This is a genomic window from Blastococcus carthaginiensis (assembly GCF_030731085.1).
GTDB classification, from domain to species: Bacteria; Actinomycetota; Actinomycetes; order Mycobacteriales; family Geodermatophilaceae; genus Blastococcus; species Blastococcus carthaginiensis.
In genome coordinates, this window is the sequence record NZ_JASNFN010000005.1 from 55362 (window position 1) to 113032 (window position 57671).

A 57671-nucleotide genomic window follows, 5' to 3' on the forward strand; every position below is an offset into this window, starting at 1 on the left:
CGGCCTCGCAGAGCTGCGGGAACTCCGCCGCGACGTGCGCCACCGGGCAGTGGTGCTGGCAGAGCTGCCCACCGCCGGACAACGCCGAGGCGGTGGCAGCGTAGCCCTCGGCGGTGAGGGCGGCGGCGAGCGCCTGGGCCCGGTCGGCCGGGGCGCCGGAGCTGCCGTCCGTGGCCGCCTCCACCGCGCTGGAGGCACGCGCCTCCAGGCCGGCGAGCTGCTGCTCGGCGATGGCGCGGACGGCGTCGGGACCTCCGGCCGCCGCGACGTAGCGCAGCGCGGTGAGGGCCAGGTCGTCGTAGGCGTGCGGGAAGGCCGAGCGGCCGGCGTCGGTGAGGTGGAAGCGCCGGGCGGGGCGCCCCCGGCCGCGGTGGGCGTCGCGCACCTGCCGCTCCTCGACCCGGCCGGTGGCGACCAGGGCGTCGAGGTGGCGGCGCACGGCCGCCGGGGAGATGCCGAGGCGCCCCGCCAGCTCGGTCGCCGTCTGCGGCCCGTGCTCCAGCAGCAGCCCGCTCACGCGGTCGCGGGTGCGCCCGTCGTCGGCGGACGCCGACGGCCGGGGCTTCGCCGCGAGAATTTCCACAACACGAGTGTGTCCTATTTCGGGGACGTCGCAAGCAAGGTGCACCTAAGAAGCGGCCCCCGGGAGGATCGAGGTGATGAGACTCACGGGCCCGGCGGCTCCCTGCAGGGGCCCGCCGCGAGCCTGCGAGCGGTGGGGAGCAGGGAGTCCTTCTAGCATCGGTGCGTGCCGGTCCTGCCCGCTTCCTTCTCGCCCACGACCGTCTCGCGGGTCGCGCTGGCCAACGTGCTGGCCAACGGGGCGATCGTGCTGACCGGGGGCGTCGTCCGCCTCACCGGCTCCGGTCTCGGCTGCCCGACCTGGCCCCGGTGCACCACCGAGAGCTTCGTGACGACGCCGGAGATGGGCATCCACGGCGTCGTCGAGTTCGGCAACCGGTTGCTGACCTTCGTCCTCACCGTCCTGGCGGTCGCGCTCGTCGTCGTGGTGGTGCGCTCACCGCGCCGCGACCTGCGCCCCCTGGCGGTGGTCGCGTTCCTCGGCATCCCCGCGCAGGGGGCTGTCGGCGGCGTCACCGTCCTCACAGGTCTGAACCCGTGGACGGTCGCCGCGCACTTCCTCGTCTCCATGGGGCTGGTCGCGCTGACCACCGTGCTGTGGCTTCGGTCGCGCGAGCCCGGCGTCGGGGAACCGCTGCTGCGGCGCCCGGTCCGCCTCCTGGTCGGCGCGATCGCCGCGGCCACCGCGCTGGTGCTGGTCATGGGCACGGTGGTCACCGGCAGCGGGCCGCACAGCGGCGACCCCGCGGCCGGGCGCACCGGGCTGGATGCCGAGCTGGTCAGCCACCTGCACGCGGACGCCGTCTTCCTGCTCGTCGGGCTCACCGTCGCCCTGCTGGTTGCCCTGTACGCGACCGACTCCCCCGGCCGGGTCCGCCGGGCCGCACGCGACCTGCTGATCGTCCAGCTCGCGCAGGGCGTCGTCGGCTACGTGCAGTACTTCACCCACCTGCCGGTCCTGCTCGTGCTGCTTCACATGCTGGGCGCCGTGCTGATCACCGCGTACACGGCCCGCCTGGTGTGGTCGGTCCGCGGCCCGGCGTCAGAGCGGCCGCTGACCGCCCCCGTCGAGCCGGCGGTCGCCGCCCGCTGACCGGCGCAGAACGCTGAGCGTGTGCGCCCACGCCCGGTTCGGCCGCGGCCGAACCGGGCGTCAGCGCACCCCCTCCAGCAGGAGCCGTCGTCTGGCGGCGTGGACCGACCGGATCTCCCGGCGGCACTCCTCGGGCTCGTCGGTCAGCCGGCGGTAGCTGAAGCGGAGCGTCTGCCAGCCGGCGGTGGCGAGCAGCGCGTCGCGGCGGATGTCCCGCTCGCGCTGCTCCCTCGAACCGTGCCACGCGGCGCCGTCCATCTCGACGGCGAGCAGGACGTCGTCGTAGGCAGCGTCGAGGTGGTGGGTCCGGCCGCCGACGGTGACCGTCCGCTGCTGGGCGAACGGGGGCATCCCCGGTGCGCGGAGCACCTGGAGGCATCCTCAGATCTCGAGCTCGCTCTGGCAGCCGTCCGCGAGCAGCCCGACCAGCTCGGTGAGCGCCGCGCGCCCCGGCAGGCACGGCCGCCGCTCGATCTCGGCGGCCAGCTGCCACGGGAGGCACAGCCGTCGGCGCACGGCGGTGATCGCGGCGGCCCGGAGATCCGCCCGCTGCGTTCCGTGCGGCCGGCCCCAGGTGTCCACGACCGCGCGCTCGGCGCAGGTGACCGGCAGGCCGTCCACCCGGCGGAGCGGGTCGGTGACGTCGCGGCTGCGGTGGAGCACGACCCCGGCCGGTCCCCTGCCGCTGCGCGCCAGGTCGACGGTGAGGTGCACCGGGCCGCCCGGCGGGAGGAGCCCCCAGAGCGCGAGGGCGGTGTGGTGGCTGAGCACCCCGTCACACGCCTGCACCGCCGCCTCGACGCGGAGGCGCCAGTAGTCGGCGACGGCGGGGAGCGCGTAGACCCCCGGCTGTATGCGGCGGATCCGGCCGGCGGACACCCAGGCGGCCAGGGTCTTCCGGTTGATCCGGGCGGTGAGCGCCTCCGACGTCGCCCAGCCGTCGGGTCCGAGCAGCTCCGCGATGTCGTACGCCACCCCGCGACCCTGACCGGTCGGTAGGTCGCGTGGCGGCAGCGGTGTCGATCTGTGGACGGAGCAGGAGCGTGTGCGCCGAGGCCCGGTTCTGATCACAGGAACCGGGCGCCGGCGCACACGCTCGGCGGGCCAGGCTCAGACGATGGCGTCGACGACGATCGCGACCGACAGCAGCGACAGGTACGAGATAGAGACGTGGAACAGCTGCATCGGCTTCATCTCGCCGCCGCGCTTGATGCGGGCGAGCAGCCGGTGGGACTCGACGACGAACCAGGCACCCAGCAGCGCCGCGGGGATCGCGTAGCCCAGCCCGATGCCGTAGCCGGAGGCCACCGGCCAGAGCAGCAGCGACACGGCGACGGTGGCCCACGCCCAGGCGACCGACTGCCGGCCGACCGAGAGCGCGGTGGTCACCACGGGCAGCATCGGGACGTCGGCCCGGGCGTAGTCGTCCTTGAACCGCAGGGCCAGCGCCCAGAAGTGCGGCATCTGCCAGCAGAAGACGATCCCGAACACCACGACCGCCGGCCAGTCCAGCGACCCGGTCACCGCCGCCCACCCGATGAGCACCGGTGCCGCGCCGGGCACGCCGCCCCACTCGGTGCTGCGGCGCGTGTGCCGCTTGAACACCATCGTGTACAGGACGGCGTAGTAGAAGATCGCCGCCGCCGCGAGCACCGCCGCGAGCGGCGTCGTCGTCACCAGCAGCAGCACGATGGCGCTGACGGTGAGGACCGAGCCGAAGACCAGGGCGGCCCGCGGGGTGACCTCGCCGGTCACCAGCGGCCGATTCCGGGTGCGCTGCATCAACCGGTCGATGTCCCGGTCGAAGTAGCAGTTGAAGACGTTGGCCGCGCCGGCGGCGAAGGTCCCGCCGAGCAGCGTCCAGAAGAGCAGCGACAGCGACGGCCAGCCCCGGTCGGCCAGCATCATCGCCGGCACCGTGGTGATCAGCAGCAGTTCGATGATGCGCGGCTTGGTGAGGCCGACGTAGGCGCCGAGGCGGGCTCGGAGCCGGGTGGCGAGGCGGGGAGCAGGGGCGGCGGTGCGCTCGGACAGCACCGTCACCGGGTGCCCTCGTGCGCGGTCGCGCGCGGGCAGCAGGGCACCACGGGATCCCTTCGAACCGGGGGGCGGAACTCCCCCACTGTAGCCCCGGCCGGTCCGGAGGCCGGCGTGCGGCATGACCTCGGATGACTAGGGTTGATCACGTTGCTGCCGCCGGTGCAGCGGGTAGGGGCGACCCGACGACGCCGTTCCGCCCCGCGGTCCCGCACCAGCCCACCGGCGGCCGGCCGCGCCCGGGCACGACGTCAGGCCTACCTCGAGGGAGAACCGACCAGATGGACACGCGCAGCACCGGGCCGGAAGCGCCGGCCGAGGCCGCGACCGACGCGCCCACCGGCAGCCCGTCGCAGCCGCAGCCGACCCTCCCCCAGGATTTCGGCGACCTCGACCGCCGAGCCATCGACACCGCCCGCGTGCTCGCGATGGACGCCGTCCAGAAGGTCGGCAACGGCCACCCCGGCACCGCGATGAGCATGGCGCCGACGGCCTACCTGCTGTTCCACAAGTGGCTGCGGCACGACCCGAGCGACCCGAACTGGGTCGCCCGCGACCGGTTCGTCCTGTCCATGGGGCACTCCAGCCTGACGCTGTACGTGCAGCTGTTCCTCGCCGGTTACGGCCTCGAGGTGGAGGACCTGCAGGCGCTGCGGACCTGGGGGTCGAAGACCCCCGGCCACCCCGAGGTCAACCACACCCCGGGCGTCGAGACGACCACCGGCCCGCTGGGCCAGGGCGTCGGCAACGCCGTCGGCATGGCGATGGCCGCCCGCCGCGAGCGCGGGTTGCTCGACCCCGACGCCCCCGAGGGCGAGAGCCTCTTCGACCACACCATCTGGTGCTTCGCCTCCGACGGCGACATGGAGGAGGGCGTCAGCGGCGAGGCGTCGTCGCTGGCCGGCACGCAGAAGCTCGGCAACCTGGTGCTCGTCTACGACGACAACCGGATCTCGATCGAGGACGACACGACCGTCGCCTTCACCGAGGACGTCGCGGCCCGGTACGAGGCCTACGGCTGGCACGTGCAGACCGTGGACGACGGCGAGGACCTCGCCGCCGTGGACGCCGCCTTCGCCGCCGCGAAGGCCGAGACCGGCCGGCCGTCGTTCATCCAGCTGCGCACCATCATCGCCTGGCCGGCGCCGAACAAGCAGAACACCGGCGCCTCGCACGGTTCGGCGCTGGGCGACGACGAGGTCCGCGCCACCAAGGAGATCCTCGGATTCGACCCCGAGCGCACCTTCCAGGTCGACGACGACGTGCTGGCCCACGCCCGCTCGGTGGTGGAGACCGGCCGCACCGCCCGCGCGGAGTGGGACGAGGCGTTCGCCGCCTGGGAGCAGGCCAACCCCGAGGGCGCCGCGCTGCTGGCCCGCATGCGCGAGCGCCGGCTGCCGGACGGCTGGGCCGAGGGGCTGCCGTCCTTCCCCGCCGACGAGAAGGGTGTCGCCACCCGGAAGGCCTCGGGCAAGGTGCTGGCCGAGCTCTACCCGCGGCTCCCCGAGCTGTGGGGCGGCTCCGCCGACCTGGCCGAGAGCAACAACACCGCGGTGGAGGGCGAACCGTCGTTCCTGCCCGCCGACCGCCAGACGAAGATGTGGTCCGGTGGGCCCTACGGCCGCACCATCCACTTCGGCGTCCGCGAGCACGCCATGGGCGCGGTGATGAACGGCATCGCCCTGCACGGCGGCACCCGCGTGTACGGCGGCACGTTCCTCACCTTCTCCGACTACATGCGCGGCGCGGTGCGGCTGGCCGCGCTCATGCAGCTCCCGGTCACCTACGTCTGGACCCACGACTCGATCGGGCTGGGTGAGGACGGGCCGACCCACCAGCCGATCGAGCACCTCGCCGCGCTGCGCGCCATCCCGGGGCTCGACGTCGTCCGGCCCGCGGACGCCAACGAGGTCGCCGTCGCCTGGCGCACGATCCTGGAGAACAACGACCGGCCGGCCGGGCTGCTGCTGTCCCGGCAGAACCTGCCGGTCTTCGACCGGGAGCAGCTCGGCTCGGCCGAGGGCGTGGCCCGCGGCGCCTACGTCCTGGCCGAGGCCTCCGGCGGGAGCCCCGAGGTGATCCTGATGGGCACCGGCTCGGAGGTGCAGATCGCCGTCGCCGCGCGCGAGCGGCTGGAGGCCGACGGCGTCCCGACCCGCGTGGTCTCGGTCCCCTGCGTCGAGTGGTTCGCCGACCAGGACCAGAGCTACAAGGACGAGGTGCTCCCGCCCTCGGTCCGCGCCCGTGTGAGCGTGGAGGCCGGCGTGCCCATGGGCTGGCGCGAGTTCGTCGGCGACGCCGGGCGGATCGTCGGGCTCACCCACTACGGCGCCAGCGCCGCCTACACCGTGCTCTACGAGGAGTTCGGGCTGACCGACGAGGCGGTCGTCGCCGCGGCACGGGAGAGCCTCGAGGCCGCCCGCTCGGGGGACGCCGTCCCCGCCGGTCCGGTCGCCGCCACCGGCGGGCTCCCCCAGGCCACCGGCGATCGCTGAAAGCCACCCTTCCTCCCACGCCTCTCGGGCTCGGCGCGGGAACCCGGAGGGGGCCGTTCCAGAACCTCACCAGGAAGGCACCTGACATGGCACAGAACGAGAACCTGGCCGAGCTGTCGTCCGCAGGGGTCGCCGTCTGGCTCGACGACCTCTCGCGGGACCGGATCCGCAGCGGCAACCTGCAGTCGCTGGTCGACGAGCACTCCATCGTCGGAGTCACCACGAACCCGACGATCTTCGCCGCGGCGATCAGCGGCTCGGACTCCTACGACGACCAGCTGCACGCCCTCGCCGTCCGCAAGGTGAGCGTCGAGGAGGCGCTGCGCACCGTCACGGCGGCCGACGTGCGCGATGCCTGCGACCTGCTGGCACCGGTGGCCCAGCGGCAGCCCGGCGACGGCCGCGTGTCGCTGGAGGTCGCCCCCGGCCTGGCCCACGACACCGACGCGACCGCCGCGGAGGCGGCCCACCTGTGGTGGCTGGTCGACCGCCCCAACCTGTTCATCAAGATCCCGGCCACCGAGGCCGGGCTGCCGGCGATCACCGAGACCATCGCCAACGGCATCAGCGTCAACGTCACGCTGATCTTCAGCCTCGAGCGGTACGAGGCGGTCATGGACGCCTACCTCGCCGGTCTGGAGAAGCGGGTCGCCGAGGGCGGCTCGCTCGAGGGCATCGCCTCGGTGGCGTCGTTCTTCGTGTCGCGGGTCGACAGCGAGATCGACAAGCGCCTCGACGCGGCCGGCGCGGAGGCGTCGCTGAAGGGCAAGGCCGGCATCGCCAACGCCCAGCTGGCCTACCAGGCCTACGAGGAGGTCTTCTCCAGCGACCGCTGGAAGGCCCTCCAGGCGCAGGGCGCGGTCGCGCAGCGCCCGCTGTGGGCCTCGACCGGCGTCAAGAACCCCGAGTACTCGGACACGATGTACATCAGCGAGCTGATCGCCCCCGGCACGGTGAACACCATGCCGGAGAAGACGCTCATGGCCTACGCCGACCACGGCTCCCCCGGCAACCCGGTGCAGAAGTCCTACGACGACGCCGCGGGGGTCATGCAGGCCGTGCGCGACGCCGGGGTGGACCTCGACGACGTCTTCCGGGTGCTGGAGGAGGAGGGCGTGCAGAAGTTCGTCGACTCCTGGGACGAGCTCACCGACTCGGTCCGCACCGAGCTGGAGGACAAGGCGTGAAGCTCGCGGTCACCCGCACCGGCCTGGACGTCCCCGAGCCGCTGCGGACCCGGCTCGAGCAGGACGACGTCGTCGCCCGCCTGGTCCGCAAGGACGCGACGCTGTGGGGCCCCGACGCCGAGAGCGAGGCCGCCGTGCGGTTGGGGTGGCTGGACCTGCCGGCCACCTCGCGGTCGCTGCTCGCCTCGCTCGCCGAGCTCCGCGCCGAGCTCGTCGCCGAGGGGCTGGACCGCATCGTGCTGTGCGGCATGGGCGGCTCGTCGCTGGCCCCGGAGGTCATCTGCCGCACCGCCGGCGTACCGCTGGTCGTGCTCGACACCACCGACCCGGGCCAGCTGCTGTCGGCCATGACCGAGCTGGAGCGCACCGTCGTGGTGGTCAGCTCCAAGTCCGGCGGCACGGTCGAGACCGAGAGCCAGCGGCGGGCGTTCGTCGCCGCGTTCGCCCGCGCCGGTCTCGACGAGCGCCAGATCGGCGCGCGCTTCGTCGTCGTCACCGACCCCGGCTCCCCGCTGGCCGATACGGCCTCGGCCATGGGTGCCCGGGCGGTGTTCCTCGCCGACCCCACCGTCGGCGGGCGGTACAGCGCTCTGTCGGCCTTCGGGCTGGTCCCCTCCGCGCTCGCCGGTGCCGATGTCGCCGCGCTGGTCGACGACGCCGAGCAGCTGGCCGAGCGGCTCGCCGAACCGGGCAACGCGGCGATGGAGCTGGGCGCGGCGCTGGGCGCGGCGTTCCACGCCGGCCGCGACAAGCTCGCCCTCGCCGACGCCGGGGAGACGCCCGTCGAGGGCTTCGGCGACTGGGCCGAGCAGCTCATCGCCGAGTCGACGGGCAAGGAGGGGCGCGGCATCCTGCCCGTCGTGCTCGAGTCCCCCGAGGCACCCGGCAGCTCGGGGCCCGACGTGCTGCTGGGCCTGGTCGGCGCCGGCCCCAGCGGTGCCGGCCCGGCGGTCGGCGTCACCGGGCCGCTCGGCGCGCAGTTCCTCGGCTGGGAGTACGCCACCGCGGTCGCCGGGCGGGTGCTGGGCATCAACCCCTTCGACCAGCCCAACGTGACCGAGAGCAAGGAGAACACCCAGGCGATCCTCGCCGCCGGGCTGCCCGACGAGCAGCCGGAGGCCACGATCGGTGCGGTGGAGATCCGCGGCACCGCTGCGGTGCTCCGGGGGGTCGACCTCTCCTCCCACGACGGGCTGTCGCTGACGCTGGACGCCCTCCTGGCGGCCGTCCCGCCCCGCGGCTACCTGGCGGTCATGGCCTACCTGGACCGCCTCCGGGACGCCCGTGCCGCCGAGGTACGCACCGCGCTGGCGCAGCGCACCGAGCAGGCGGTCACCTTCGGGTGGGGCCCCCGCTTCCTGCACTCCACCGGGCAGTACCACAAGGGCGGCCCGCAGGTCGGTGTCTTCCTGCAGATCACCGGTGCGCTGGACGAGGACGTGCCGGTGCCCGACCAGCAGTACACCTTCGGCACGCTGCAGGCGGCGCAGGCCGCGGGCGACCGCAAGGCGCTGGCCGACCGCGACCGTCCGCTGCTGCACCTGCACCTCACCGATCGGGCGGCGGGCATCGACCAGCTGCTCACCGCGCTGCACTGCTGAACACCGGCGAGCCGGCCGGGGAGCCGCCGCTCGACCCGCGCCCGATCCACCCTGCCGTCCGGTCCGCCGGACCGGACGGCGGGTTCCCCCGACCACGAGGACGGACGATGACTCTCTCCCCGCTGCGCGGCCCGCTCGTGTCCCTCTCCACCCTGCGCCGCCCGCTCGTGCCCCTCTCCCGGCTGCGCGGCCCGCGATGATCCCCAACCCGCTGCGCGACCCCCGGGACCGGCGGCTGCCCCGGGTACCCGAGCCGTGCGCCCTGGTCGTCTTCGGCATCACCGGTGACCTGGCGCGCAAGAAGCTCCTCCCCGCCGTCTACGACCTCGCCAACCGGGGCCTGCTGCCCACGAACTTCGCCCTGCTCGGCTTCGCCCGCCGCGACTGGGGGGACACCGAGTTCGCCGAGCTCGCCCGCGACGCGATCCGGCAGCACGCCCGGACCCCGTGGCGCGAGGAGGTGTGGGAGCGGCTGGCCGGCAGCGTCCACTTCGTGCAGGGCTCGTTCGACGACGACACCGCGTTCGACGAGCTGGCCGGGGCCCTCGGTGAGCTGGAGGGCTCCCACGGCATCGGCGGCAACGCGGCGTTCTACCTGTCGATCCCGCCGTCGATGTTCCCCGTGGTGCTCAAGCAGATGCAGCGCACCGGCATGGCCGAGAACACCCCCGGCCGGTGGCGCCGCGTCGTCGTCGAGAAGCCGTTCGGCACCGACCTGGCCTCCAGCCGGGAGCTCAACGCCCTCGTCGACTCCGTCTTCAGCGCCGACGACGTCTTCCGCATCGACCACTACCTGGGCAAGGAGACGGTCCAGAACCTGCTGGCGCTGCGGTTCGCCAACAGCCTGTTCGAGCCGATCTGGAACGGCCACCACGTGGACTCGGTGCAGATCACCATGGCCGAGGACGTCGGGATCGGTGGCCGGGCGAGCTTCTACGAGAAGACCGGCGCCGCCCGCGACGTGCTGCAGAACCACCTGCTGCAGCTGCTGGCGCTGACCGCGATGGAGGAGCCGGTCGAGTTCTCGGCGGAGGAGATCCGCACCGAGAAGCTCAAGGTGCTGCGGGCCGTCTCACTGCCCGAGGACCTCGCCACCTCCGCGATCCGCGGGCAGTACGAGCAGGGCTGGCTCGCCGGCCAGCGGGCGAAGGGCTACCGCCAGGAGGACGGCGTCGCCGACGACTCCACCACCGAGACCTACGCCGCCGTCCGGCTCGGCGTGGAGACCCGCCGCTGGGCCGGCGTGCCGTTCTACCTGCGCGCCGGGAAGCGGCTGCCCCGCCGGGTCACCGAGATCGCCCTGGTCTTCAAGCGCGCGCCGCACCTCCCCTTCGCCGACACCGACACCGAGGAGCTGGGCAACAACCAGCTCGTCGTCCGCGTCCAGCCCGACGAAGGGGTCACCCTCAAGTTCGGGTCGAAGGTTCCGGGCAGCGTGATGGAGGTCCGGGACGTGTCCATGGACTTCCTCTACGGCGAGCAGTTCACCGAGACCAGCCCCGAGGCCTACGAGCGGCTGCTGCTCGACGTGCTGCTCGGGGACGCCACGCTGTTCCCGCGCAACGCCGAGGTCGAGGCCTCCTGGGCGGTGATCGACCCGCTCGAGGAGTTCTGGGCGGGGTCCGACCCCGAGCCCTACCGGGCCGGTGAGTGGGGGCCGCGCGCGGCCGACGCGATGCTGGCCGCCGAGGGCCGCCGCTGGCGGCGACCGTGACCGCCCCGCGCACCACCAGGCCGCAGCCGCGAGCGGAGGAGACCCCGTGACCACCCTCTGGGACACCACCGGATCCGCGGTGGTCAAAGAACTGGCCGCCCAGCGCCGCACGGGCGGCGCCGTCCTCTCCGGCGTGGCCCTGACCCTGGTGGTCGTGGCCGACGAGAGCCGGGTCGCCGAGGCCGAGGAGGCCGCCACCCATGCGGCGGAGATGCACCCCTGCCGGCTGCTCGTCGTCGTCCGCCGCCAGATCGACGCACCGGTCCCCCGCCTCGACGCCGAGGTGCAGATCGGGGGGCGGCTGGGCCCGGGCGAGGCGGTGGTCATGCGGATGTACGGCCGCCTGGCCCTGCACGCCGAGTCCGTCGTCCTCCCGCTGCTGGCCGCCGACGCGCCGGTCGTCGCCTGGTGGCACGCGCCCGCGCCCGACCGGCTGGCCACCGACGCGCTGTCCGTCGTCGCCGACCGCCGGGTCACCGACAGCTCCCTCGCGGACGACCCGCTGGAGGCCCTGCGCACCCGCGGGCAGGACTACGTGCCCGGCGACACCGACCTGGCGTGGACCCGCGGCACGGCCTGGCGGGCCACCCTGACCTCCACCCTCGACGCCGTGGCCGGGCGCCGCGGAGAACCGGTCCGGGTGCTCGGCGGCCGGCTCACCGGCGCTCCGCGGAACCCGACCGCGCAGCTGCTGGCCGGGTGGCTGTCCTCCCGCGCCGGGTGCCCGGTCGACATCGAGGCCGGGCAGCGGTCCGCCGGCCCCTCGGGCGTGGAGGAGGTGACGCTGCGGCTGGACCAGGACGAGGAGGTCCGGGTCGCCGCCGACCACCGCGGCGGGGCGGTCATCACGCAGCCCTACCGGCCGGACTCGACCGTCGCCCTCTCGGAACGCGTGCTGGGCGACCTGCTCAGCGAGGAGCTGCGCCGGCTCGATCCCGACGAGCCCTACGCCGACGCGCTCTCCTCCGCCACCGGCCTCGCCGGCCTGGCGGAACGCGCGCGCTCGCGCCAGCACATCTGGTTCGACCCCGCCGAGTCCGACGAGGAGGACGAGCGGCTGGCACCCACCGTGCCCGGCGACTCCGACGACTCCGACGAGGCCGCTCTCGGCGGGGAGCGGGACGCCGAGGAGCCCGCACCCGCCGACGTCCGACCAGGGAGGACCTCGTGACCCACTCCCCCGGCGACCGCGTCGCCGCCGAGCTCGCCGCCGGAGGGCCGCCCCCCGACGTCGTGATCGAACCCGACGCCGACCGGCTGGCCCGCGCCGTCGCCGAGGCGCTCGTCGCCCGGCTCGCGGCCGCCCAGGCGGTGCACGGCACCGCATCGGTCGTGCTGACCGGCGGCGGCATCGGCATCGCCGTACTGGAACGGGTGGCCGGCCTGGCCGTGGAGCCGGTGCGGGAGACCGTCGACTGGACCGCGGTCGACGTCTGGTGGGGCGACGAGCGCTTCGTCCCGGCCGGGGACGCCGAGCGCAACGACGGGCAGGCCCGCACCGCCCTGCTGAACCGCGTCGGCCTCCCCGCGGAGCGGGTGCACGCGATGCCGGCCGCGGACTCCGGCCCCGGTTCACCCGAGGAAGCGGCCGAAACCTACCTGGCCGAACTGCGCGCGCACGCGCCCGACGGCGCCGACCTGCCGCGCTTCGACGTGCTGCTGCTCGGCATGGGACCCGAGGGCCACACTGCGTCGATCTTCCCCGGCTCCCCCGCGGTCCGTGACGAGCGACCGGTGCTCGCGGTGCGCGACTGCCCCAAGCCACCGCCCACCCGCGTCAGCCTCAGCTACCCGGCGATCAACAGCGCCGAGGAGATCTGGATGGTCGTCTCCGGCGAGGGCAAGGCCGAGGCCGTGGCCGCGGCCCTGGGTGGCGCCGACCCCGTCGACCTCCCGGCCGCCGGGGTGCGCGGCACGCGCGCCACCCGCTGGCTGCTGGACGCCGGTGCCGCGTCGCGGCTACCGCGGTCGGGGGGCTGACTCAGCCGCCGCGCCGCACGCGCAGCCGGTCGAGGGCCTCCTCGAGCAGGGCGTCGCCGTCGGCGTCGCTGCGCCGCTCGCGCACGTAGGCCAGGTGGGTCTTGTAGGGCTCGATCCGCGGCTCCGGCGGCGGGGCGGTCCGGTCCTGCCCGGCGGGCAGCCCGCAGCGCGGGCAGTCCCACAGCTCGGGCACCTCGGCCTCGCTCGCGAGCACCACGCGGGTCTCGTGCCCGTTGGCGCACCAGAAGGGGATCCGCCGGCGGGGCGCGGACTCGCCGCGCTCCGCCTCTCCGACCGGACCCGCTCCGACCCGGGTGCCCCGGATCGCATTCCCACCAGCCACGTGTGCCCCCTGATAGTCCGTCCGGGCGCGGCGACGCCGACCGCCGCGGGAGGAGTCTAGGGCCTGGTGGGGCGCATCCCGGTCACGTTTGCGTGCCGGTTGTGAGCCGGCCCACCCGCGCGTGAGGTCAGGGGGTGACCTTGATCAGGATGCCGAGGCCGACGATGCACACGGTCCAGACCAGCGCCGTCAGCACGGTCAGCCGGTTGAGGTTCTTCTCGACCACCGACGACCCGGAGAGCGAGGAGGAGACCGAGCCGCCGAACATCGAGGACAACCCGCCCCCCTTGCCGCGGTGCAGCAGGATGAGCACCACGAGCAGCAGGCTGCTGAGGACCAGCAGCACGTTGAGGACCAGCTCCATTGACCTCTCCGGAAGGTTGTCGGCGACCGGCGACGGCCGCCAGCTCTGTGTTCGAGCGTAGCCGACGGGCGGGGGTGCCCCGGTCAGCGGACGCCGGCGGTGGCGACGTCGTAGCCGTCGTAGGGCCGCATGACCAGCCCGTTGCGCAGCCGCTGCCCCGCCAGCAGCTGGATCCGGGTCTCAGCCAGGGGCACGTAGGCCGCCCGGGCCTGCGCCGCCGCGGCGACCTCGGCCCACTCGGCGTCGCCGGCCCGCGCCCGGTCGACCAGCGCGTCGATCTCCGGGTCGGCCAGCCGTGCGTAGTTCGGGTTGCCCACCCGGGCGATGCTGCGCGTGTCGACCAGCGGCACCAGGAACGACCCGGGCGTCGGGAAATCGGCGGTGCGGGTGGCGAGGACGAGCCCGTAGCCGCTGGCGGCGACGTTGTCGGGGTTGCCGACGTCGGTGGCGTAGAAGGCCGCCGGGTCCAGCGGGCGGACCTCGACGTCGATCCGGACCTCGGCGAGCTGGGCGGCGATCTCCTCGGCGACCGCGACGCTGCTGCTCACGTCGGGCACCGCCAGGACGGTGGCGAACCCGTCGGGCCGCCCGCAGTCCTCCAGGGCGGCGCGGGCGGCGTCGAGGTCCGGTTCCTGCTCGCCGCCGTCGGGTCCGCCGGGCAGCGCCCGGGGCCACAGCGAGCTGCTGCGCACCGCGTCGACCGCGCCGCCGAGCGCAGCCTGGACACCGCGCCGGTCGACGGCGGCGGCGACGGCGGCCCGGCAGCCGGCGTCGTCCATCGGCGCGACGTCGGTGGGGAGCGCGAGCAGGCGCACGGCGCCGGTGGTGATGTCGTCCACCCGGTCCATCAGCTCCTCGCCACCGTCGCCGGCCAGGCGGGCCGTCGTGGCCGGCATGACCCCGGTGCCCGAGATGTCGAGGTCGGCCGAGCCGGCCAGCAGCGCCTGGTCGCGGGCCAGGCCGGAGAGCCCCGTGCGCACCACGACGCTGTCGGGCAGCGCCGTGCGCACCTCGTCGGTGGCCGGGTCCCACTCGGGGTTGCGCTCCAGCAGGATGCCGGTCTCCGGATCCACCGAGGAGATCGCGTAGGGGCCCGAGGACACCGGGTCGGCGCCGTACTCGCCGCGGGTGTCGGCCTCCGCCGGCACGGGGCTGGCCGACGGCAGGGCCAGCACGTAGGGCAGGTCCGGCTGCGGGACGCGCAGCCGGAAGACGACCGTGCGGTCGTCGGGCGTCTCGATCGAGCTCAGGACGGGGTCGTCCTCCTCGGTGGAGTACGGCCCCGGGTAGGGGTTGGCCGGGTCGTCGAGCAGGCCCACCAGGTAGGTGGGGCCACCGACGATCACGTCGGAGGCGAACGACCGCTGGATGCCGTACTTCACGTCGCCGCTGGTGATCGGCCGGCCGTTCTCGAAGCGGACCCCCTCCTTGAGGGTGAACGTCCAGCTCAGCCCGTCCTCGGAGACGGTGCCGAGGTCGGTGGCCAGGTCGGGCACCAGCTCGGTCGTCCCGCCGGGCGCGCTGGAGAACGTCACCAGGGTGCGGGCGTAGAGCCGCATCAGGTTCCACACGCCGGGCAGGTAGGAGCGCTGCGGGTCCAGGCTGTCCAGCGCGGGTGCGACCACCCGCAGCGTGCCGCCACGCTCCTCCGACGGCGACCGGACGCCCTCGACACCGGCATCGGGACCGTCGGCGAGCACCGGCACGTCGGCCCGCCCGCCCGTGCCACCGAGGCAGCTGACGGCGAGGACGACGACCAGCGCGATGGCGGCGGCCGAGCCCAGCAGGCGCCGCGGCGACCAGCCCCGGGCCCAGGGCGGGAGCCGGTCGGTCATGCGCTCTCGCGTCGAAGGCTCCACCTGCTGCCCACCCCCATCCGTGTCCGGCCGGGAGCGGGCAGCAGGGTTCAGCTACCGCCCGCGGCGATCCGGCAGATCTGCGCGAATTCGTCGGCGTCCAGGCTGGCCCCACCGACGAGTGCACCGTCGATGTCCGCGCCGGCCAGGATCCCGGCCGTGTTCGCGGCCTTCACCGACCCGCCGTAGAGGATACGGACGCCCAACCCCGTCTCGCCGCCGAATCGCTCGGCGAGCCGCGCCCGCAGCGCCCCGCAGACCTCCTGCGCATCCTCCGGCGTGGCCACCTCGCCGGTGCCGATGGCCCACACCGGCTCGTAGGCGATCACGAAGGCGCCGCCCGGTGCCGCCACCTGCTCGGCGGTGAACCCCTCCAGCGCGGCGTCCAGCTGCCGGGTGCAGTGGGCGACGTGCTCGCCGGCCCTGCGGACGTCGAGCCCCTCCCCCACGCACAGGATCGGCACGAGGCCGTGCCGCACCGCCGCCTGCACCTTCGCGGCGACGACCGCGTCGTCCTCGGCGTGCAGCGCACGCCGCTCGGAGTGCCCCACGGTCACGTACCCGCAGGCCAGCGCGCTCAGCATGGCCCCGCTGACCTCACCGGTGTAGGCGCCGGAGTCCTGGGCGGAGAGGTCCTGGGCGCCGTAGCCGATGTCGAGCTTGTCGCCGGCCACCAGCGTCTGCACGCTGCGCAGGGCGGTGAACGGCGGGAGGACGACGACCTCGGCGGCCTCGAGCTCCTCCTCCTTGAGCGAGAACACGACCTTCTGGACCAGCCCGATGGCCTCCAGGTGGGTCATGTGCATCTTCCAGTTGCCGGCGATCAGCGGCCGGCGGCCCTCGCGGGCCGGGGTGGGCCGGGTGCGTGCCATGTCCGCTCCTCGCTCAGTCGGCCAGCACCGCGAGGCCCGGGAGGTCCCGGCCCTCGAGGTACTCCAGCGACGCGCCGCCACCGGTGCTGATGTGCCCGTACGTGCTCTCGTCGAGGCCCAGCGCCCGCACCGCGGCCGCCGAGTCCCCGCCGCCCACGACCGACAGCCCGTCGACGGCGGAGACCGCCTGCGCCACGCCGCGGGTGCCCGCCTGGAACGGCGCCAGCTCGAAGACGCCCATGGGCCCGTTCCAGAACACCGTGCGGGCGTCGCCCAGCGTGGTGCCGAACAGCTCGACGGTCCGCGGGCCGACGTCCAGGCCCATCTGGTCGTCGGGGATGGCGTCGACCGGCACGGTGGTGGTCGGGGCGTCCGCGCTGAACTCCGGCGCGCAGACGACGTCCACCGGCAGGACGATGCGGTCGCCGGCCTCGGCCAGCAGCCGGCGGCAGGTCTCCACCTGGTCGGCCTCCAGCAGCGACTTCCCGACTCCATGGCCCTGCGCGGCGAGGAAGGTGAAGCACATCCCGCCGCCGACGAGCAGCCGGTCGACCTTGGGCAGCAGCGCCTCGATGACCGCGAGCTTGTCGCTGACCTTGGACCCGCCCAGCACCACCACGTAGGGCCGCTCCGGCTCCGTGGTCAGCCGGGTGAGCACCTCGAGCTCGCGGGCGACCAGCCGTCCGGCGGAGTGCGGGATCCGCTCGGCGACGTCGAAGACCGAGGCGTGCGCACGGTGCACCGCACCGAACGCGTCGTCCACGTAGACGTCGGCCAGCGCCGCGAGCCGGTCGGCGAGCGCACCCCGCTCGGCGTCGTCCTTGCTCGTCTCGGCGGCCTCGAAGCGGACGTTCTCCAGCAGCAGCACGTCGCCGTCACCGAGGGCGGCCGCCTTCTCGCGGGCGTCCTCCCCGGCCACGTCGGCGGCCAGCGGCACGGTCGTGCCGAGCAGCTCGCCGAGGCGGGCAGCCACCGGCGCGAGCGAGAACTGCGGGTCGGGCGTGCCCTTGGGGCGGCCCAGGTGCGCCGCCACGACCACACGGGCCCCGGCCTCCCGCAGCGCCTGCAGGGTCGGCAGGCTGGCGCGGATCCGGCCGTCGTCGGTGATCGCGCCGGTCTTCTTGTCCAGCGGGACGTTCAGGTCGGCGCGCAGGAGCACGCGCCGACCCGAGACACCCTCGGCGATGAGGTCGTCGACGGAGCGCATCAGAGGGACTTGCCCACCAGGGTGGTGAGGTCGACGAGGCGGTTGGAGTAGCCCCACTCGTTGTCGTACCAGCCCAGCACCTTGACCATCGGCCCGAAGACCTTGGTCAGCGTGGCGTCGTAGATGCACGACGAGGGGTCGGTGACGATGTCCGAGGAGACGATCGGCGCGTCCGTGTAGGTGAGATACTTGCCCAGCGGGCCGGCGGCGGCCTCGCGGTAGGCGGCGTCGATCTCGTCGGCCGAGGCCTCGCGGGAGACCTGGACGGTGAGGTCGGTGGCCGAGCCCGTGGGGACGGGCACGCGGATGGCGTAGCCGTCCAGCTTGCCCTTGAGCTCCGGCAGGACCAGGCCGATCGCCTTCGCGGCGCCGGTGGAGGTCGGCACCATGTTGAGGGCGGCGGCGCGGGCACGGCGCAGGTCCTTGTGCGGGCCGTCCTGCAGGTTCTGGTCGGCGGTGTAGGCGTGGATGGTGGTCATCAGGCCGCGCTCGATGCCGAAGGCGTCGTTGAGCACCTTGGCCAGCGGCGCGAGGCAGTTCGTGGTGCAGGAGGCGTTGCTGATGATCGTCTGCGAGCCGTCGTACAGGTCGTCGTTCACGCCCATGACGATCGTGATGTCGTCGTCGGTGGCCGGCGCGGAGATGATGACCTTCTTGGCCCCACCGGCGTCGACGTGCTTGCGGGCGTCGGCGGCCTTGGTGAAGAAGCCGGTCGACTCGACGACGACGTCGACGCCGAGGTCGCCCCAGGGCAGGTTGGCCGGGTCGCGCTCGGAGAGGACCTTCATGGTCGTCCCGCCGATCTTGATGCCCTCGCCGTCGGCGGCGACGTCCTCCTTGAGGACGCCCAGGATGCTGTCGTACTTCAGCAGGTGGGCCAGGGCCTCGTTGCTGGTGAGGTCGTTGACCGCCACGATCTCGATGTCCTGACCGCTGGCCGCGGCGGCCCGCCAGAAGTTGCGGCCGATCCGGCCGAATCCGTTGATGCCTACCCGGACCGTCACTGCAGACCTCCCATGGGAACCGTCACGTCGGTTGCCGCGCTGACCGCGCGGCCTCGCTCCGTGCAGACCCTATCGGTCGCGGTGGGAGGCGGCTCCCGCTCCCTGTTGATCAGGTCACCTGATCGTTCCGGGTCCTGGCTCAGCTCCGACGCTGAGCCAGGACCCCCCACGGTGAGCCAGGACGCCGGGACGGCCGGGTGACGTGCTGGAACTGCCTCGTCCCGGGACCCGCAGGTGACGTGCTGGAACAGCCCCGCTGCAGGGCCGCGCCGCGAGCGTGCGAGGCGGTTCGGGGCAGCGAAGCCTTGTTACTGCGCCAGCATGTCGTCGGTGACGACGGACTCCGTGTCCGGGATGCCGAGGTCCTTGGCGCGCTTGTCCGCCATGGCCAGCAGCCGCCGGATGCGGCCGGCGACCGCGTCCTTGGTCATCGGGGGGTCGGCCCGCTGGCCGAGCTCCTCCAGCGAGGCCTGCCCGAACTCCAGGCGGAGCCGGCCGGCGACCAGCAGGTGCTCGGGGGCGTCCTCGCCGAGGATCTCCAGCGCCCGCTCCACCCGCGCGCTCGCGGCGACGGCGGCCCGCGCGGACCGGCGCAGGTTGGCGTCGTCGAAGTTCGCCAGGCGGTTGGCGGTGGCCCGCACCTCGCGGCGCATCCGCCGCTCCTCCCAGGCCAGCACCGCGTCGTGCGCACCCATCCGCGTGAGCAGCGCGCTGATCGCGTCGCCGTCCCGCACGACCACCCGGTCGGCGCCGCGCACCTCGCGGGCCTTGGCGGCGATGCCCAGCCGGCGGGCCGCGCCGACGAGCGCCATGGCGGCCTCCGGGCCGGGGCAGGTGACCTCCAGCGAGGACGACCGGCCGGGCTCGGTCAGCGAGCCGTGGGCGAGGAAGGCACCCCGCCAGGCCGCCTCGGCATCGTTGATGCTGCCGGAGACGACGGCCGGCGGGAGGCCGCGCACCGGGCGGCCGCGCTGGTCGACCAGGCCGGTCTGGCGGGCCAGCCCTTCCCCGTGCTTGGCGATGCGGACGAGGTAGCGCACGCCCCGGCGGATGTTCCCGCCCGCGAGCACGCTCACGCCGCTGGTGTAGCCGTAGACCTCGCTGATGTCCCGGCGCAGCCGTCGGGCGACCGAGCCGGTGTCCAGCTCGGCCTCGATGACCACGCGGCCACCCACGATGTGCAGGCCGCCGGAGAACCGCAGCAGCGCGGTCACCTCGGCCTTGCGCTCGGAGGTCTTCGTGCACTCCACCCGGGAGAGCTCGTCCTTCACCATGGCGGTCATCGCCATGCCGTCCACCCCCACGTTCCCCCGGAGGTTCCCGCCCCCGCAGTCCGGGTCAGCGTCATGTACGCCGTCCCCTCTCCCCCTCGTGCCGGCCGATCGGCCGTCCACCTGGTACCCGCTCGCATCCCGCTACCCGTTCACCGCATCCCGACCACGGAGGCCAGGGCCGCGGCCAGGCGCCCCGGGTCGTGCCGCGGCGCTCCGTCCGGCTCGGCGACCGGCGCCAGCAGCAGCTCGGCACCGCACCCGCGGACCGCGTCAAGCAGACCACGGCGGTCAACCACCGACTCCACGTCCGCGATCACGGTGTGCAACGCCACTCCGTCCAGATGGGCCTGCAGCACGGCCAGGTGCTCCTCCGGGGAGAAGCCGTCCGTCTCGCCGGGCTGCGGTTCCAGGTTGAGCACCACCACCACCCGCGCACCGGTCGCCGCCAGCGCCGCGCGGAGCCGGGGCACGAGCAGGTGCGGCAGCACCGAGGTGTACCAGGATCCGGGGCCCAGCGAGACCAGGTCGGCCGCGGCGATGGCGTCGAGCACCGCCGGGTGCACCACCGGATCGGCCGGCGCGAGCCGGATCTCCCGGACCCGCCCCGGGGTCGCGGCGATCGCCACCTGGCCGCGGATGGTGCGCACCCGGGCGGGGTCGTCGCGGTCGGCGGTCTCCACCCGGGCGACCAGGTCGAGCGGTTCGTCGGCCATGGGCAGCACCCGGCCGGAGGCCCCGACCAGCGAGCACAGCTCGTCGAGGGCCCGGACGGTGTCGCCGCCGTACATCTCGGTCAGCCCGGTGAGCAGCAGGTTGCCGACCGGGTGGCCCGCGAGCACGCCGCTGCCGCCGAAGCGGTGCTGGAACAGCGCGGCGAGGGTCTGCTCGCGCTCGGCCTCCCCGGCGAGCGCGGCCAGGGCCATCCGCAGGTCACCCGGGGGCAGCACGGGCATCTCGCGCCGGATCCGCCCCGACGACCCGCCGTCGTCGGCCACCGTCACCACGGCGGTCAGCTCCGGGGTGATCCGCCGCCAGGCCGCCAGCGCCGCGGCGAGCCCGTGGCCGCCGCCGAAGGCGACCACCCGGGGCGGCCGCCCCGCGATCGTCGTCCGCACCACTACTCGCGCCCCAGGTCGCGGTGCCGGGCCACGGCCGCGATGCCCTCGGCGTGCAGCCGGCGCGCGAACTCCTCGGCGATCGCCACGCTGCGGTGCTTGCCGCCGGTGCAGCCGACGGCGAGCGTGAGGTAGCGCTTGCCCTCGCGCCGGTAGCCGGGCAGCAGCAGCCTCAGCACCTCGGTGTAGCGGTCCAGGAAGTCGCCGGCGTCCTCCTGCCCGAGGACGTAGTCGCGGACGTCTGCGTCGCGCCCGGTGTGCTCCCGCAGCTCCGGCACCCAGTGCGGGTTGGGCAGGAAGCGGGCGTCGACCACGAGGTCGGCGTCCAGCGGCAGGCCGTACTTGAAACCGAAGCTCATCACGGTCGCGGTGAGCGGCGGGGTGCGGCCGTCGCGCGCGAAGGCGTTCTCCAGCGTGGCGCGCAGCTGGTGCACGTTGAGGTCGCTGGTGTCGACCCAGAGGTCCGCCTCGCCGGCGATGCCGGTGAGCAGGGCGCGCTCCTCGGTGATGCCGTCGGTGAGGGTGCCGTTGCCCTGGAGCGGGTGCTCCCGGCGGTTGGACTCGTAGCGGCGGACCAGCACCTCGTCACGGGCGTGGACGTACATCACCCGCGGCCGGTGCCCCGCTGCCGACAGGAGCCGGATGGCCTCCTCCAGGTCGCTGGAGAACGCCCGGCTGCGGACGTCGACGACGGCGGCGAACCGGCGCAGGTCACCGCGGGCGCCGAGCTCCACCATGGGCAGCAGGAGCGCCGGCGGCAGGTTGTCCACGACGAACCAGCCGAGGTCCTCGAGCACCCGGCCGGCGCTGTTCTTCCCGGCGCCGGAGAGCCCGGTGACGACGACGACCTCGAGCGGCGGTGTCTCGGTGCTCGCGGGGTCCAGCGCCGGCGAGACGTCGTCCTGCGGCCCCACCGGGGCCGCGCCGGCCCGCGCGACGCCCGGCGTCCCGGCCTCGGTCCCGGCGGTCACGAGGCCACCCGGCCGACCTCGGCGGTCCCGCCGGAGCCGGGCCGGGGGGCGCCCTGCTCGGCCGGGCCCTGCGGGGCGAGGGTGGTCTCCGCCGCCGGCTGCGCCTCGTCGGGCGCGGGGGCCGGTTCGGCGACCGCCATCTGCACCGCCTCCGCCGTCCGCCGGCCGATGCCGGGTACCGCCATGAGCTCCTCCACTGTCGCGGCCCGCAGGCGCTTGAGCGACCCGAACTCCTTCATCAACGCCTTCCGTCGCGTCTCCCCGAGACCGGGGACGTCGTCGAGCAGGGACACCAGCATGCTGGTGGACCGCTTCTGCCGGTGGTAGGTGATGGCGAAGCGGTGGGCCTCGTCACGCACCCGCTGCAGCAGGTACAGCGCCTCGGAGGTGCGCGGCAGGATCACCGGGTCGCCCTCCCCCGGCAGCCAGACCTCCTCCATCCGCTTGGCCAGCCCGCAGACCGCGACGTCGACGACGCCGAGCTCCTCGAGCGAGCGCGCGGCCGCGGCCACCTGCGGGGCCCCGCCGTCGACGACGAGCAGGTTCGGCGGGTAGGCGAACCGGCGCGGCCGCCCCTCCTCCGCGGCCACACCCTGCTCGTCGCGGCGGTCGGCCTCCTCCTTGAGGTGGCGGGCGAACCGGCGGCGGACGACCTCGGCCATCGCCGCGGTGTCGTCGGTGCCCTCGGTGACGGAGAAGCGCCGGTAGTCGGACTTCTTCGCCAGGCCGTCCTCGAACACCACCATGGACGCCACCACGTTGGTGCCCTGCACGTGGCTGATGTCGATGCACTCGATGCGCAGGGGCGCGTCGGGGAGCTCGAGGGCCTCCTGCAGCTCCGACAGCGCCAGGGACCGGGCGGTGAGGTCGCTGGACCGCTTGACCCGGTGCCGGGCGAACGCCTCCTTGGCGTTGCGCTCCACGGTCTCCATGAGGCTGCGCTTGTCGCCCCGCTGCGGGACGCGCAGCGAGACCCGGCCGCCGCGCAGCTCCTCCAGCAGCTCGACGTAGACGTCGGCGTCGTCGGGCAACTCGGGCACCAGCACCTCGCGCGGCACCGCCTCGCCGGCCTCCCCGACGCCGGTCTGCTCATCGACCCCGCCGTAGACCTGCAGGAGGAACTGCTCCACCAGCTCCCCGGTGGTGACCTCCTCGACCTTGTCGATGATCCAGCCGCGCTGGCCCCGCACGCGGCCGCCGCGGACGTGGAAGACCTGGACGGCCGCCTCCAGCTCGTCCTGCGCGAAGGCGACGACGTCGGCGTCGGTGCCGTCGCCGAGGACGACGGCCTGCTTCTCCATCGCCCGCTTCAGCGCCCCGATGTCGTCGCGCAGCCGGGCGGCCCGCTCATACTCCATCGCCGCCGCGGCCTCGCCCATCTCGCGCTCGAGCCGCTTGATCATCGACTCGGTGCGCCCGGCCATGAAGTCGCAGAAGTCGTCGACGATCCGCCGGTGCTCCTCGGCGCTCACCCGGCCCACGCAGGGGGCGGCGCACTTGCCGATGTAGCCCAGCAGGCAGGGGCGGCCGATCTGGCCGGCTCGCTTGAAGACGCCGGTGGAGCAGGTGCGGGCGGGGAAGACGCGGGTCAGCGTGTCGAGCGTCTCCCGGATGGCCCACGCATGGGCGTAGGGGCCGAAGTAGCGCACGCCCTTCTTCTTGGGCCCGCGCATCACCTGCAGCCGCGGGTACTCCTCGTTCAGCGTGACCGCGAGGCTCGGGTAGCTCTTGTCGTCGCGGTAGCGGACGTTGAACCGCGGGTCGAACTCCTTGATCCAGTTGTACTCGAGCTGGAGGGCCTCGACCTCGGTGCCGACGACGGTCCACTCGACGCTCGACGCCGTCGTCACCATCTGGCGGGTGCGCGGGTGCAGGCCGGCGACATCGGCGAAGTAGCTGTTCAGCCGCTGCCTCAGGCTCTTGGCCTTGCCGACGTAGACGACCCGGCCGTTCGGGTCGCGGAACTTGTAGACGCCCGGGGACTCCGGGATGGAGCCGACCGCCGGGCGGTACGTGGACGGGTCGGCCATGCCTCCACACTAGGTCGCGGCACCGACACGCCGTCAGCGAGCGCACCCGTCCGCCACACCCGCCCCAGCCGCCCCGGGCAGCGCCGAGCCCGGCCTGGTGGACTGCACCGGACCGGGCTCGCGCGGGTCGGCTCAGACGACCGGGCGGGACCGCCAGGACGTGTGCGCGACGATCCCGGCGGTCGCACGCTGCGCGAGGCGCACCGCCCGGCGGCCGAGCACCAGCGCCGAGACGACGGCGGCACTGCCGGCCGTGAACGCCATGACGCCGGACGCACCACCGCTGACGGCGGTCGCGGACGCCGCGAGCACGGCGAGCAGGACGACGGTGGAGCGCACCCCGCCGCCGGACACGGGCGAGCCGCAGTTGGACAGATCGGGGTCGCAGTCGGGCGTCAGCGCACTCATCGCTGTCCTCCTCCGAGGGACTACGTCACCCCGGCGGATCGACCGAGGTGACGTCGGTCACACCGAGGGTACGGCGATGGGGGCGCAGGCTCAACCCCACCGGCGGCACGGATTCCGGCGTGCCGCCGGGGCGTGGTCGGTCGCCACGACGAGCCGCACCGGCGCGCCCGGCTCCGCCGTCGGCGCCCCGACCGGCGCGACGGGGTGTCCCGGTGGTTCGGCACCACGGGCACCGGGCAGCCCGACAGGGTCCACCCGAGCCGGTCCCTCCTCCGAGAGAAAGTCGCGCGATGATCCCCGCCCTCACGGCACCCGACAGCTCCCTGGCCCTGCTGCGCGAGGGGTACGCCTTCATCTCCCGGCGCTGCGACCGGCTGGGCACGGATGCGTTCCGCACCCGGCTGATGCTGCGACCGGCGGTCTGCGTCCGCGGCGCCGAGGCCGCCCGGATGTTCTACGGGGACCGGCGGTTCACCCGGCGGGGTGCCTTCCCGCCCACGCTGCTGCACCTGCTGCAGGACGAGGGCAGCGTGCAGAGCCTGGACGGGAGCGCCCACCGCGCGCGCAAGGAGCTGTTCCTGCGTCTGCTGCAGGGAGCCGGCGCTCCGCGCATCACCGAGGTCCTGGCGCAGGAGTGGCCGGCGGCGGTGCGGCGCTGGCAGCGCGCCGACCGGGTGGTGCTGTTCGACGCCCTCAACGAGCTGCTGACCCAGGTGGCCGCCACCTGGGCCGGGGTGCCGCTCGACGAGCGCGACCTGGCGCTGCGGGCCCGAGAGGTCGCCGAGATGCGGAACCGTGCGGGCAGCATCGGCCCGGCCAACTGGCGGGCCCAGTTCCTGCGGCACCGCTCGGAGCGCTGGGCGCGCGCTGTGATCGCCCGGGTGCGCTCCGGAGAGCTCACGCCGCCGGAGGGCAGTGCCGTCGCAGCCATCGCCGGCCACCGCGGGGACGACGGGGAGCTGCTGGACCTGCCCGTGGCGGGGGTGGAACTGCTCAACCTCATCCGTCCGGTCGCCGCCGTCAGCCGGTTCGGCGTCTTCGCCGCCCTGGCGCTGCTCCGGCACCCCCGCTGGCGGGACGCCTTCGCCGCCGGCGAGGACGAGGACCTGCACGCCTTCGTCCTGGAGGTGCGCCGGTTCTTCCCCTTCTTCCCGCTCGTCGCCGGCCGGGTGCGGGAGCCGTTCACCTGGCAGGAGCACCGCTTCGGGACCGGGGACCGGGTGTACCTCGACCTGTACGGGACCGACCACGACGCCCGGTCGTGGACCGATCCGGAGGTGTTCGACCCCGAGCGCTTCCGCGGCTGGCAGGGGGACCCGTGGACGTTGATCGCCCAGGGCGCCGGCGGCTACGCCGAGAACCACCGCTGCCCGGGCGAGCCCATGACCGAGTGGCTGCTCGAGGACGTCGTGCGGCTGCTGACCCGGTCCGTCCGCTACGAGGTGGGTGTGCAGGACTTCAGCATCAGCCTGAACCGGCTGCCGACGCTGCCGGCCGACGGGTTCGTGGTCTCGCACGTGCGGCCGGTGCCGGGCACCGCCGCCGCATGACGACGACGGCCCGCACCCCCGGAGGAGCGCGGGCCGTCGTCGGGCACCGGTCGGTCAGCTCGCCTTCTTGCGGACCCGCTTCTTCACCGGACCGGCCGCCGCCGCGGCGATGGCGTCGTCGTCGAGCAACGGCACCAGGTAGCGGCCGGTGTGGCTCTCCGGCACCGAGGCCACGAACTCCGGCGTCCCCTCCGCGACGACCGTGCCGCCCCGGCACCCGCCCTCGGGCCCCATGTCGACGATCCAGTCGGCGCTCTTGATGACGTCGAGGTTGTGCTCGATGACGATGACCGAGTTGCCCTTGTCGACCAGGCCCTGCAGGACGAGCAGCAGCTTGCGGATGTCCTCGAAGTGCAGGCCGGTGGTCGGCTCGTCGAGGACGTAGATGCTCCGCCCGTTGGACCGCTTCTGCAGCTCGCTGGCGAGCTTGACGCGCTGCGCCTCACCGCCGGACAGGGTGGTGGCCGGCTGCCCCAGCCGCACGTAGCCCAGACCGACCTCGGTCAGGGTGCGCAGGTAGCGCGCGATGGCCGGGATGGCGGCGAAGAAGTCCGCCGCCTCCTCGATCGGCATGTCGAGGACCTCGGCGACCGTCTTGCCCTTGTAGTGCACCTCGAGGGTCTCCCGGTTGAACCGGGCGCCCTTGCACACCTCGCAGGGCACGTACACGTCGGGCAGGAAGTTCATCTCGATCTTCAGCGTCCCGTCGCCCGAGCACGCCTCGCAGCGGCCGCCCTTGACGTTGAAGGAGAACCGGCCCGGGAGGTACCCGCGGACCTTCGCCTCCGAGGTCTGGGCGAACAGCTTGCGGACGTGGTCCCACACGCCGGTGTAGGTGGCCGGGTTCGACCGCGGGGTGCGGCCGATCGGCGACTGGTCGACGTGCACGACCTTGTCCAGGTGCTCCAGGCCGGTGACGGTGCGGTGCCGGCCGGGCACCAGCCGCGCGCGGTTGAGCTCGTTGGCCAGGACGCTGTAGAGGATGTCGTTGACCAGGCTGGACTTGCCCGAGCCCGACACCCCGGTGACCGCCACCATGCAGCCGAGCGGGAAGGTGACGTCGACGCCCCGCAGGTTGTTCTCGCGGGCGCCCTTCACCACCAGCTCGCGCCCGGGCGTGAGCTCGCGCCGCTGCTCGGGGACGACGATCTGCTTGCGGCCGGACAGGTACTGGCCGGTCAGCGACCGCTCGCTGGCGAGCAGGTCCTCGACCGTGCCGCTGACGACGACCTCGCCGCCGTGCTCACCGGCACCGGGGCCGATGTCCACCACCCAGTCGGCCATCTTGATGGTGTCCTCGTCGTGCTCGACGACGATGAGCGTGTTGCCCATGTCGCGCAGCCGCACGAGGGTCTCGATCAGCTTGGTGTTGTCCCGCTGGTGCAGCCCGATCGAGGGCTCGTCGAGCACGTAGAGGACGCCGACGAGCCCGGAGCCGATCTGGGTGGCCAGGCGGATGCGCTGCGCCTCACCGCCGGCCAGCGTGGCCGCCGGGCGGTCGAGGGAGAGGTAGTCCAGGCCGACGTCGACGAGGAAGGAGAGCCGAGCCTGGATCTCGCGCAGCACGCGGTCGGCGATCGCCTTCTCCCGCTCCCCCAGCTCCAGCGCGCCGAGCCACTGCGACGCCTCGCCGATGGAGAGGTTGGTGACCTCGGCGATGGACCGGCCGTTGAGCTTGACCGCGAGGATCTCGGGCTTCAGGCGGGTGCCGTGGCACACGGGGCAGGGCACGTCGCGCATGTAGCCCTCGTACTTGTCCCGCATGTACTCGCTGTCGGTGTCGTCGTGCCGGCGCTCCAGGAACGGCAGCACGCCCTCGAAGGCGGCGTAGTAGCTGCGCTCGCGGCCGTACCGGTTCTTGTAGCGGACGTGCACCTGGTCGGGCGAGCCGTGCAGGATCGCCTTCTGCACCTTGGCCGGCAGCCGCTCCCACGGGTCGTCCATGGAGAAGCCGATCTGCTGGGACAGGCCGGTGAGCAGCCGGGTGAAGTACTCGTTGCTCATCGAGCTCGACCACGGGGCGATGGCCCCCTGGTCGAGGCTCTTGCCGGGATCGGGCACGACGAGCTCCGGGTCGACCTCCTTGCGGGTGCCGATGCCGGTGCACTCGCCGCATGCGCCGAAGGGCGAGTTGAAGGAGAACGACCGCGGCTCCAGCGCCTCGAACGACAGCCCGTCGTCCACGCAGGCCAGGTGCTCGGAGAAGGTGCGTTCGCGCGCGGGGTCGTCGTCGGGCAGGTCGACGAAGTCGAGGACGACCAGGCCCCCGGCCAGGCCGAGCGCAGTCTCCACCGAGTCGGTGAGCCGGCGCTTGGCGCTCTCCTTGACCGTGAGGCGGTCGACGATCACCTCGATGCTGTGCTTCTCCTGCTTCTTGAGCGTCGGCGGCTCGGTCAGCGGGTGCACCGTGCCGTCGACGCGGACGCGGGAGAAGCCCTGGGTCTGCAGCGAGCTGAACAGATCGACGTACTCACCCTTGCGGGCCCGGACGACCGGGGCCAGCACCTGGAACCGGGTGCCGTCCTCCATCGCCAGCACCTGGTCGACGATCTGCTGCGGCGTCTGCCGCGAGATCGGCTTGCCGCAGTTCGGGCAGTGCGGCTGCCCGGCCCGCGCGTACAGCAGGCGGAGGTAGTCGTAGACCTCGGTGATGGTGCCGACGGTCGACCGCGGGTTGCGGTTGGTCGACTTCTGGTCGATCGACACCGCCGGGGAGAGCCCCTCGATGAAGTCGACGTCGGGCTTGTCCATCTGGCCGAGGAACTGGCGGGCGTAGGCCGACAGCGACTCGACGTACCGCCGCTGCCCCTCGGCGAAGATCGTGTCGAAGGCGAGGCTGGACTTGCCCGACCCCGACAGGCCCGTGAAGACGATGAGCGCGTCACGGGGGAGGTCGATGTGGACGTCCTTGAGGTTGTGCTCGCGGGCGCCGCGGACGACGAGCCGGTCCATGTGATCCCTGTCGGTCGCTGGTGTGTGGAGCGGTGGTGCGCTGGACGGCGGCCGTCGTGGTCCGGTCGCGGTTCAGCCGGTGCAACGCCGGCGCTGCCCGCGGTCGTCCACCGCACGGTGTGAGCTGCGCCCGGTCACCGGGCCGGCCGCTGCCGGGCCGGGCCCTCAGGCCGGCGTCGCGGTGGGGTCGAAGACGGGCGCGTACCGGCGCCAGGGCCGGCGGGACTCCAGCTCGCCGACGATCCAGAGTAGCCGTTCCTCGGCACCCGGCGGGCCGACGAACTGGACCGGCACCGGGGGGCCGTCGGGCCGGGCGCCGGCCGGCAGGACCGCCGCCGGGATGCCCGCGAGGTTCCAGGCCGCCGTCCACGGCGCCCAGCGGGCGTTGGCCGTGATGTTGGCCAGGAATCCGCGCTCGTGCCACGGCCGGGCGGGCAGCGGCGGACCGGTGGTGACGGGCGTGAGCAGCAGGTCGACGTCGTCGAAGAAGCGCTCCATCCGCTGCCGGAACCGCTCCTGCGTGCGCGGCCGGATGAGCCCCAGCCGGCGCACCAGCCGGCCGATGCGGGCGTGGGTGCGGCTGCGGGGCTGCAGCCGCACGCGGTCGATGCCGAGGAACTCCGCGTCGTCCTCGGCGCCGGCCATCCACCGCGCCAGGGCGCCGGCGGCGGCCGGGGTGACCGGCGGGTTGCGGCGCACCACGGTGTGCCCGGCCGCGCGCAGCTGGTTCACCACGGCGTCGACCGCCGCCCGCGTGGCCTCGTCGGCGCCGACGCCGGGCAGCGGCGAGCGGGTGCTGACGGCGATCCGCAGCGGACGCCCCGGCGCCGCCGGTGCCGTGGGCTGCTGCCCCGCCAGCACCGCGTGCGCCACGGCCAGGTCGGCCGCCGTGGTGGCCAGCGCCCCGTTCACCGCCATGCCCGACCAGTCGTCGGCGCCGATGCCGCCGGGCAGGACGCCGATCCCGGGCTTGAGCGTGACCAGCCCGCAGGCGGCGGCCGGCAGCCGGAGGGAGCCCATGCCGTCGTTGCCGTGGGCGATCGGGACCGAGCCGGAGGCCACCGCCGCCGCGCTGCCACCGGAGCTGCCCGCCGGCGAGAGCGCGGTGTCCCAGGGGTTGCGCGTGACCGTGCCCGGGCCGTCGGTGGCGGCGTACAGGCAGAGCTCGGGCACCCGGGTGATGCCGATGACCACCGCGCCCGCCTTGCGCAGCCGGGTGACGACCTCGTGGTCCCGGCGCTCCGGGCCGGCCTCGCGGGCCGGCGAGCCGTCGGTGCACACCTCCCCCGCCACCGCGACGTTGTCCTTCACCGCGACGGGGACCCCGGCCAGCGGGAGGGCGAAGCGGGTGAGGCTCGCATCGACCGCGGCGGCCTCGGCCAGCGCCGCCTCGCGCCGCACCACGCGGAAGGCGCCGATCCGTGCGTCGACCGCCTCGACGTGGTCGAGGTGCGCGCGGACCACCTCCACCGCGGTGAGCTCGCCGGCGCGCACCCGCGCCGCGATCTCCGTGGCCGTCAGCCCGACGATCCGCTGCCCGGCCCGCTGCCCACCGGCCCTGTCCCCCGAGGCATCGCCCTGAGCTGTGCCGACACCTCCGCTAGCGTCCATGGCTGGACCGTAACGGCGCCCGCCGACACTTTTCGAACGGAGTCCGGATGAGCACCCCTACCTACACCGGAGACGTCGCCGTCGGCGGCCCCGCCGACGTGCGCGAGCTGCCCGGGCTGACCGTCAGCAAGGTCGCGGTCAGCGAGATGGCCAACAACGCCTACCTGCTGCGCTGCACCGCCACCGGCGAGGGCCTGCTCGTCGACGCCGCCGACGAGCCGGCGGTCCTCCTGGCGCTCGTCGGGGACGCCGACCTGCGCACCGTCGTCACCACCCACGGCCACTGGGACCACCACCGGGCGCTGCCCGACGTCGTCACCGCGACCGGTGCGGCGACCGTCGCCCACCCGGCGGACGCCCCGGCCCTGCCCGTACCGGTGACCCGACCGGTCGAGCACGGCGACACCGTGGCCGTCGGCGCGCAGGTGCTCGAGGTGGTGCACCTGCGCGGGCACACGCCGGGCAGCATCGCACTGGTCTGGCGCGGGCCCGGCGACGCCGGCGTGCACCTCTTCACCGGCGACAGCCTCTTCCCCGGCGGCGTGGGGAAGACCTGGTCCGCGGAGGACTTCGCCAGCCTGGTCGACGACGTCGAGCAGCGGCTGTTCGCCGTCCTGCCGGACGGCACGTGGGTCTACCCGGGGCACGGCGCGGACACCACCCTCGGCGCCGAGCGCCCGCACCTCCGCGAGTGGCGCGAGCGCGGCTGGTGACCGCCGGCCCGGCTACTCGTCGTCGTCGTCGAAGAGGGCGACCAGCTCGTCGGCGGTGCCGGGCACGTGCAGCGGGAGCACCGAGACGGTCCACTCCGGCCGCTGCCCCTCCACGCCCAGCGCGAGGTCCCACGCCGCCCGCGGGGTGAGCGGACCGAAGCAGGCGTCGTCACCGTCCTCCCCCAGGTCGACCTCGACCAGCCACTGGTCCGACAGGTCGGCGGCGAGCTCGGCGAAGTCGGGGGCCGCGTCCTCGTCGGGCTCCGGGGAGTCGATCCGGACGGGGTAGATGAGCGCCATCCTGCGCACGGTAGGCCCCCGGGCGCCGGCCGGCACCCCCGCACGGCACGAGCCGCCGCCGACGTCCCTGGGAGGACGCCGGCGACGGCTCGCGTTCCCGGAGGTGGATCAGCTCACGACGTCGTGACCGTGCACGTGGTCGTGCTCGAGACCACCACCGCCGGCGGGCACGACGAACGTGCCCTCCGCGCCGGCGGGGGCGGGCAGCTCGAACTTCGGCCCGGGGACCGGCCGGCCCTTCACGCCGTTCACCGACTCGGTGGAGAAGGCGAACGTCAGCATCGCGAAGGCGATCAGGTCGCTGTTCACGTCGAGCGCATCCAGGGCCTGGTTCTCGAACGCGTCGCAGGCCAGGTGGTAGCACGGGTCGAACTGCTCACCAGCGACGCCGCCCCAGATCTCCGCCTGCCGCTCGTTCTTGAGCACCTCCGCGCCGGTGAAGAGGCCACCGGAGGGGATGCCGGCGTTGATGAACGCCTGGTAGTCGCTGCGGCCCGAGTACTCCGCGTCGTCGTAGGGCACGCCGACCTTGGTGTAGAAGGACTCGTAGAGGTCCTCGATCGCCGTCGAGCCCGCCGGGATCGTGGCGGACGCGTCCCAGGTCGACTCGTCCGAGTCGTACACCATCGGCACGTAGTTCGGCGAGGCCACCATGTCGTAGTTCATGTACAGGGCGATCCGGTCGAGCTCCTCCTGCGGCTGCTTCTCCACGTAGCTCGTCGACCCGACCAGACCCTGCTCCTCGGCGGCCCACCACGCGAACCGCAGCGTGTTGTGCGGCTTGAGGCTGGCCATCGACAGCGCCGTCTCCAGCAGCGCCGCGGAGCCCGAGCCGTTGTCGTTGATGCCCGGGCCGACCGTGACGCTGTCGAGGTGGGCGCCGGCCATGACGACGTTGTCCCGGTCCCGGCCCCGCACCTCGGCGATCACGTTGTAGTCGGTGCGGGTCTCCGCCGGCAGCACCTCGACGAACGCGGTGGCACCGGGCTGGGCGAGGGCCTCACCCTGCGCGAAGCTGGCCCCGACGACGGGGATGTCGTAGACCGCCGGCGAGCCGTCGGTCCGGCTCGACGCGTCGGCCACGATCAGAGCCTCGCGGTCGGGCGCGTTGCCCTGGTTGAAGATGATGATCGCCTCAGCACCGGCTTGGTCGGCGAAGAACGCCTTGTCGCCGAAGTTGCAGGTGCCGCGCTGGACGAGCGCGATGTCGGCCTCGCCGGTGAAGAGCGCCGCGTCGAAGTCGGCGGCCTCGCAGCCGCTGGTGGAGGCCCGGTCGCCGGTCAGGTTGATGTCGACGGGGACCACGGTGCCCTCGACGGTGCCCGAGCCGCTGCCCGTGAAGACGCCGGTCTCGTACTCCTCCGCGACCGGGGTCAGCTGCCGCAGCACGGCCGGGAAGTTGAAGGTGATCTGCACCGGGTCGAGGGTGACGTCCATGCGGGCGTCCTCCAGCAGACCCGCGACGTACTCGACGCTGTCGGAGTACCCGTCGGTGCCCGCCGCGCGGCTGCCCGGATAGACCGGGTCGTCGCTGTTCTCGGCGATCTTCTGGAACGCGCGCTGGTGCTCGAGGACGTCCTCGAGATCCACGCACTCCAGCAGCTTCGCGTAGGTGTTGTTGTGCCTGCGGTCGCACGAGTCCCGGGGCGCGGCGGTGGCCGTGGTGATCGGGAGCGCCAGGGCGATCATGACGCCGCTGGTGCCCAGTGCGATGGTGCGAGCCGCCGTCCGTCGTGCGGACGCGGTCCGTCGTTCGTTCACGCTCGATCCCTTCGATCGGTGATCGGCGGCGCAGTCGCCGCGAGCCGGCACCGTTGCCGGCACCGGCACTCCACCGGAGTGACGACCCGCTTGCATAGAGGTAGGTCGTGATCCGGAATCCGGCAGAGCCCACCCGTGGGCACCGGGACATGCGCCCATCTCCCCGCCGACCTGCGGTTTCACCTGTGATCCACGTCACGACACGCCGACCGCGGGACTCCACGCACAGTCACCGGACGTGACGGCGTGTCGGTTCCTCAGCCCCCGGCTGCGGCCGTCCCGCCGGCCGGCAGCCACCGCCCCCACCAGCGGAGCAGGTGCTCCAGGCGCGCCACGCGATGCCGTGGCCGCCCGTTCCGTGGCAGGTCGTGCCCCTCGCCGGGGAAGAGGAGCAGCTCCGCCGGGACCCCGCGCCGCACCAGCTCGGCGAACAGGCGCTCGCCCTGCTCCGGCGGCGTGCGCCGGTCCTCCTCGGCAGAGACGACCAGTGTCGGGGTGCGGGTGCCGGCGGCCTGCGCCAGCGGGCTCTGCGCCCGCAGCCGCTCGGGATCGGTCCCGAGGTGCGAGTCGACGACGTGCCAGCCGACGTCGGAGGTGCCGGCGAAGCTCTGCGGATCGATCAGCGCCCGCTCCACGACGGCCGCCGCGAAGCGGTCCGTGCGGCCGACGAGGAGCGCGGCGAGCGAGCCGCCGTAACCACCGCCCATGATGCCCACCCGACCGGCGTCCAGCGCGGGGTCGGCGAGCACCGCGTCGAGGAACGCCAGGACGTCGTCGGCGTCCCGGCCGCCCCACGCGCCGCGGATCGCCCGTCCGTGCGCCGCGCCGTAGCCGGAGGACCCGCGCGGGTTGCAGCGCACGACGGCGTAGCCGGCCGAGACCAGCACCTGCGTGTCGGCGTCCAGCTCCCAGCCGTGCTGGCGGAAGGGCCCGCCGTGGAGCACGAGCAGCACCGGGTGGGGCCCCTCCCCCGGGGGCGGGGTCACCCAGCCGTGCACCGGGTACCCGTCGGGCGCCTCGGCGCCGCGCTCGTGCATCCGGTGCAGCCGCCCGGTCGCCCCCAGCTCGCGACCGAAGGCGGTGAGCAGCCGGCGGCTCCCGTCGCGCAGGGCGAGCAGCTCCCCGGCGGAGCGGTCGTGGGCGACGGTGGCGACGACGACCCCGCCGGCGGCGCCGATGCCCCGGACGGTGAACGAGCCGCCGACCAGCGTCTCGGGCGGTCCGCCGTCGAGAGGCACCCGCAGGAGCTCCACCGAGCCCCGCCGCTGGTCGCCGACCAGCACCGCCCCGTCGGCCAGCACGGTCGCCGAGGTGGCGTCGCCCCGGGCGTGCTGCCCGGGGTCGAGGAGCGCGGTCAGCGGGCCGCCCTGGGCGGGGACCCGGCAGGGCACCGATGCCCGGGCCACCACGTCCACCCTGTCCGGCCCCAGGTCGGGGACCGCGGTGAGCACGATCGAGCCGCCGTCCGGGGTGTACACCGGGAGCGAGCAGTCCGCGCGGGCGTCGGTGACCCGCCGCAGCCCGGTGCCGTCGGGGCGGGCGGCGTGCACGTCGCGGACCAGATCCCGGCCGGCGCGGTCGTGGCGCGCCGACACGAACGCCAGCTCCTCGCCGTCCGGGCTCCAGGTCACGTCGGCGCAGTCGGCCTCCCCGGTGGTCACCTGCACGGGCACCGGCGGGGGCGCGGCGTCGTCGGCGAAGTCGGCCGGCAGGGCGATCACGAAGACCTGCGCCGGCTGGTCGCGGAGGTAACCGATCCCGTCCCGCCGGTACGCCAGGGAGGTGATCAGCCGGGGTGGCTCCGCGGCCGGCCCGACCCCGGGCACCGTGCCGTACCGGCCGTGCTCGGGCACCCGTGCGACGTAGGCCAGCCGGCGCGAATCGGGCGCCCACACCGGCGGCCCCGCTCCCAGCGGGTGGTCGGTCAGCCGGCGCGGCGCTCCGCCGGCCGCCGGCAGCACCCGGAGCTGGGCGCAGCCGCCGGGCTCCGTGCCGAGGTAGGCCAGCCACCGCCCGTCCGGGGAGAAGCACGGATCGGTGTCGTGCCGGCCGGTCGTGAGCGGGCGCGCCGGTGCGGAGCCGTCGGTGGGCACCGCCCAGAGCTGGCTGCGGTAGCCGTCGGCCCCCGGATCCGGCCAGCGCACAGCGACGACCGCGATCCGCCCGTCGGGCGAGACCGTCGGCGCCCCCGGCGTCCGCAGGAGGGCGAGGTCCGACGGGCGCATGCCGGCGACGCTAGCCGAGCTGCCCGCCCCGGCCGCTGGGCGGCCGGGGCGGGGACGTCAGCGCCGGGCGCCGCCGTCGCTGCCGTCGCCGCGGTCGGCGCGGTCGGCGAGGCGCGACTCGGCCGCCGCGGCGGCCTCCGGGCCGCCGGTGGCGATCTTCTCGGCCTCCTCCGGCTCGAGGACCGGCTCGTCGACGGTGATCTCCTGGCCGCGGGTCTTCAGGAGGCTGGCCACCGTGGCGACGATCAGCACGCCCAGGATGATGCTCAGCGAGAGCCAGATCGGGATGTGCGGCACCGCCTCGATGGGCTCGCGCTCGCCGGCGAAGGGCAGCTGGTTCTCGTGCACCGCCTCGAGGATCAGCTTGACGCCGATGAAGGCCAGGATGACGGCGAGCCCGAGGGAGAGGTACACGAGCCGCTTGAGCAGCCCGCCGAGCAGGAAGTACAGCTGCCGCAGGCCCATGAGCGCGAAGACGTTCGCCGTGAAGACGATGAACGGCTCGCGGGTGAGCCCGAAGATCGCCGGGATGCTGTCGAGCGCGAAGATCAGGTCCGTGGTGCCGAGCGCCAGGATGACCACGATCATCGGCGTCCACATCTTCTTGCCGTTCTCCGTCACCCGGATCTTGGCGCCGTGGTAGTCCTTCGTGATCGGCAGGACCTTGCGCATCCGCCGGATGAAGGCGTTCTCCTCGTACTCCTCGTCGTCGTCGCGGTGCCGCACGAGGTTGATCGCCGTGTAGATCAGGAAGACGCCGAAGATGTAGAAGACCCACACGAAGCGCTCGATGACCACCGCACCGAGCAGGATGAAGATCCCGCGCAGGACGAGCGCGATGATGATGCCGATCATCAGCGCTTCCTGCTGGTACTTCCGGGGCACCTGGAAGCGGGCCATGATGATCACGAAGACGAAGAGGTTGTCGACCGAGAGGGAGTACTCGGTCAGCCAACCGGCGTAGAACTCCGTGGCGTAGACGCCGTCGGTGAACGCCAGCATGAGCAGGCCGAAGATCAGCGCCAGGCTGACGTAGAAGCTCACCCAGAGGCCGGCCTCCTTGAGGGAGGGCTCGTGCGGGCGGCGGGCGACGATGGCCAGATCGGCGAGCAGCAGGGTCGTGAGCCCCACGAACGTCGCGATCTCGAACCAGGCGGGAAGTTCCATGCGGGTGAGGTCCTCCGGGGACGTGTGTCGGCACCGGAGGTCTCTCCCACCGCCGGCCCGGGGCCGACGACCGGCAGCACCGGAGACCGTGGGATCTCGTGATGACGACGCTGCCGCGGGGGGATACTCCCCTCCATCGTGCGACCCCGTCGCCGCGCAGGCCTCATCGACTGCCGGCACCGGGGTACGTGGCGCACACCGTACCCCGGCGCACCGCCGTCTACCGCCGGAGCGATCCGTCCGCCCGGCGCGCCGTCCCCTCGTCCGTGTCGGCGGCCCCGGACCGGTCGTCGCCCACGCCCCGGCCGAGCACGTCGCCGGTGGTGGCGGGCTCCGTCCCGACCGCGGGGTCGGCACCCGCCGGGCGCTCCTCGGCGGCGAGGCCGGCCGGGGCCTGCCGCAGCGCGGCCTCGGCTGCGAGGGCGGCGTGCTCCTCGCGGTCCCGGCGGCTCCTGGCCAGACTGGCCACGGTCGTCACGACCAGCGTGACGAGGATGACCGTCAGCGAGAGCCAGGTGGGCACCTCGGGGATCAGGGTGATGTGCTCACCGCCGTTGAGGAACGGCAGCTCGTTGGTGTGCAGCGCGTGGATGACCAGCTTGATCCCGATGAAGCCGAGGATGACCGCGAGCCCGTAGGCCAGGTACACCAGCCGGTCCAGCAGCCCGTCGATGAGGAAGAACAGCTGGCGCAGACCCAGCAGCGAGAAGGCGTTCGCGGCGAAGACGAGGAACGTCTCCTGGGTGAGGCCGAAGATCGCCGGGATGGAGTCGACGGCGAAGATGACGTCGGCGGTGCCGATCGCGATCAGCGCGATCGCGAGCGGCGTCAGGTAGCGCTTGCCCTGCTGCCTCACGGTCATCCGGTCGGAGTGGTACTCCTCCGTGGTGCGCAGCCGCTTGCGCGCGAACCGGAGGACGGCGTTCTCCTCGTAGTCTTCCTCCTCGCTGTGCCCGCCGCTGCGCGCCTGCGCCCAGGCGGTCCAGATGAGGATGGCGCCGAAGAGGTAGAACACCCAGCTGAAGTTGGCAATGGCGGCGGCGCCCACGGCGATGAAGACCGTGCGCAGCGCCAGCGCGAAGGCAATGCCGAACAGCAGCACCTTCTGCTGCAGCTCCCTGGGCACCCCGAAGCTCGCCATGATGATGACGAACACGAAGAGGTTGTCGACCGAGAGGCTCTTCTCGGTGATGTAGCCGGCGAAGTACTCACCGCCGAACGTGGCGCCGTAGAAGATCCAGATCAGGATCCCGAAGACGATGGCGAGCGCGACGTAGACCGCCGACCAGATCGCCGATTCACGCAGGGTGGGCGCGTGCGGCGTGCGCACGTGGCCGAAGAAGTCGAAAGCGAGCATGGCGACGATCGCGGTGACCGTGATCGCCCACACCCAGAACGGGACGTCCAAGAAGAGCCTCCGGAGAACTGGCGGTTGTCAGTCAGCCGGAGGTCTCTCCCACCGCCCGGACGGGCGGCCGACGGGCCGGGGACCGCAGGGGATCCCGTAGTGACGACCCGTTCGCGTCGGGATACTCCCCTCCACGAACCGGGAGCCGTGCAGACGTCATCGCCCGCACGTTCCGTGTGGTTCATGGTCAGCAACGCGCTGGCCTCCGGGACAGTTCCCGCCGTCCCCGAGAAGTTCTGCGGAGCCGTCGGGCGGCCCTGGTGGAGCGGGTGGAGCTAGGCGTGCGCGGCGTCGAACTGGCGAAGCTCCTTCTTGAGCTCGTTCAGCTCGTCGCGCAGGCGGGCGGCCACCTCGAACTGCAGCTCCCGCGCCGCGGAGAGCATCTGCTCGTTCATCGTCTGGATCATGTCGGCCAGCTCCGCCCGGGGCAGCCCCTGCACGTCGATCGCGCCGGCCTTGGCCTTGCTCTTCGACGACAGACCGGGAACCGGCGACTTGCCGCGGGACTGCTGCCGACCGGACCCACCCAGCAGCTCGGTCGCCGCCTCGGTGTCCTCGGCGGCCTTGTAGATGCCGTCGAGGATGTCGACGATCTTCTTGCGCAGCGGCTGCGGGTCGACGCCGTTGGCCGTGTTGTAGGCGATCTGCTTCTCGCGCCGCCGGTTGGTCTCCTCGATCGCCTGCGCCATCGACGGCGTGATCTTGTCCCCGTACATGTGCACCTGGCCGGAGACGTTGCGGGCCGCGCGGCCGATCGTCTGGATCAGCGACTTGCCCGACCGCAGGAATCCCTCCTTGTCCGCGTCGAGGATGGCGACCAGGGAGACCTCGGGCAGGTCCAGGCCCTCGCGCAGCAGGTTGATGCCGACCAGCACGTCGTACTCGCCCTGCCGGAGCTCGCGCAGCAGCTCGACCCGGCGCAGCGTGTCGACCTCGGAGTGCAGGTACCGCACCTTGATGCCGAGCTCGAGCAGGTAGTCGGTGAGGTCCTCGGCCATCTTCTTGGTGAGGGTCGTGACGAGGATCCGCTCGTCCTTCTCGGTGCGCAGCCGGATCTCGTGGACCAGGTCGTCGATCTGCCCCTTGGTCGGCTTCACCACGACCTCGGGGTCGACCAGGCCGGTGGGGCGGATGACCTGCTCGACGACGTCGCCCTGGACCTTGCCCAGCTCGTAGTCGCCCGGCGTCGCCGAGAGGTAGACGGTCTGGTGGATCCGGTCGGTGAACTCCTCCCAGCGCAGCGGGCGGTTGTCCATCGCCGAGGGCAGCCGGAAGCCGTGCTCGACGAGCGTGCGCTTGCGGCTCATGTCGCCCTCGTACATGCCGCCGATCTGCGGCACGGTCACGTGCGACTCGTCGATGACGAGGAGGAAGTCGTCCGGGAAGTAGTCGATGAGGCAGGCGCCGGCGCTGCCGGGCGCGCGGCCGTCGATGTGCCGCGAGTAGTTCTCGATGCCGGAGCAGAAGCCGACCTGCCGCATCATCTCGATGTCGTAGGTGGTGCGCATGCGCAGCCGCTGGGCCTCCAGCAGCTTGCCCTGCTTCTCCAGCTCCGCCAGCCGCCCTTCGAGCTCGGCCTCGATGCTGCCGATGGCGCGTTCCATGCGCTCCGGCCCGGCGACGTAGTGGGTGGCCGGGAAGACGAACAGCTCGTCGACCTCGCGGACGACCTCACCGGTCAGCGGGTGCAGGTAGTAGAGCCGCTCCACCTCGTCGCCGAACATCTCGATGCGGACGGCGAGCTCCTCGTATACCGGGAAGACCTCGATCGTGTCGCCGCGCACCCGGAAGGTGCCGCGCGTGAACGAGAGGTCGTTGCGGGTGTACTGCTCGGTGACCAGGGTGCGCAGCAGCTCGTCGCGATCGCGCTCCTCCCCCACCTTGATCTTCAGGGCCCGCTCGACGTACTCCTCCGGCGTGCCCAGGCCGTAGATGCAGGAGACGGTGGAGACCACGACCACGTCGCGCCGGGTGAGCAGGCTGTTCGTCGCGGAGTGCCGCAGCCGTTCGACCTCCTCGTTGATCGAGGAGTCCTTCTCGATGTAGGTGTCGGTCTGCGGGACGTAGGCCTCGGGCTGGTAGTAGTCGTAGTAGGAGACGAAGTACTCGACCGCGGCGTCGGGCAGCAGCTCCTTGAACTCGTTGGCCAGCTGCGCGGCGAGGGTCTTGTTCGGCGCCATGACCAGCGTCGGGCGCTGGACCTTCTCGATCAGCCAGGCCGTCGTGGCGGACTTACCCGTGCCGGTGGCACCGAGCAGAACCGTGTCGTCGGCGCCGGACCTCACACGCTCGGCGAGCGCCGCGATGGCGGCCGGCTGGTCGCCCGCGGGCTGGAACTCGCTGACGACGCGGAAGCGCCCCTGGGTGGGCCGGAGCTCGGTGGACGTGCGCACGCGACGACGGTACGTCGGCGGTGTGACAGGACGCGTCGCGAGCGCTCCGCGCGCAGGCTGGGGCGCCCGGGGCGGGAGCGGCAGGGCGGGTACTTGTCCCGGCCCGCCCGCACCCCTAGCGTGCCCAGTCGCAGGAGCGGTCCGCGCCGAGGACCAGCGCCACCCGGGACGCCCCCGGGCGAGGTCGGACCCCGGCGCGCCCGGCGCCCCCGGCCCGGCGGGCACGCGGCCCCCGGCCGGGCCTGCGCACGACGCCCCCTGCGGTCCGCCGCGGGGGGCGTCGTCGTCCCCGGGCCGGCCGCACCCGTGCCCCGACCGCGGCGCCGGGTCGCCAGTCTCACTGCCCGCGCAGGTGTGGCGGGTCCCGCGGGCGGGCAACCGGGTCCCGACGTCCGTCCCCGACCCGGGCGCGCGAGCATGTACCCGGGTCACCCGCCCCCAGCCCCGGGGCGCCCTGCGCAGGAGGAATTCCCCAGATGACCCAGGTGTGGCCCGGAAGTGCCTACCCCCTCGGCGCCACCTACGACGGCACCGGGACCAACTTCGCGATCTTCAGCGAGGTGGCCGAGAAGGTCGAGCTGTGCCTCTTCGACGACGAGGGCAACGAGGAGCGCATCCGCCTGCCGGAGATGGACGGCTACGTCTGGCACGCCTTCCTCCCCGGCATCCACGCCGGCCAGAAGTACGGCTTCCGCGTGCACGGTCCCTACGATCCCGCGCAGGGGTGGCGCTGCAACCCGAACAAGCTCCTGCTGGACCCGTACGCCAAGGCGATCGACGGCCAGGTCGCCTGGGACCCGTCGGTGTTCGGCTACGACTTCGAGACCAAGGAGCGCAACGACGAGGACTCGGCCCCGCACATGCCGAAGTCCGTCGTCGTCAACCCGTACTTCGACTGGGGCGTCGACCGCCCGCCGAAGACGCCCTACAACAAGACGGTCATCTACGAGGCCCACGTCAAGGGGCTGACGATGACCAACCCACGGATCCCCGAGGAACTGCGCGGCACGTACGCCGGCATCGCCCACCCCGCGACGATCGAGCACCTCACCGAGCTCGGCATCACCGCCCTCGAGCTGCTGCCGGTGCACCGGTTCGTGCAGGACGACACGCTGCAGCAGAAGGGCCTGCGCAACTACTGGGGCTACAACACGATCGGCTTCTTCGCGCCGCACGACGAGTACGCCAGCGACACGACGGCCGGCCAGCAGGTGCAGGAGTTCAAGGGCATGGTGCGGGCCCTGCACGAGGCGGGCATCGAGGTCATCCTCGACGTGGTCTACAACCACACGGCCGAGGGCAACCACCTGGGCCCCACGCTGTCGTTCAAGGGCATCGACAACCGGGCGTACTACAAGCTCGTCGAGGGCGACGAGCAGTTCTACATGGACTACACCGGCACCGGGAACACGCTCAACGTCCGGACGCCGCAGTCGCTCCAGCTGATCATGGACTCGCTGCGCTACTGGGTCACCGAGATGCACGTCGACGGGTTCCGCTTCGACCTCGCCTCCGCCCTGGCCCGCGAGCTGCACGCCGTCGACCGGCTGGCCACCTTCTTCGACCTCGTCCACCAGGACCCGGTCGTCAGCCAGGTGAAGCTGATCGCCGAGCCGTGGGACGTCGGCGAGGGCGGCTACCAGGTCGGCAACTTCCCGGCCCTGTGGACCGAGTGGAACGGCAAGTACCGCGACACCGTCCGCGACTTCTGGCGCGGTGAGGGCGGGACCATCGGAGAGTTCGCCGACCGCATCTCCGGCTCCTCGGACCTCTACCAGCACTCGGGCCGGCGTCCGATGGCCAGCATCAACTTCGTCACCGCGCACGACGGCTTCACGCTCAACGACCTCGTCTCCTACAACGAGAAGCACAACGAGGCCAACGGGGAGGGCAACAACGACGGCGAGAGCCACAACCGCAGCTGGAACTGCGGGGTGGAGGGCGAGACCGACGACCCGGAGATCCTCCTGCTGCGCGCGAAGCAGCGGCGCAACTTCATCACCACGATCATGCTCAGCCAGGGCGTGCCGATGCTGCTGCACGGTGACGAGCTCGGACGCTCGCAGGGCGGCAACAACAACGGCTACTGCCAGGACTCCGAGCTCACCTGGATCGACTGGGAGAACGTGGACGAGGGGCTGCTCGAGTTCACCAAGAAGGTGACCAGGCTGCGGAGCGACCACCCGACGTTCCGCCGTCGCCGGTTCTTCCACGGCCGGCCCGTGCGCCGCGGGCTGGGCGACCCGGTGCCGGACATCGCCTGGCTCGCTCCCTCGGGCGAGGAGATGGCCGACGAGGACTGGGACGCCGCCTACGCCAAGTCGCTGGCGGTCTACCTCAACGGGGTCGGGATCCGGGAGACCGACGAGCGCGGCGAGTACGTCTCCGACGACCACTTCTACCTGGCCTTCAACGCCTCGCACGAGCCGATCGAGTTCACCCTGCCCAGCGCCGACTACTCGCGGAGCTGGACGCCGGTGCTCGACACCGCCGAGATGCACGAGGTGGAGCCGGTCGACGTGAAGCCCGGCGAGACGGTCACCGTGCAGGGCCGCTCGATCGTCGTCCTGACGGGGCCCGCCCAGTGAGCCAGCCCATCCAGGTGCCGGGGGCCGAGCGTCGCCGCGGGACCCCCGCGGCGACGTACCGGCTGCAGGTGCACGCCGGCTTCCCCCTCCAGGACGCCGCCGAGGTCGCCGGCTACCTCGCCGACCTCGGCGTCACCCACGCCTATTCCTCCCCGCTGCTCCGCTCGGCGGAGGGCAGCAACCACGGGTACGACACCCTGGACCACGCCCACATCGACGAGGCCCGGGGCGGGCAGGCCGGCTTCGACCGCTTCGTCGCCGCGCTGCACGAGCACGGGTTGGGCCTGGTGCTCGATCTCGTGCCCAACCACATGGGCGTCGACGACCCGGCGGCCGCCCCGTGGTGGTGGGACGTGCTCCAGCACGGGCAGGGCAGTGCCCACGCCGCCGCCTTCGACATCGACTGGGACTTCGGTGGCGGCAAGGTGCGCATCCCCGTCCTGGGATCGGCCGACGACGTCGAGAAGCTCGAGGTGGTGGACGGGGAGCTGCGGTACTACGACAACCGCTTCCCCCTCGCCCCCGGCACCGGTGAGGGGACCCCGCAGGAGGTGCACGGCCGCCAGCACTACGAGCTGGTCGACTGGCGCCGCGCCGACTCCGACCTGAACTACCGGCGGTTCTTCGCCATCAACACCCTCGCGGGGCTGCGGGTGGAGGACCCGGCGATCTTCGACGCCACCCACGAGCTGGTGCTCCGGCTCGTGCACGACGGCGCCGTCGACGGCCTGCGCATCGACCACCCCGACGGGCTGGCCGACCCGAAGGGCTACCTCGGCCGACTGGCCGAGGCGTCGGACCACCGCTGGACGGTCGTGGAGAAGATCCTCGAGCCCGGCGAGGACCTCCCCGAGTCCTGGGCGACCGCGGGGACGACCGGCTACGACGCGCTCGCCGAGGTCGCCGAGGTGCTGGTCGACCCGGCCGGCGAGGCGGCGTTCACCGAGCTGGACACCGAGCTGGCCGGTGTGCCGGTGGACTACGCGCAGCTGGTCCACGACTGCAAGCGCGAGGTCACCGACGGGATGCTCGGCTCGGAGGTCGCCCGGCTGGTGCGGGTCATCGGCGAGCTGCCGGGCATCGAACGCGCCCAGCAGACCGAGGCGCTGGCCGAGCTGCTGGCCTCCTTCCCGGTGTACCGGAGCTACCTCCCCGACGGGCGGGAGCACCTCGACGAGACGGTGGCGGCGGTGCGTGCGCGCCGCCCCGACCTGGTGGCGGCGCTGGACGCACTGCACCCGGTGCTGTCCCAGGCGGGCACCGAGGCGGCCACCCGGTTCGAGCAGACCAGCGGGCCGGTGATGGCCAAGGGTGTCGAGGACAGCGCCTACTACCGGTGGGCGCGGTTCGTGGCGCTCAACGAGGTGGGCGGCGACCCGGCCGTCTTCGGGAGCACGGTCGGGCAGTTCCACGCGGCGCAACAGCGGCGGCAGGCGGTGCGGCCGCTGTCGATGACCACGCTGTCGACGCACGACACCAAGCGCAGCGAGGACGTGCGGGCCCGGCTGGCCGTGCTCGCCGAGATCCCGGACGAGTGGGCGCAGCTGGTGCGCGGCTGGCTGGCGCGGCACCCGCTGGCCGACCGCTCGCTGGCGCACCTGGTGTGGCAGAACCTGGTGGGCGCGTGGCCGCTCTCGCGCGAGCGCGCGCACGCCTACGCGGAGAAGGCCGCCCGCGAGGCGGGCACCGTCACCACCTGGACCGATCCCGACGAGGCGTTCGAGGCGCAGCTGCAGGCGCTGGTCGACGCGGCGTTCGACGACCCCACCACGCGCTCGGAGATCGACTCGTTCGTCACCCGCATCGCGCCGCTGGGCTGGTCGAACTCGCTCACCCAGAAGCTGCTGCAGCTGACCATGCCGGGCGTCCCGGACGTCTACCAGGGCACCGAGCTGTGGGACCTCTCGCTGGTCGACCCGGACAACCGCCGTCCCGTGGACTACGCCCTGCGCCGCCAACTGCTCGCTCGGCTGGACGGTGGGGATGTGCCGGCGGTGGACGAGAGCGGGGCGGCCAAACTACTCGTCGTGTCACGCACCCTGCGGGCCCGCCGCGACCATCCCGGGTGGTTCGCCGGGTACGAGCGGGTGACGGTCACCGGCTCGGCGGCGGACCACCTGGTCGCCTACGACCGCGGCGGCGTCGTCGTCGTGGGGACCCGGCTGCCGGCGGCGCTCGCCCGGACGGGCTGGGGCGACACGGCCCTGCAGCTTCCCAACGGAGCCTGGGAGGACCTGCTGACCGGCGCCCGGGTGGTCTCCGACGTGGCGGGCGTCGCCGCCGACGTGGTGCTCACCCGTCTGCCGGTGGCGCTCCTCGTGCGGGCGTAGGAGTCCGGCGGTGGTGCGGGACCTCGGTCGGCGCACCACCGGCACCGCACGCCGGCGGCGGTCAGGACGGCGAGGCACCCGGCCGCTGGTCGACGAGCTCGACCGGTCGTGCGGCGGGCCGGACGAGCTGCCGCGAGGCCACGAGCATCGCCGCCAGGAAGACGAGCGCGCCGGACATCTCGAGCGCCTCCTCGATCGAGGAGGCGATGACGAACGCCAGGCTGCCCTTCTCGCCGCCGTTGAGGTCGTACGCCAGACCACCGAGAGCCTCCACGCCGATCGCGCCCCCGACGTAGAGGACGGCGGCGATCACGACGAGCTTCCGGACGCCGGCCGGCAGCGCCCGGAGGAAGCCGAGGTAGGCGAGCGCGAAGGCGAGGACGAGGGGTGCGGCCAGCAGGATCCAGCCGAACGAGAGGATCCCGCGGGCTTCGATCAGCGAGTCGACGATCGCGTCGGCCGACTCGTGCAGCCGGCCCGCCTCGTCGGCGGAGAGGTAGGCGAAGGCGAGGGCGAGGAGGCCCCAGTGCCGCGACCACCGGTCGCCCGCGGCCCGCCGGCCCACCGCGATGCCCCAGATCACCAGGGCGGAGAGCAGCAGCAGCGCCGCGTTGAACCAGGACGCCAGGTTGGCCTCCTCGTCGACGCTGAAGATGCGCAGGAGGCCCTGGAACCCGAAGAACACCGGCTGCCGCGCGCCGCTCTCGAGCTCGGCGGCGATCGCCGGGTCGGTGGCGATCAGCCGGAGCACGAGGCTCACGAGGTTGATGACGACGGCCAGCGCGCCGAGCGCGACCAGCAGGCGTCGGGTGTTGCCGACCAGCACCATCGTGGATCTCCTGCCGTTCCGAGACCCCCGCGGGCCGTCGTCAGTCCGCCGACTCTAGCCGTGGACCCTCGGGACCGGCTCCGCGCCCTGTCGTCCGGCACGCGGGCCCACCCCGGCCTGCGTAGCATCCGACCGCATGACCGGACGTGACGTGGAACGGGTGCAGCTGCTGTGGACGGGCGGCTGGGACTCGTCGTTCCGGCTGATGCAGCTGCTGCTCGTCGAGGGGCGCGCGGTGCAGCCGATCCACGTGCTCGACACCGGTCGGCCCAGCACGCTCTTCGAGCTGCGCGCCATGGAGGCCATGCGCGCGGGCCTGCTCGCCCGGCTGCCCGACCCCGCCCTCCTGGCCCCGACCCGGTTCGTGCTGGCCAGCGACCACCTGCCCGGGCCGCGGGACGCCGAGATCGGCGACCGCCTGCTCCGGGAGACCTCGATGGGCACCCAGTACCTGTGGCTCAGCGGGCCGGCGGCGGCGCTCGGCTGGTCGGGTGTCGAGCTCTGCATCGAGCGCTACGAGTCCGGCCTCAGCGACTGGCAGCGCCGGGTGTTCGACGAGCCCGGCCGGCTCAACGGCTCCCCGGAGTCCGAGCTCTTCCGGTTCTGGTCGTTCCCCGTCATGCACCTGACCAAGGAGGAGATGCGGGAGATCGCGCGGTCGCACGGCTTCCTGGACCTGCTCGTGCTGCGCTGGTCCTGCTTCCGCCCGCTGGACGGCCGGCCCTGCGGCCGGTGCCGGCCCTGTCGGCTGACGCACGATGAGGAGGTCCGGTTCGCCAACCCCGTCCTCGTCGCGGCGCGCGACCTCGCGCGCAAGACGCGGAAGGGGCTGCGCGAGCCCGCCGCGGCGCTGGCGCTGCTGCGCCGCCGCTGACGCCGCGGGGGCTCAGCGCGACAGCGTCGGCAGGGACCAGCGCGATCCGAGCCATGCGTCGAACGCCGCGGGCTCGAACCGGGTGACGCCTCCGCCCGGGTACGGCGTGAGCTCGCCGAACCAGATCGTGCCGCCCGAGCTGTAGAGGTCGACCCGCATGAAGTCGACGTCCCGGGCGAGCACCTGTGCCGCGTGCAGCATCGCGGGAAGGTTCGCCGGTGCCGCGGTCGGGGATCCGCTCGGCACGGTCTTCTGGACGGGGAGGGGCTCCCAGTCGGCGGTGTAGTAGTTCCGCACGTGGTCGCTCGTGGACCTGCCCCGGTCGACCTGGACCGCGGCGACCTTCCCGTCGAAGACGAAGAACTTGTAGTCGTCCAGGGGCTCGCCCCCGCCGATGGCCTCCTCGACGAGGAGCAGCTTCCGGGCGCTGCTGTACGCCCACTCCCCCAGCAGCACGCCCTGGTCGTCCCGCAACCAGTCCCGCGTCGCCGCGACCGTCGATGCGTCGACCGCCTGCCCGGCCGCCCCGAACTGCACCAGACCGCTGCGGTGGTTGGGCTTGAGCACCCAGGCCCGGTCGAAGGCACGGCCGGCCACCGCACCCAGGTCCGCCCCCGACCACAGCGTCTCGGGCACGGCCACGCCGGCCGCCTCCCGGAGGCGGTGGGCGTGGTCCTTCATCGCCAGCTTGTCGCACGTCCACGCCAGCTCGGGCCGGCGGTCGCGCAGGATGCGCCAGTTGACCTTCTCGGAGAACGTCTGCGGGTGGCGCAGGCGGGGCAGCTGCCGGTGCCCGGCCAGGTACAGGTAGCGCCGCCGGGCGGTCGGGGGCAGCAGCCCGGCGATCCGGCGGTGCGCCGGCTGGAGGCAGGAGCGGAGGACCGCGTTCAGGTGGCTCCGGGGCATCGAGGTCCTTCTGCGCGGGACGCCGGCGGGCCCGGCGACATCCTGGCCGTGCGGGTACAGGTGCCCCACGGTCCCGCAGACACTAGCCGGGGTAGCTGCTTCCGGCACCCGTCCGTCCGGGGACGCCCACGCCGCCCGCGCTCCCGGCCGGCGTGGTCGGGACCTCCGGCCGGGCGTCCGCCGGGGCACCGCGGTGCGAGGACGTCGGCAGGGACCACAGCGATCCGAGCCACGCGTCGTAGGAAGCCGGCTCGAACCGGGTGACGCCGCCGCCCGGGTACGGCGTGAGCTCGCCGAACCAGACCGTGTCCCCCGAGCTGTACAGGTCGACCCGCATGAAGTCGAAGGGGCGCCCCAGCACCTCGGCCGCGTGCAGCATCGCGGCCAGGTTCCCCGGCGCTGCGGTCGGCCGCCCGCTCCGCACCGTCTTCTGCACGGGGAGAGGCTCCCAGTCGGGGGTGTGGAAGGTCCGCACGTGGTCGTTCGTGAACCTGCCCCGGTCCACCTGGATGGCGGCGATCTTCCCGTCGAAGACGAAGAACTTGTAGTCGTCCAGGGGCTCACCCCCTCCGATGACCTCCTCGACGAGGAACAGCTTCCGGGCCCGGCTGTAGGCCCACTCCCCCAGCAGCACGCTCTGGTCGTCCCGCAGCCAGTCCCGCGTCGCCCCCACCGTCGACGCGTCGACCGCCTGCCCGGCCGCCCCGAACCGGACGAGGCCGCTCCGGTGGTTGGGCTTGAGCACCCAGGCGCGGTCGAACGACTCACCCACGACCGCTGCCAGGTCATCGCCCGACCACAGCGTCTCGGGCACGGCCAGGCCGGTGTCCCGCTGCGAGAGGTGGGCGTACTCCTTCATCGCCAGCTTGTCGCACGTCCACGCCAGCTCCGGCCGGCGGTCGCGCAGGATGCGCCAGTTGACCTTCTCGGAGAACGTCCGCGGATCCTGCAGGCGAGGCAGGTGCCGGTGCCCGGCCAGGTACAGGTAGCGCCGCCGGGCGGTCGGCGGCAGCAGCCCGGCGATCCGGCGGTGCGCCGGCTGGAGGCAGGAGCGGAGGACCGCGTTGAGCTGGCTGCGGGGCATGGGTCGGGTCCTCCTGCGGGAAGCGCCGGGAGGTCGGCGGGCCGCGGGCCGTGGCGGGCCCGGGCGGCCCGCCGTCGCGTCGAGGCTAGGGAGGTGATCGGCCTCCCCGCTTCCCTCGACCGAGGGGGACCCCGCCGACCGGCCGCCCGGCGGTCAGCGCGGGGACGCCGGCAGCGACCGGTGCGCCCCGAGCCACGCGTCATCGCCGGCCCGTCGGGGCGGCCGGCGGTCGCCCACTGCCGGGATGGCACGGTTGGGCGTCGGCGTGAAGGGCATGAAGCTCGCGCCTGTCACCACCGGCCAGGCCCGTCCGCCCTGGGAGGCACCCTGCATGTCCGCACCCGTCGAGTTCTCCGTCTGGGCCCCGCTGCCCGAACGCGTGCGCGTGGAGGTCGAAGGCACCGTCCACGAGATGCGGCGGGACGACGGCGGCTGGTGGCGCACCGAGGTCGAGGCGGGGCCCGACGCCGACTACGGCTTCCTGCTCGGCGACGACGACGGGAAGGTCTACCCGGACCCCCGCTCCCGCCGCCAGCCCGAGGGGGTGCACGGCCTCTCCCGGCGCTTCGACCCCTCGGCGCACGCGTGGGGCGACCGCGCCTGGACCGGCCGCCCGCTGGCCGGCGGCGTGGTCTACGAGCTGCACGTGGGCACGTTCACCCCCGAGGGCACGCTGGACTCGGCGATCGCGAAGCTCGACCACCTCGTCGACCTCGGCGTCGACTTCGTCGAGCTGCTCCCGGTCAACGGCTTCGACGGCACCCGCAACTGGGGCTACGACGGCGTCCTCTGGTACACGGTGCAGGAGACCTACGGCGGCCCCGCCGCCTACCAGCGTTTCGTCGACGCCTGCCACCGGCGCGGGCTGGGCGTGGTGCAGGACGTCGTCTACAACCACCTCGGCCCTTCCGGCAACTACCTGCCGCTGTTCATGCCGGTCTTCAGCGAGGGCGGCGCGAACACCTGGGGCGAGTCGGTCAACCTGTCCGGGCCGGACTCCGACGAGGTGCGCCGCTACATCCTCGACAACGCCCTCATGTGGCTGCGCGACATGCACGTCGACGGGCTGCGCCTCGATGCCGTGCACGCCCTGGTCGACGAGCGGGCCACCCACCTGCTGGAGGAGATGGCCGAGGAGGTCGACCGGCTCTCCGCCGCCGTCGGCCGGCCGCTGACCCTGATCGCCGAGAGCGACCTCAACGACCCGCGGATGGTCACCCCGCGGATCGCGGGCGGCACCGGCATCCACGCCCAGTGGAGCGACGACTTCCACCACGCGCTGCACGCCACGCTGACCGGCGAGGACCAGGGCTACTACCGCGACTTCGCCGAAGCCGGGCTGGGCGGCCTGGCCAAGACGCTCACCGGTGCCTTCTTCCACGACGGCGCCTGGTCGAGCTTCCGCCGCCGGCACCACGGCCGGCCGGTGGACACCGCGCACCTGCCCGGCTGGAAGTTCCTCGGCTACCTGCAGGACCACGATCAGATCGGCAACCGGGCCGTCGGCGACCGCATCTCGGCGTCCCTCTCCCCCGGCCTGCTCGGCGTCGGCGCGACCCTCGTGCTGGCCAGCCCCTTCACACCCATGCTGTTCATGGGCGAGGAGTGGGGCGCGTCCACGCCGTGGCAGTTCTTCACCAGCCACACCGACCCGGAGATCGGGCGGGCGACGGCGGAGGGCCGCAAGGGCGAGTTCGCCGAGCACGGGTGGGACGCCGACGAGGTGCCCGACCCGCAGGACCCGGAGACCTTCCGCCGCTCCACGCTTGACTGGAGCGAGCCGGAGGAGGAGCCGCACGACCGGCTGCTGGCGCTGCACCGCTCGCTCCTGGCGCTCCGCCGCGCCCACCCCGAGCTGGTCGACCCGGACCTGGCGTCGGTCGAGGTGACCTGGGACGACGCCGACCGCTGGCTGGTCGTGCACCGCGGCACGCTGCGGGTCGCGGTGAACCTCGCCGACCAGCCGCGCGAGGTCGACCTGGACCGCCGGGTGGGCGAGGTCCTCTTCTGCACCGGTGAGCTGCCCGAGGTGGACGGCGAGACGGTGACGCTGCCGGCCGAGAGCGCCGCCGTCCTCGCCACCCGCTGACGTGCGCCGCCTGCTCCCCGCCCCGGCCCAGCTCGACGACGACGGGCTGGTCGAGGCCTACCGCCTGCCCCCCGGTCGCTCGCTGCGGGTGAACTTCGTCGCCTCGCTCGACGGCGCGATCACCGTCGACGGGGCGAGCGAGGGGCTGGGCTCCCCTGGCGACCGGCGGGTGTTCCAGGTGCTGCGCGCGCTGGCCGACGTCGTCCTGGTCGGGCACGGCACCGCATCCGCCGAGGGCTACCGACCGGTGCTGCCGGACTCCGCCGTCGGCCGGCTGCGGGCGGTGCTCGGCCGGCCGCCGACGGCGCCGATCGCGGTCGTCTCCCGGCGGGCGTCGCTCGACCCGGCGAGCGGCCTGGTCACCGACGCCGTCTCCCCCACGATCCTGATCACCTGCGGGGCCGCCGACCCCGATCGCCGCGCGGCGCTCGCCGCCGCCGGCGCGGACGTGCTGGTCTGCGGGGACGACGACGTCGACCTGCCCGCCGCGCTGGCCGCCCTCGCCGGGCGCGGCCTGGAGCAGGTCACCTGCGAGGGCGGGCCGCAGCTCCTGCGCAGCGCCCTGTCCGCCGGCGTCGTCGACGAGCTGGACCTGTCGATCGCCCCCGCTCTGGTCGGCGGCGAGACCCGGCTCCTGGACACCGCCCTGGGCGCCCCCGCCCGGCTGGAGCTGCGCCAGCTGCTCGAGGAGGACGGGATGCTCTTCACGCGTTACGCGCTCGGCGCGTAGCTCACCCGACCAGCCGTACGGCGTCGCCGTACCCGACGAGCCGCCGGTCCGCGGTGAGGAGGACTGCGCCCTCGGCGACGGCCTGGGCGATCAGCAGGCGATCGAACGGGTCGCGGTGGACGTCGGGCAGGTGCTCGACGCCGGCGGCGTGCTCGGTGCTGACGGGCAGGTGGTCGAGCGCCAGTTCACCGGCCACGCGGCGGGTCCACGTCCGCACGTCGGAGCCGAGCGACAGCTTGCCCAGGCGCTGCTTGATCGCCAGCTCCCAGATGCTGACTGCCGACACCAACCGGCGGTCGGCATCGGCCACCAGGTCCCGCGCCGCGCCGAGCCGCTCCGACCTATGCGTCAGCCACACGACCACGCGCGTGTCGAGCAGGACCCTCACGGCCATTCCTCGAACGCCCGCTGCAGGTCCTCCGGCAGCGGATCGTCGAAGTCGTCGGCGATCCAGACCCGGCCGCGGTCGAGATCGAAATTGGGCGTCCGCCGTCGCGGACCGACCAGCCGGGCGACCACCCGACCACGGTTGGTGATCTCCACTTCTTCCCCCGCGGCGACGTCCTCGAGTAGCCGGGACAGATGCGTCTTCGCCTCGTGCACCCCCACCGACTTGGTCATGCGATCTAGTCTAGTTCCGCGTCACGCAACCTTCGACTGGTTCAAGCTGGGCCGGCTAACGCTTCGCGTCAGGACAATGTGCGCAGACGCGCCATTCCCGTGCCGAAAACTGACCATCTGCGCACTCCGTGGCCCTCACCGGCGATCTCGGGAAGGCAGCCGCCAGGCAGGCGAACGTTGACGGCCGCAGTACTAGTTCCACGGTGCGGCCCGACGGTGCGGACGCGGGCCCGGGGACCCGACCTCGCGGCGCAGCAGCCACCCTCGCCGCACACCGCGAGGACGCCGACCGCGGGGCGAGGGTCGCGATCTCGATCGGGACCGCCGGTGGCTGCTTGACTGAGCGGCATGGACCTCCCGCTGCTGCCGCCGGTGAAGCCGATGCTCGCGAAGGCCGCCACGAAGGTGCCGGTCGGCGACGAGTGGTTCTACGAGCCGAAGTGGGACGGGTTCCGCTGCATCGTGTTCCGCGACGGCGACGAGGTCGAGCTCGGCAGCCGCAACGAGCGCCCGCTGACCCGCTACTTCCCCGAGGTCGTCGCCGCGGTGAAGGAGAACCTGCCCGAGCGGTGCGTCGTCGACGGCGAGATCGTCGTGCCGCGGGACGACCGGCTGCACTTCGAGGCGCTGCTGCAGCGGATCCACCCGGCGGAGTCGCGCGTCACGCTGCTCGCCGAGCAGACCCCGGCCTCGTTCGTCGCCTTCGACCTGCTCGCCCTGGGGAACGAATCGCTGCTGGAGACGCCGTTCGCGCAGCGGCGGGCCCGGCTCGAGGCCGCCCTGTCCGGCGCCCGCCCCCCGGTGCACCTCACCAGCGTGACCCGGGACGCCGCCACCGCCGAGCGCTGGTTCGGGACGTTCGAGGGCGCCGGCCTCGACGGCGTCGTCGCCAAGTCCGCCGACCTGCCCTACGGCCCCGACCAGCGGCTGATGACCAAGGTCAAGCACGTGCGGACGGCGGACTGCGTGGTCGCCGGCTTCCGCTGGCACAAGAGCGGGCCGATCGTCGGCTCGCTGCTGCTCGGCCTGTACGACGGCGAGGAGCTGCAGCACATCGGCGTCGCGGCGTCCTTCCCGATGGCCCGCCGGGCCGAGCTGGTCGAGGAGCTCGCGCCCTACCGCGCCGAGGCGCTCGACGGCCACCCCTGGCAGGACTGGGCCAACGCCCAGGTGCAGGCCGACGGCGAGCAGCGGATGCCCGGGGCGGTGAGCCGGTGGAACGCCAAGAAGGACCTCTCGTGGGTGCCGCTGCGCCCCGAGCTGGTCGTCGAGATCAAGTACGACCAGCTCGAGGGGCGTCGACTTCGTCACACCGGGCAGTTCCTCCGCTGGCGCCCCGACCGGGACCCCCGCAGCTGCACGTACGACCAGCTCGACGTGCCGGTGCGCTACGACCTGGCCGAGGTCCTGGACTAGGTAGGAACCCTCTGCGGCGGCCCTCCCGGAGGGGCCCGCCGCGGGCTTCGCGGGCGGTGAGGTCGCTCGGCTCCCTATCCTCGTGATCATGCGTCTGCACCGTGGCCTCCCGGCCGCCGCGTCCGGCCTGCTCCTGGCCCTGCTCCTCGTGCTCACCGGCTGCACCTCCTTCGGCGAGACCACGGAAGAGCCCGCCGCCAGCACCAGCACGGCACCGGCCGAGCCCGAGGTCGCGCCGATCGAGTGGACCGACTGCGACGCCCAGATCCAGCCGCTCGTCGAGGGGCAGCCGGGCAGCGAGCGCGACATCGCCTTCGAATGCGGCCGCACCGACGTGCCGATCAGCTACGACGAGCCCGGCGGCGCCACGCTGCCGCTCTTCCTCGTCCGCGCCTCGCTGGCCGGGCAGACCGATCCCCTCGGGTCGCTCATGGTCAACCCCGGCGGCCCGGGTGGCTCCGGCGCCGACGCCGCCATCGGGCTGGCGCTGACCCTCCCCGAGGACGTGCTGCGCCGCTTCGACGTCGTCGGCTTCGACCCGCGCGGCGTGGGCCTGTCCACGCCGGTCGAGTGCATCCCCAAGGAGCTGAAGGACCGCGCGATCGCCGCGGAGCCGCGCCCGACCACCGAGGAGCAGCTCGACGACGTCTTCGCGCTCTCCAGCGAGATCGCCGAGGGCTGCGCCGAGGAGTACGGCGAGGCGCTGGGCACCTTCAACACCGTGGACACCGCCCGCGACATGGAGCAGCTGCGGCAGGCCCTCGGCGAGGAGCAGCTGACCTACCTCGGCTACTCCTACGGCACCACGCTGGGCTCGACCTACGCCGAGCTCTACCCCGGCCGCGTGCGCGCCATGGTGCTGGACGCCGCCGTCGACCCCGACGTCGACGCGGTCGCCGACGCCGAGGCCCGCGCCGCCGCGTTCGAGGCCGGCTTCGACGCCTTCGCGGAGAACTGCCGCGGCCTCGTCGCCGGCTGCCCGCTGGGCGACGACCCCCGGCTCTTCCTCGAGGAGCTGCTGGCCCAGACGCAGACCACGCCCGTCCCGAGCAGCGAGGAGGGCGAGACCCGGCAGGCCACGCCCGGTGTCATCCTCACCGCGGTGCAGGCCGCGCTGTACGACACCGCCTCCTGGCCGCAGCTGGCGCAGGGCCTCGCCGCCGCGCGGAACGGCGACGCCCGGCTGCTGTTCTCGCTGGCCGACGACTACAGCGGCCGGCTCGAGGACGGCACCTACTCCAACCTCCTCGACGCCAACGTGGCGATCAACTGCGCCGACACCGAGGAGACCGTGCCCGAGGAGCGGGTGCGCGAGCTGGTCGGCGAATGGAGCGCCCGGTACCCGCTGTTCGGGGCCGGGGCGGCGGCCGGGCTGTTCACCTGCTCGGTGTGGGACGCCGAGCGCACGCCGATGCCGGAGCGCGACGCCGAGGGCAGCGCACCGATCCTCGTGATCGGCAACGCGGGCGACCCGGTGACCCCGCTGCCCGGCGCCGTCGACCTCGCCGAGGACCTGGACAGCGGCGTCCTGCTGACCTGGCAGGGCCAGGGGCACACCGCCTACCCCAAGACCGAGTGCGTGACCGCCGCGGTCAACGCCTACCTCATCGATCTGGTGGCGCCGGTGGACGGGCTGACCTGTCCTGCGTGACACTCGGCGCTCCCCGAGCGAGCGGAGTGGGTGAATGGCCGGCAGCAAGGACGCCGTCGTCCTGCAGGTCGACGGGCTCGAGGTGCGGGTCTCCAACCCGGAGAAGCCGTACTTCGCCGAGCGCGGCCTGCGCAAGATCGACGTCGTCGAGTACTTCCTCGCCGTCGGCCCGGGGATCCTCGGGGCGCTGAGGGACCGGCCGACGACGCTGGAGCGTTGGCCCGGGGGCTACTCCCCGGACGCGAAGATGGCCACGCGGGCGGACGGCCACGGGGACGCCTTCTACCAGAAGCGGGTGCCGAAGAACGCCCCCGACTGGGTGCCGACGGCGCACATCAGGTTTCCCAGCGGGCGGACCGCCGACGAGATCGCGCCGGACTCGGTCGCCGTCGTCGCGTGGTGCGCGAACCTCGGCACCCTCACCTTCCACCCGTGGCCGGTGGGCAAGGACGACGTCGAGTCGCCGGACCAGATCCGCATCGACCTCGACCCGCAGCCGGGCACCGACTTCTCCGACGCGGTGCGGGTCGCGCCGCACGTGCGGGAGCTGCTGCACGAGTTCGGCATGGAGGGGTGGCCGAAGACCTCCGGCGGGCGCGGGGTGCACGTCTACGTGCCGATCCTGCCGCGCTGGACCTTCACCGACGTGCGCCGGGCGGTCATCGCGTTCGGCCGCGAGCTGGAACGCCGGCTGCCCGACCAGGTGACGATGTCGTGGTGGAAGGAGGAGCGCGGCGAGAAGATCTTCATCGACTACAACCAGATGGCCAGGGACCGCACCATCGCGTCGGCCTACTCCATCCGGCCCAGGCCGCACGCGCCGGTCTCCGCACCCGTCGACTGGGACGAGCTGCCCGACGTCCACCCCACCGACTTCACCGTGCTGACCATGCCGGCGCGCTTCGCGGCCGTCGGTGACAAGCACGCCGGCCTGGCCGACCACGCCTTCGGCATCGAACCGCTGCTCGAGCTCGCCGAGCGCCAGGCCGCCGACGACGGCCTCGGCGACCTGCCCTACCCCCCGGACTACCCGAAGATGCCGGGCGAGCCGATGCGGGTGCAGCCCAGCCGCGCCAGGCGCTCTACCAGCCAAGATAGCTGATCCGGACATCATCTCGGGACTAGCACAGCGCTCACTCGCCCGATAACCTGCCGCCGTGGCGATCCGGCTTGAAGACCTGCTGGCGTCCTTCCGGCGGCACCTGCGGGCCGCCGCCAAGGCGCCGCGGACGATCGAGCTGTACAGCCAAAGCGTCCGGTACTTCTCCCGGTGGCTGATCGAGCGAGGCCGCGAGCCGGTGCTTGACGAGCTGACCCGGCACGCGATCAGCGCGTGGCTGGCCGAACTTGCCGAGACCGCCGAACCCTCCACCGTCGGCACGCGGCTGCGTGGGATGCGCCGGTTCTGCCGCTGGCTGGTGAGTGAAGGAGAACTGGAGGTCGCTCCGACCGACGGCATCGAGATCCCCAGCCCGCCCGATAAGCCGGTTCCGATCCTGTCCGACGACGAGATCACCGCCCTGCTCAAGGTCTGCGCGGTGCCCCGTGGCCGGCCCGGCGTCTACGACCGAAGCGTCTTCCTGGGCCGCCGGGACGAAGTCGTGCTGCGGCTGCTGCTGGACACCGGCGTGCGCGTCTCGGAGCTGTGCGGACTCGAGTTGAGCGACATCGACCTGGACCGGGAGCTCGCCTACGTCACCGGCAAGGGCTCCCGCCCCCGAGTCGTGCCGTTCGGCGCCAAGACCGCCCAGGCCGTCGATCGCTACCTACGGGTGCGCGCGCTGCACCCCTACGCCCGTTCCCCCCGGCTGCTGCTCGACCAGCGCGGCCCGATGACCCCCGACGGTGCCCGCGACGTGCTCCACACCCGCGCCGCGCAGGCCGGCGTCACCGACGTCCACCCGCACCGCTTCCGGCACACCTTCGCCCACCGCTGGCTCGCCGGCGGCGGCCAGGAACGGGACCTGATGATGCTGGCCGGCTGGCGCTCGGACGACATGCTCTCCAGGTATGCCGCCTCCACGGCGGTCGAGCGCGCCCACGACGCTCACCGACGTCTGTCCTTGGGGGATCGGCTGTGAGCCGGTCCCCTGCTGAGGAGTCACGCAGACTTGTCGGCCACGGGTAACCGGCGGACTGCTGGAGCCAGCAGAGGGGACCGCGAGCGATCTCGGCAGACGCCCGAAAGCCTCCAGTTCTTCTCCAGTGAACCTGCTGAGTGCCGACTCGCCTCGATGACCTCCTGGCTGGCTGCGAACCGACGATCAGGGCAGCGACCCCCGCCTGCGCGGGCCAGTGGCCTCGGAGACCGCGCCGATGGTGACCCTGCGAGTTGATATT

Annotated in this window: 46 protein-coding genes (1 of these 46 only partly in view); 18 read left to right on the forward strand and 28 right to left on the reverse strand. The window is 73.4% G+C overall.

Annotation, left to right across the window (positions count from 1 at the left end; genetic code table 11):
• Positions 1-583, reverse strand: the 5' portion of a protein-coding gene (locus QOZ88_RS07325; protein ID WP_305999137.1) for a helix-turn-helix transcriptional regulator. The gene continues 260 nt to the left of window position 1, outside the view; only the first 583 of its 843 coding nucleotides appear in the window; the start codon lies at positions 581-583; its stop codon lies beyond the left edge, outside the window.
• A gap of 165 nt (positions 584-748) precedes the next feature.
• On the opposite strand from QOZ88_RS07325, the gene QOZ88_RS07330 reads away from it, so the two are divergent.
• Positions 749-1675: a COX15/CtaA family protein gene (locus tag QOZ88_RS07330; RefSeq protein ID WP_305999138.1), complete on the forward strand. Its 927-nt coding sequence runs from the start codon at positions 749-751 to the stop codon at positions 1673-1675.
• Positions 1676-1735: 60 nt separating this feature from the next.
• Here the strand turns inward: QOZ88_RS07330 and QOZ88_RS07335 are convergent, their stop codons facing one another.
• From QOZ88_RS07335 to QOZ88_RS07345, 3 genes are all read right to left on the reverse strand, one after another.
• Entirely contained in the window at positions 1736-2044 is a 309-nt protein-coding gene (locus QOZ88_RS07335; RefSeq protein ID WP_305999139.1) for an endonuclease domain-containing protein, read from the reverse strand.
• 12 nt (positions 2045-2056) lie between these two features.
• Positions 2057-2650: a hypothetical protein gene (locus QOZ88_RS07340; protein WP_305999140.1), complete on the reverse strand. Its 594-nt coding sequence runs from the start codon at positions 2648-2650 to the stop codon at positions 2057-2059.
• Positions 2651-2785: 135 nt separating this feature from the next.
• A complete protein-coding gene (locus QOZ88_RS07345; protein ID WP_305999141.1) occupies positions 2786-3718 on the reverse strand; it encodes a heme o synthase in 933 nt (310 codons plus the stop codon).
• A gap of 275 nt (positions 3719-3993) precedes the next feature.
• Here QOZ88_RS07345 and tkt point away from each other — a divergent pair, with 275 nt between their 5' ends.
• From tkt to pgl, 6 genes are all read left to right on the forward strand, one after another.
• Positions 3994-6207, forward strand: coding sequence for a transketolase (gene tkt / locus QOZ88_RS07350; RefSeq protein WP_305999142.1), 2214 nt, complete (start codon positions 3994-3996; stop codon positions 6205-6207).
• An 86-nt stretch (positions 6208-6293) separates the two neighbouring features.
• Positions 6294-7394, forward strand: a complete 1101-nt coding sequence (tal, locus tag QOZ88_RS07355; RefSeq protein ID WP_305999143.1) for a transaldolase — start codon at positions 6294-6296, stop codon at positions 7392-7394.
• A complete protein-coding gene (locus tag QOZ88_RS07360; RefSeq protein ID WP_305999144.1) occupies positions 7391-8995 on the forward strand; it encodes a glucose-6-phosphate isomerase in 1605 nt (534 codons plus the stop codon). The genes tal and QOZ88_RS07360 overlap by 4 nt, the downstream gene beginning before the upstream one ends.
• Positions 8996-9191: 196 nt before the next feature.
• Positions 9192-10709, forward strand: coding sequence for a glucose-6-phosphate dehydrogenase (zwf, locus tag QOZ88_RS07365; RefSeq protein ID WP_305999145.1), 1518 nt, complete (start codon positions 9192-9194; stop codon positions 10707-10709).
• Positions 10710-10755: 46 nt separating this feature from the next.
• The gene (locus tag QOZ88_RS07370) at positions 10756-11880 is read left to right on the forward strand and encodes a glucose-6-phosphate dehydrogenase assembly protein OpcA (protein ID WP_305999146.1); all 1125 of its coding nucleotides are present in this window, start codon (positions 10756-10758) and stop codon (positions 11878-11880) included.
• Positions 11877-12689, forward strand: a complete 813-nt coding sequence (gene pgl, locus QOZ88_RS07375) for a 6-phosphogluconolactonase (RefSeq protein ID WP_305999147.1) — start codon at positions 11877-11879, stop codon at positions 12687-12689. The genes QOZ88_RS07370 and pgl overlap by 4 nt, the downstream gene beginning before the upstream one ends.
• Position 12690: 1 nt before the next feature.
• On the opposite strand, the gene QOZ88_RS07380 is transcribed toward pgl, so the two are convergent.
• The 11 genes from QOZ88_RS07380 to QOZ88_RS07430 all read right to left on the reverse strand — a co-directional run bounded on the left by QOZ88_RS07380 (position 12691) and on the right by QOZ88_RS07430 (position 24133).
• Positions 12691-13032, reverse strand: coding sequence for an RNA polymerase-binding protein RbpA (locus tag QOZ88_RS07380; RefSeq protein ID WP_305999148.1), 342 nt, complete (start codon positions 13030-13032; stop codon positions 12691-12693).
• A gap of 127 nt (positions 13033-13159) precedes the next feature.
• On the reverse strand, positions 13160-13396 hold the full coding sequence (gene secG, locus QOZ88_RS07385) for a preprotein translocase subunit SecG (protein WP_236826701.1): 237 nt from the start codon (positions 13394-13396) through the stop codon (positions 13160-13162).
• An 83-nt stretch (positions 13397-13479) separates the two neighbouring features.
• Positions 13480-15231 (reverse strand): ABC transporter substrate-binding protein, encoded by a 1752-nt coding sequence (locus tag QOZ88_RS07390; protein ID WP_305999149.1) that lies wholly within the window; start codon positions 15229-15231, stop codon positions 13480-13482.
• Between the two features lie 71 nt (positions 15232-15302).
• Entirely contained in the window at positions 15303-16124 is an 822-nt protein-coding gene (tpiA, locus tag QOZ88_RS07395; protein WP_305999150.1) for a triose-phosphate isomerase, read from the reverse strand.
• Between the two features lie 13 nt (positions 16125-16137).
• Positions 16138-17331, reverse strand: coding sequence for a phosphoglycerate kinase (locus QOZ88_RS07400; RefSeq protein ID WP_305999151.1), 1194 nt, complete (start codon positions 17329-17331; stop codon positions 16138-16140).
• A complete protein-coding gene (gene gap / locus QOZ88_RS07405; RefSeq protein ID WP_091930531.1) occupies positions 17331-18335 on the reverse strand; it encodes a type I glyceraldehyde-3-phosphate dehydrogenase in 1005 nt (334 codons plus the stop codon). The genes QOZ88_RS07400 and gap overlap by 1 nt, the downstream gene beginning before the upstream one ends.
• Before the next feature lie 308 nt (positions 18336-18643).
• Entirely contained in the window at positions 18644-19624 is a 981-nt protein-coding gene (gene whiA, locus QOZ88_RS07410) for a DNA-binding protein WhiA (RefSeq protein WP_091930636.1), read from the reverse strand.
• Positions 19625-19758: 134 nt separating this feature from the next.
• The gene (locus tag QOZ88_RS07415; RefSeq protein WP_305999152.1) at positions 19759-20724 is read right to left on the reverse strand and encodes a gluconeogenesis factor YvcK family protein; all 966 of its coding nucleotides are present in this window, start codon (positions 20722-20724) and stop codon (positions 19759-19761) included.
• 2 nt (positions 20725-20726) lie between these two features.
• Positions 20727-21695 carry an RNase adapter RapZ gene (gene rapZ / locus QOZ88_RS07420; RefSeq protein ID WP_305999153.1) on the reverse strand — a complete coding sequence of 323 codons (969 nt, stop codon included), beginning with the start codon at positions 21693-21695 and terminating at the stop codon, positions 20727-20729.
• Positions 21692-23725: an excinuclease ABC subunit UvrC gene (gene uvrC / locus QOZ88_RS07425; RefSeq protein WP_305999154.1), complete on the reverse strand. Its 2034-nt coding sequence runs from the start codon at positions 23723-23725 to the stop codon at positions 21692-21694. Before uvrC ends, rapZ begins: the two co-directional genes overlap by 4 nt.
• Positions 23726-23857: 132 nt before the next feature.
• Positions 23858-24133 carry a hypothetical protein gene (locus tag QOZ88_RS07430; RefSeq protein WP_305999155.1) on the reverse strand — a complete coding sequence of 92 codons (276 nt, stop codon included), beginning with the start codon at positions 24131-24133 and terminating at the stop codon, positions 23858-23860.
• Between the two features lie 290 nt (positions 24134-24423).
• Here QOZ88_RS07430 and QOZ88_RS07435 point away from each other — a divergent pair, with 290 nt between their 5' ends.
• Positions 24424-25683: a cytochrome P450 gene (locus QOZ88_RS07435; RefSeq protein ID WP_305999156.1), complete on the forward strand. Its 1260-nt coding sequence runs from the start codon at positions 24424-24426 to the stop codon at positions 25681-25683.
• Between the two features lie 54 nt (positions 25684-25737).
• Here QOZ88_RS07435 and uvrA read toward each other — a convergent pair whose 3' ends face one another.
• Together uvrA and QOZ88_RS07445 are read right to left on the reverse strand one after the other, a co-directional pair.
• Positions 25738-28635: an excinuclease ABC subunit UvrA gene (uvrA, locus tag QOZ88_RS07440; RefSeq protein ID WP_305999157.1), complete on the reverse strand. Its 2898-nt coding sequence runs from the start codon at positions 28633-28635 to the stop codon at positions 25738-25740.
• A gap of 165 nt (positions 28636-28800) precedes the next feature.
• The gene (locus QOZ88_RS07445; protein ID WP_305999158.1) at positions 28801-30246 is read right to left on the reverse strand and encodes an amidase; all 1446 of its coding nucleotides are present in this window, start codon (positions 30244-30246) and stop codon (positions 28801-28803) included.
• Positions 30247-30293: 47 nt separating this feature from the next.
• Here QOZ88_RS07445 and QOZ88_RS07450 point away from each other — a divergent pair, with 47 nt between their 5' ends.
• Positions 30294-30959 (forward strand): MBL fold metallo-hydrolase, encoded by a 666-nt coding sequence (locus QOZ88_RS07450; protein WP_305999159.1) that lies wholly within the window; start codon positions 30294-30296, stop codon positions 30957-30959.
• A gap of 12 nt (positions 30960-30971) precedes the next feature.
• Here the strand turns inward: QOZ88_RS07450 and QOZ88_RS07455 are convergent, their stop codons facing one another.
• The 6 genes from QOZ88_RS07455 to uvrB form a co-directional block, all read right to left on the reverse strand.
• Positions 30972-31259: a hypothetical protein gene (locus tag QOZ88_RS07455; protein ID WP_305999160.1), complete on the reverse strand. Its 288-nt coding sequence runs from the start codon at positions 31257-31259 to the stop codon at positions 30972-30974.
• A 108-nt stretch (positions 31260-31367) separates the two neighbouring features.
• Positions 31368-33020 (reverse strand): M28 family peptidase, encoded by a 1653-nt coding sequence (locus QOZ88_RS07460; protein ID WP_305999161.1) that lies wholly within the window; start codon positions 33018-33020, stop codon positions 31368-31370.
• 257 nt (positions 33021-33277) lie between these two features.
• Positions 33278-35245 (reverse strand): S9 family peptidase, encoded by a 1968-nt coding sequence (locus tag QOZ88_RS07465; protein WP_305999162.1) that lies wholly within the window; start codon positions 35243-35245, stop codon positions 33278-33280.
• Between the two features lie 57 nt (positions 35246-35302).
• Positions 35303-36412 carry a TerC family protein gene (locus QOZ88_RS07470; RefSeq protein ID WP_305999163.1) on the reverse strand — a complete coding sequence of 370 codons (1110 nt, stop codon included), beginning with the start codon at positions 36410-36412 and terminating at the stop codon, positions 35303-35305.
• A gap of 220 nt (positions 36413-36632) precedes the next feature.
• Positions 36633-37820, reverse strand: coding sequence for a TerC family protein (locus tag QOZ88_RS07475; protein WP_305999164.1), 1188 nt, complete (start codon positions 37818-37820; stop codon positions 36633-36635).
• Between the two features lie 275 nt (positions 37821-38095).
• Positions 38096-40213, reverse strand: a complete 2118-nt coding sequence (uvrB, locus tag QOZ88_RS07480; RefSeq protein WP_305999165.1) for an excinuclease ABC subunit UvrB — start codon at positions 40211-40213, stop codon at positions 38096-38098.
• 476 nt (positions 40214-40689) lie between these two features.
• Here uvrB and glgX point away from each other — a divergent pair, with 476 nt between their 5' ends.
• Positions 40690-42801, forward strand: a complete 2112-nt coding sequence (glgX, locus tag QOZ88_RS07485; RefSeq protein WP_305999166.1) for a glycogen debranching protein GlgX — start codon at positions 40690-40692, stop codon at positions 42799-42801.
• Positions 42798-45131, forward strand: coding sequence for a malto-oligosyltrehalose synthase (gene treY, locus QOZ88_RS07490; RefSeq protein WP_305999167.1), 2334 nt, complete (start codon positions 42798-42800; stop codon positions 45129-45131). The genes glgX and treY overlap by 4 nt, the downstream gene beginning before the upstream one ends.
• A 61-nt stretch (positions 45132-45192) precedes the next feature.
• On the opposite strand, the gene QOZ88_RS07495 is transcribed toward treY, so the two are convergent.
• The gene (locus QOZ88_RS07495; RefSeq protein WP_305999168.1) at positions 45193-45960 is read right to left on the reverse strand and encodes a hypothetical protein; all 768 of its coding nucleotides are present in this window, start codon (positions 45958-45960) and stop codon (positions 45193-45195) included.
• Positions 45961-46096: 136 nt separating this feature from the next.
• Between QOZ88_RS07495 and QOZ88_RS07500 the strand changes: the two genes are divergently transcribed.
• Positions 46097-46834 carry a hypothetical protein gene (locus QOZ88_RS07500; RefSeq protein ID WP_305999169.1) on the forward strand — a complete coding sequence of 246 codons (738 nt, stop codon included), beginning with the start codon at positions 46097-46099 and terminating at the stop codon, positions 46832-46834.
• Positions 46835-46846: 12 nt separating this feature from the next.
• On the opposite strand, the gene QOZ88_RS07505 is transcribed toward QOZ88_RS07500, so the two are convergent.
• Together QOZ88_RS07505 and QOZ88_RS07510 are read right to left on the reverse strand one after the other, a co-directional pair.
• Positions 46847-47740, reverse strand: coding sequence for an ATP-grasp fold amidoligase family protein (locus QOZ88_RS07505; RefSeq protein WP_305999170.1), 894 nt, complete (start codon positions 47738-47740; stop codon positions 46847-46849).
• An 82-nt stretch (positions 47741-47822) separates the two neighbouring features.
• Positions 47823-48824 (reverse strand): ATP-grasp fold amidoligase family protein, encoded by a 1002-nt coding sequence (locus QOZ88_RS07510; RefSeq protein ID WP_305999171.1) that lies wholly within the window; start codon positions 48822-48824, stop codon positions 47823-47825.
• Positions 48825-49155: 331 nt separating this feature from the next.
• Between QOZ88_RS07510 and treZ the strand changes: the two genes are divergently transcribed.
• Both treZ and QOZ88_RS07520 read left to right on the forward strand, forming a co-directional pair.
• Positions 49156-50913 carry a malto-oligosyltrehalose trehalohydrolase gene (gene treZ, locus QOZ88_RS07515; RefSeq protein ID WP_305999172.1) on the forward strand — a complete coding sequence of 586 codons (1758 nt, stop codon included), beginning with the start codon at positions 49156-49158 and terminating at the stop codon, positions 50911-50913.
• A gap of 1 nt (position 50914) precedes the next feature.
• Positions 50915-51643, forward strand: coding sequence for a dihydrofolate reductase family protein (locus tag QOZ88_RS07520; RefSeq protein WP_305999173.1), 729 nt, complete (start codon positions 50915-50917; stop codon positions 51641-51643).
• Between the two features lies 1 nt (position 51644).
• On the opposite strand, the gene QOZ88_RS07525 is transcribed toward QOZ88_RS07520, so the two are convergent.
• On the reverse strand, positions 51645-52031 hold the full coding sequence (locus tag QOZ88_RS07525) for a type II toxin-antitoxin system VapC family toxin (RefSeq protein WP_305999174.1): 387 nt from the start codon (positions 52029-52031) through the stop codon (positions 51645-51647).
• Entirely contained in the window at positions 52028-52264 is a 237-nt protein-coding gene (locus QOZ88_RS07530; protein ID WP_305999175.1) for a type II toxin-antitoxin system Phd/YefM family antitoxin, read from the reverse strand. Before QOZ88_RS07530 ends, QOZ88_RS07525 begins: the two co-directional genes overlap by 4 nt.
• Before the next feature lie 348 nt (positions 52265-52612).
• Between QOZ88_RS07530 and QOZ88_RS07535 the strand changes: the two genes are divergently transcribed.
• From QOZ88_RS07535 to QOZ88_RS07550, 4 genes are all read left to right on the forward strand, one after another.
• Entirely contained in the window at positions 52613-53680 is a 1068-nt protein-coding gene (locus QOZ88_RS07535) for an ATP-dependent DNA ligase (protein WP_305999176.1), read from the forward strand.
• Between the two features lie 88 nt (positions 53681-53768).
• The gene (locus QOZ88_RS07540; RefSeq protein ID WP_305999177.1) at positions 53769-55331 is read left to right on the forward strand and encodes an alpha/beta hydrolase; all 1563 of its coding nucleotides are present in this window, start codon (positions 53769-53771) and stop codon (positions 55329-55331) included.
• 34 nt (positions 55332-55365) lie between these two features.
• Complete coding sequence (locus QOZ88_RS07545) at positions 55366-56433, forward strand: DNA polymerase domain-containing protein (protein WP_305999178.1); 1068 nt, start codon at positions 55366-55368, stop codon at positions 56431-56433.
• 55 nt (positions 56434-56488) lie between these two features.
• Positions 56489-57412 carry a tyrosine-type recombinase/integrase gene (locus QOZ88_RS07550; protein ID WP_305999179.1) on the forward strand — a complete coding sequence of 308 codons (924 nt, stop codon included), beginning with the start codon at positions 56489-56491 and terminating at the stop codon, positions 57410-57412.
• Positions 57413-57671 lie beyond the last annotated feature (259 nt).

Bases quoted from the DNA above. Each gene is read 5' to 3' on its own strand.
- zwf (WP_305999145.1), top strand. From the start codon at position 9,192: ATGATCCCCAACCCGCTGCGCGACCCCCGGGACCGGCGGCTGCCCCGG.
- QOZ88_RS07465 (WP_305999162.1), bottom strand. From the start codon at position 35,245: ATGCGCCCGTCGGACCTCGCCCTCCTGCGGACGCCGGGGGCGCCGACG.
- tkt (WP_305999142.1), top strand. From the start codon at position 3,994: ATGGACACGCGCAGCACCGGGCCGGAAGCGCCGGCCGAGGCCGCGACC.
- QOZ88_RS07470 (WP_305999163.1), bottom strand. From the start codon at position 36,412: ATGGAACTTCCCGCCTGGTTCGAGATCGCGACGTTCGTGGGGCTCACG.
- QOZ88_RS07450 (WP_305999159.1), top strand. From the start codon at position 30,294: ATGAGCACCCCTACCTACACCGGAGACGTCGCCGTCGGCGGCCCCGCC.
- QOZ88_RS07510 (WP_305999171.1), bottom strand. From the start codon at position 48,824: ATGCCCCGCAGCCAGCTCAACGCGGTCCTCCGCTCCTGCCTCCAGCCG.
- QOZ88_RS07545 (WP_305999178.1), top strand. From the start codon at position 55,366: ATGGCCGGCAGCAAGGACGCCGTCGTCCTGCAGGTCGACGGGCTCGAG.
- QOZ88_RS07535 (WP_305999176.1), top strand. From the start codon at position 52,613: ATGGACCTCCCGCTGCTGCCGCCGGTGAAGCCGATGCTCGCGAAGGCC.
- QOZ88_RS07505 (WP_305999170.1), bottom strand. From the start codon at position 47,740: ATGCCCCGGAGCCACCTGAACGCGGTCCTCCGCTCCTGCCTCCAGCCG.
- tpiA (WP_305999150.1), bottom strand. From the start codon at position 16,124: ATGGCACGCACCCGGCCCACCCCGGCCCGCGAGGGCCGCCGGCCGCTG.
- tal (WP_305999143.1), top strand. From the start codon at position 6,294: ATGGCACAGAACGAGAACCTGGCCGAGCTGTCGTCCGCAGGGGTCGCC.
- QOZ88_RS07435 (WP_305999156.1), top strand. From the start codon at position 24,424: ATGATCCCCGCCCTCACGGCACCCGACAGCTCCCTGGCCCTGCTGCGC.
- QOZ88_RS07530 (WP_305999175.1), bottom strand. From the start codon at position 52,264: ATGACCAAGTCGGTGGGGGTGCACGAGGCGAAGACGCATCTGTCCCGG.
- treZ (WP_305999172.1), top strand. From the start codon at position 49,156: ATGTCCGCACCCGTCGAGTTCTCCGTCTGGGCCCCGCTGCCCGAACGC.
- QOZ88_RS07430 (WP_305999155.1), bottom strand. From the start codon at position 24,133: ATGAGTGCGCTGACGCCCGACTGCGACCCCGATCTGTCCAACTGCGGC.
- QOZ88_RS07495 (WP_305999168.1), bottom strand. From the start codon at position 45,960: ATGGTGCTGGTCGGCAACACCCGACGCCTGCTGGTCGCGCTCGGCGCG.
- secG (WP_236826701.1), bottom strand. From the start codon at position 13,396: ATGGAGCTGGTCCTCAACGTGCTGCTGGTCCTCAGCAGCCTGCTGCTC.
- QOZ88_RS07540 (WP_305999177.1), top strand. From the start codon at position 53,769: ATGCGTCTGCACCGTGGCCTCCCGGCCGCCGCGTCCGGCCTGCTCCTG.
- QOZ88_RS07455 (WP_305999160.1), bottom strand. From the start codon at position 31,259: ATGGCGCTCATCTACCCCGTCCGGATCGACTCCCCGGAGCCCGACGAG.
- QOZ88_RS07445 (WP_305999158.1), bottom strand. From the start codon at position 30,246: ATGGACGCTAGCGGAGGTGTCGGCACAGCTCAGGGCGATGCCTCGGGG.
- QOZ88_RS07500 (WP_305999169.1), top strand. From the start codon at position 46,097: ATGACCGGACGTGACGTGGAACGGGTGCAGCTGCTGTGGACGGGCGGC.
- whiA (WP_091930636.1), bottom strand. From the start codon at position 19,624: ATGGCGATGACCGCCATGGTGAAGGACGAGCTCTCCCGGGTGGAGTGC.
- uvrC (WP_305999154.1), bottom strand. From the start codon at position 23,725: ATGGCCGACCCGTCCACGTACCGCCCGGCGGTCGGCTCCATCCCGGAG.
- uvrA (WP_305999157.1), bottom strand. From the start codon at position 28,635: ATGGACCGGCTCGTCGTCCGCGGCGCCCGCGAGCACAACCTCAAGGAC.
- glgX (WP_305999166.1), top strand. From the start codon at position 40,690: ATGACCCAGGTGTGGCCCGGAAGTGCCTACCCCCTCGGCGCCACCTAC.
- QOZ88_RS07400 (WP_305999151.1), bottom strand. From the start codon at position 17,331: ATGCGCTCCGTCGACGACCTCATCGCCGAGGGTGTCTCGGGTCGGCGC.
- QOZ88_RS07390 (WP_305999149.1), bottom strand. From the start codon at position 15,231: ATGACCGACCGGCTCCCGCCCTGGGCCCGGGGCTGGTCGCCGCGGCGC.